Source organism: Pseudomonas sp. AL10 (assembly GCF_029960685.1).
Classification (GTDB): domain Bacteria; phylum Pseudomonadota; class Gammaproteobacteria; order Pseudomonadales; family Pseudomonadaceae; genus Aquipseudomonas; species Aquipseudomonas lactis.
The window spans coordinates 468,554-526,224 of record NZ_JASBQZ010000001.1 but is presented as its reverse complement, the minus strand read 5'-3'; the positions used below and the strand labels follow the sequence as shown (position 1 = coordinate 526,224).

Below are 57,671 nucleotides of genomic sequence, written 5' to 3'. Positions count from 1 at the left end.
GGCGGCAAGGCGCTGAACTTCAGCGATTTGTTCAATAGCCGTCGTGAGAAATTCGCCTTGGGCACCACGCTTGGGGTGGTCACTCAATGAACCCACGTCTGGCCGCCGCCAAGGCTCTTGCCGCCGTCCTCAACGGCAAGGCTTCGCTGAACAGTTCGCTGCCGACGCAGTTGGATAAAGTTGAAGACCGCGACCGGGGGTTTACCCAGGACCTGGCCTTTGGCACCGCCCGTTGGCAGCCACGGTTGTCTGCGCTGGCCGCCAAGCTGCTGCAAAAACCGTTCAAAGCGGCGGACGCGGATGTCGAGGCGCTGTTGCTAGTGGGTCTCTACCAATTGCTCTACACCCGCGTGCCCGCCCACGCGGCCATCGGTGAAACCGTCGGTTGCGCCGACAAGTTGAAAAAGCCCTGGGCCAAGGCCCTGCTCAATGCCGTGCTGCGCCGCGCCCAGCGCGAAAGCGAAGCCCTGCTGGCCGAGCTGGAACATGATCCGGTGGTGCGCACCGCCCACCCGCGTTGGCTGCAAAAATCCCTGAAGGCCTTTTGGCCTGAGCAATGGGAAGCCATCTGCGCAGCCAACAACGCGCACCCGCCGATGATCCTACGGGTCAACCGTGGTCACCACAGCCGTGACGCGTATTTGCAGTTACTGGCGGACGCTGGCATCAACGCCACGCCCTGTGTGTACAGCACGGACGGCATCGTGCTCGAAGCGGCTGCCGATGTGCGTAGCCTGCCGGGCTTTGCCGAAGGTTGGATCAGTGTGCAGGACGAAGCCGCGCAGTTGGCCGCCGACTTGCTCGACCTCGCCCCCGGCCAGCGCGTACTCGATGCCTGCTGCGCGCCCGGCGGTAAGACCTGCCACATCCTCGAAGTGGAAAAAGACCTGGCTGGTGTAGTCGCGGTGGACCTTGAAGCCAAGCGCCTGGTGCGCGTGCGGGAAAACCTCACGCGCCTGGGCTTGAGCGCCGAGCTGATCGCCGCGGATGGCCGCGACACCGCCGCCTGGTGGGACGGCAAGCCCTTCCAGCGCATCCTGCTGGACGCCCCTTGCTCGGCCACCGGCGTGATCCGCCGTCATCCGGACATCAAGCTGACCCGCCAGCCCGACGACATCGCCGCCTTGGCGGTGCTGCAAGGCGAACTGCTCGACGCGCTGTGGCCCACCTTGGAAGTCGGCGGCATCCTGCTTTACGCCACCTGCTCCACTTTGCCCACCGAAAATACCGAGGTCATCCAAGCCTTCCTCGCCCGCACCAGCGGCGCGCGTGAGCTGGACCTCGCTACCACGGCCGGCATCAAGCAGCCCCACGGTCGCCAACTGCTTGCCCAAGAAGGCGGGCACGATGGCTTCTACTACGCCAAACTGATCAAGATCGCCGCCGCACGCGGCTGAATGGTTTTAAGGGAGTGACCGGATGAAAATCATCATCCTTGGAGCAGGGCAGGTCGGTGGCACGCTGGCCGAACATTTGGCCGGTGAAGCCAACGACATCACCGTGGTCGACACCGATTCCGAGCGTTTGCGCGACCTGGGCGACCGTCTGGACATCCGTACGGTGCAAGGCCGCGCGTCGTTTCCGACGGTGCTGCGCCAGGCCGGTGCCGACGATGCCGACATGCTGGTGGCCGTGACCAACAGCGACGAGACCAACATGGTCGCCTGCCAGGTAGCCCACACCCTGTTCCACACCCCGACCAAGATCGCTCGGGTACGCGAAGCGGCGTACCTGACCCGCGCCGGTCTGTTCGATAACGACGCCATTCCGGTGGACGTACTGATCAGCCCGGAACAGGTGGTGACCCACTACATCAAGCGCCTGATCGAAATTCCAGGTGCGCTTCAGGTGATCGACTTCGCCGAAGGCAAAGCACAACTGGTGGCCGTGAAGGCTTATTACGGCGGGCCGCTGGTGGGCCAGCAACTGCGCCAACTGCGCGAGCACATGCCGAACGTGGAAACCCGCGTGGCCGCGATTTTCCGCCGTGACCGGCCGATCCTGCCCCAGGGCGATACGGTGATCGAGGCTGACGATGAAGTGTTTTTTATCGCCGCCAAGGCGAACATTCGCGCGGTCATGAGCGAAATGCGCAGGCTCGACGAAAGCTACAAACGTATCGTCATCGCCGGCGGTGGGCAGATCGGCGAGCGTTTGGCCGAAGCCATCGAAAGCCGCTACCAGGTGAAGATCATCGAGATGAGCCCGACGCGTTGCCGGCATTTGTCCGACACCCTCGACAGCACTGTTGTACTGCAAGGCAGCGCCTCGGACCGTGACCTGCTGATGGAAGAGAACATCGCCGACGCCGACATCTTCCTGGCCCTGACCAACGATGACGAAGCCAATATCATGTCGTCCTTGCTGGCCAAGCGGTTGGGAGCGAAGAAGGTGATGACCATCATCAACAACCCGGCCTATGTGGACCTGATCCAGGGCGGCGATATCGACATTGCCATCAGCCCGCAGTTGGCGACCATTGGCACCTTGCTTGCCCACGTACGCCGTGGCGACATTGTCAGTGTGCACTCGTTGCGCCGGGGTGCTGCGGAGGCCATCGAGGCGATTGCCCACGGTGACTCGAAGTCCAGCAAAGTGATTGGCAAGGCCATCCGCGATATCGGCCTGCCGCCGGGCACCACCATTGGCGCGATCATTCGCGATGAAGAAGTGATCATTGCCCACGACGACACGGTGATCGCCACCGGAGACCATGTGATTTTGTTCCTTGTGGATAAAAAACATATCCGCGATGTGGAGAAGCTGTTCCACGTGGGGTTGAGCTTTTTCTGATCAAGGAGTGAACCGATGCTGGAGTCCCTGGAAAAAATGCTCGCCAAGGGCGTGGACAATTCGCTGCTGCGCTTTGGCCTGGGCAAGGGTTATCTGGACCTGAAGAACAACGCCAAGGCGGCCGAGCATTTGCAGCGATGCGTCGAGTTCGATCCTAAGTATTCGGCGGCGTGGAAGTTGTTGGGCAAGGCGCATCAGGCGCAGGGTGACAGTGCCTCAGCACGACAGGCGTGGGAAAAAGGCATAGAGGCGGCCTTGGCACACGGCGACAAACAGGCCGAAAAAGAGATGGCAGTGTTCCTGAAAAAACTCGACCGCCAGGCTTGAAACAATCCCCTGTGGGAGCTGGCTTGCCTGCGATGGCAGCACCTCGGTCTATCAGTTAAACCGAGGTGATGCCATCGCAGGCAAGCCAGCTCCCACATTTGATCTCCATTGGCTAGGAGATAAGCGGTGAATCAATACCACCGCGCCTCACCCAGTGGGCGTTTCTTGAAGCGTTTCATGCTCCACATGTACTGGCTTGGGTAAGCGCCGACATAACGCTCTACTACCTTGCTCATCGCCGCACAGGACGTCGCGGTGTCGGTGCTGTACATGTCCTCCGGCGCCGCTTCCAGGATCACTTTGTAGCCCGAGCCGTCCGGCAGCCGCAGGGCATGCAGGAACACACCCACCGCCTTGTGGCCCGCCAGCATGTTCGGCACGAACTTGCTGGTAAGCGCCTGGGTGGCAAAAAACGGTACGAAGATCCCGGCAGACTCAGCCGGCTCCGGGTCGGCAGGAATGCCCACCTGGCCGCCTTTGCGCACTTCCTTGATCACACTGAGAATGCCTTCCTTGGTGGAGGCCGCCACGCGGTTGCCCAACTGCACGCGCTGTTTGCGCAGCAATTCGTCCACGGCCTTGAGCTTGGGCGGGCGATAGAAAATGATCGGTTTGCACTGGCTGCAATAGAAGTGGTTCAACACTTCCCAGTTGCCTAGGTGGCTGGTGATGCCTACCACGCCTTTGCCAGAAGCCAGGGCCTCGTGCAGCACTTCCAGGCCTTCGACTTCGCGGACCAGGTCGATGGAGCGCTGCGCCGGCCAGATCCACGCGCAGGCGCTTTCGGTGAGGGACTTGCCGATGTCCATCAGGCTGCGGCCCACCAGGCGCTCGCGTTCTGCAGGGTCCATGTCCGGGAAGCATTTGGAGAGGTTGATCCGCACGGTATCGCGGGAACGGTTGGGGGTTTTCCACATGATCCAGCCGATCCCCGTGCCGACGGCTTGTACGGCGCGCCAGGGCAGCAGGGCAAACAACCGAAGAGCACCTACCAGCAAGGCGCCTTTAAACTTTTCCACAGGTCACTCCTGATCGTGTGTGGTGCGCAAAGCCGGCATTCTAACCGGCGTTGACCAAGTCCGCGTAACGGTCGCAGTCCTGGGTGTGGTCCATGACCATGCCCGAGGCCTGCATGAAGGCGTAGCAGATGGTCGGCCCGACGAAGGTGAAGCCGGCCTTTTTCAAGGCTTTGCTCATGGCTTCGGCTTCGGGCGTAATCGCCGGGACGTCGCTGCGATCCTTGAAGTGATTGACCTTGGGTTTGCCGCCGACAAACGACCACAGCAACCCCACCGGATCCTCCAGCGCCAGCCAGGCCGCGGCGTTGCGCCGAGTAGCGTTGAGCTTCAAGCGATTGCGCACGATGCCCGGGTCCTGCATCAGCACCTCGATTTCTTCATCGCTCAATTGCGCCAGGCGCTGCGCGTCAAAGCCGAACAACACCTTTCGATAATGCTCGCGTTTGCGTAAAACGGTGATCCAGGACAGGCCTGCCTGGAACCCTTCGAGCAAAAGCAACTCGAACAAACCCTGCGCATCGCGCAGCGGCGTTCCCCACTCTTGATCGTGATAAGCCATGTACAGCGGATCTTCAGAACACCAAAAGCAGCGTGGCATAAGGCTCCAGGGAGTGGTGGCGGGGCCGAATCGGGTATACTCCCGCTCTTTAAATCGCAGCCCAAGTAACAGGTGAATTTCGTGAGCCAGCCTACGCCAGCCGTGCGTACCTTCCAAGACTTGATCCTCGCCCTCCAGCAATACTGGGCCGAGCAAGGTTGTGTGGTACTTCAGCCCTACGATATGGAAGTAGGCGCCGGCACTTTCCACACCGCTACATTCCTGCGGGCCATCGGCCCGGAAACCTGGAACGCCGCTTATGTGCAGCCCAGTCGCCGCCCGACTGACGGCCGCTACGGCGAAAACCCGAACCGTCTGCAGCACTACTACCAGTTCCAGGTGGTATTGAAGCCCAACCCGGACAACTTCCAGGAGCTGTACCTGGGCTCGCTGAAACATGTGGGCCTGGACCCACTGGTGCACGACATCCGTTTCGTCGAAGACAACTGGGAATCGCCAACCCTGGGCGCCTGGGGCCTGGGCTGGGAAGTCTGGCTCAATGGCATGGAAGTGACGCAGTTCACTTACTTCCAGCAAGCCGGCGGCATCGAGTGCTACCCGGTCACCGGCGAAATCACCTATGGCCTGGAGCGCCTGGCCATGTACCTGCAAGGCGTGGACTCGGTCTACGACCTGGTATGGGCTGACGGCCCGTTCGGCAAGGTGACCTACGGCGATGTGTTCCACCAGAACGAGGTGGAGCAGTCCACCTACAACTTCGAACACGCCAACGTCGACAAACTGTTCGAACTGTTCGACTTCTATGAAAGCGAAGCCAAGCGCCTGATCGAGCTCGACCAGCCGCTGCCGTTGCCAAGCTATGAAATGGTGTTGAAGGCCTCCCATACCTTCAACCTGCTGGATGCCCGCCGTGCCATTTCGGTTACTGCGCGCCAGCAATACATCCTGCGTGTGCGCACCCTGGCGCGTTCCGTCGCCCAAGCCTACCTGCTGGCCCGCGCCAAGCTGGGCTTCCCGATGGCAACCCCGGACCTGCGTGATGAAGTGTTGGCTAAGCTGGAGGCTGCACAATGAGTGCTCAAGATTTCCTGGTTGAACTGGGCACCGAAGAGCTGCCACCCAAGGCCCTCAATACTCTGGCCGATGCATTCCTGGCCGGTATCGAAAAAGGCCTGCAGACCGCTGGCCTGAAGTTTGAAGCCAAAAAAGTCTACGCCGCGCCGCGCCGCCTGGCTGTGCTGCTGACCGCGCTGGAAACCCAGCAGCCGGACCGCAGCATCAACCTGGACGGCCCACCGCGCCAGGCAGCTTTCGATGCCGACGGCAACCCGACCCAGGCCGCCCTTGGCTTTGCCAAGAAGTGTGGCGTGGAGCTGAGCGAGATCGACCAGAGCGGCCCGAAACTGCGCTTCAGCCAGGTCATCACCGGCAAGCCGACCGCCAGCCTGTTGCCGACCATCGTTGAAGATTCCCTGAACGACCTGCCTATCCCCAAGCGCATGCGCTGGGGTGCGCGCAAGGAAGAGTTCGTGCGCCCAACCCAATGGCTGGTGATGCTGCTCGGTGACCAGGTCATCGATTGCACCATCCTCGCCCAGAAGGCTGGACGTGATTCCCGTGGTCACCGCTTCCATCATCCAGAAAGCGTGCGCATCACTTCGCCGGCCAATTACCTCAACGACCTGCGCGCTGCTTATGTGCTGGCCGACGCCAATGAGCGTCGCGAGCTGATCAGCAAGCGCACCGAAGAACTGGCCCGCCTGCAGGAAGGCACCGCCATCGTGCCGCCAAGCCTGCTCGACGAAGTGACCGCCCTGGTGGAATGGCCGGTGCCGCTGGTGTGCTCGTTCGAAGAGCGTTTCCTCGACGTGCCGCAAGAAGCCTTGATCACCACCATGCAGGACAACCAGAAGTACTTCTGCCTGCTGGATGTGGACGGTAAGTTGTTGCCGCGTTTTATCACCGTGGCCAACATCGAAAGCAAAGACCCACAGCAGATCATCGCCGGTAACGAAAAAGTCGTGCGCCCGCGCCTGACCGACGCCGAGTTCTTCTTCAAGCAAGACAAGAAGCAGAAGCTAGAAGACTTCAACCTGCGCCTTCAGAACGTGGTGTTCCAGGAAAAACTCGGCAGCGTCTATGACAAGGCCGTGCGTGTTTCCAAGCTGGCGGCCTACATTGCCCCACGTATTGGCGGCGACGCAGCCTGGGCCGCCCGTGCCGGCTTGCTGTCCAAGTGCGACCTGGCCACCGAAATGGTCGGCGAGTTCCCAGAGATGCAAGGCGTGGCGGGTTACTACTACGCCCTCAACGACGGCGAGCCGGATGATGTCGCCCTGGCCCTGAACGAGCAGTACATGCCGCGCGGTGCCGGTGCAGAACTGCCGAGCACCCTGACCGGTGCGGCCGTGGCCATTGCCGACAAGCTGGACACCCTCGTGGGTATCTTCGGTATCGGCATGCTGCCCACCGGCAGCAAAGACCCGTATGCCCTGCGCCGTGCGGCCTTGGGCGTGCTGCGTATCCTGATCGACAAGAAGCTGGACCTCGACCTGACCCAGGCCGTGGTATTCGCCGTCGGCCAGTTCGGCACCAAGGTCAAGCAAGCCGGCCTGGCCGAGCAAGTGCTGGAGTTCGTGTTCGACCGCCTGCGTGCGCGTTATGAAGACGAAGGCGTGGACGTTTCCGTCTACCTGTCGGTACGTGCGCTGCAACCGGGCTCGGCGCTGGACTTCGACCAGCGTGTACAAGCCGTGCAAGCGTTCCGCAAGCTGCCGGAAGCCGATGCCCTGGCCGCCGTGAACAAGCGCGTGTCGAACCTGCTGAGCAAGGCCGACAACCTCGGCACTGCTGAAGTCGACCCGGGCCTGTTTGCCGATGCCAAGGAGTTCTCGCTGAACTCGGCCATTGCCAAGGCCGAGAACGCCGTGAAGCCGCTGATCGCTGAGCGTGACTACGCGCAAGCGTTGGCGCGCCTGGCGTCTTTGCGTGAGCCGGTGGATGCGTTCTTCGAAGCGGTGATGATCAATGCCGACGATGCTGGCGTGCGCAAAAACCGCTACGCCATGCTCGCGCGCCTGCGTGGCTTGTTCATCAATATCGCCGACATCTCCGTACTGGGCTGACCATGTTGAAACTGCTGATTCTCGATCGGGACGGGGTGATCAACTACGACTCCGACGCTTACATCAAGTCGGTGGAGGAGTGGATCCCACTGCCCGGTTCGATCGAGGCCATCGCGCAGTTGAGCAAAGCCGGCTGGACGGTAGCCATCGCCACCAACCAGTCCGGCATCGCCCGCGGTTACTACGACATCGCGACCCTGGAGGCCATGCACGCGCGTTTGCGCGCGTTAGTGGCCGAACAAGGCGGTGAGGTGGGGCTGGTGGTTTACTGCCCCCACGGGCCGGATGAGGGCTGCGATTGCCGCAAGCCCAAGCCTGGCATGTTGAAAATTATTGCAGAACATTACAAGGTGCCCTTGGCTGGGATATGGTTCGTCGGGGACAGCCTCGGTGACCTGGAGGCGGCCAAAGCCGTCGACTCTCAGCCAGTTTTGGTTAAAACCGGGAAAGGCGAAAAGACCCAGGCTAAAAACCTGCCGGTAGGCACCTTGATTTTTGACGATCTGGCGGCCGTTGCCGCAGAACTTATCAACAACTAGCCGCCCTCGACTTCCTGACCAAGGACTGTTCGGGAGTGCGCTTTTAACAGGCGGGCCGTGTCCCGCAACGGTAAATGCCGCCATGTCGATCTTGCAGGCCATCAGAACCTTTTTCTTTTACCTGCTGCTGGGCACCAGTTCGTTTCTCTGGTGCACCCTGAGCTTTTTTATTGCACCGTTCCTGCCCTTCAAGGCGCGCTATCGCTTTATCAACGTCTACTGGTGCCGCTGCGCGTTGTGGCTGAGCAAGGTGTTCCTGAACATTCGTTTCGAGGTCAAGGGCGCTGAAAACGTCCCTGATCAACCGTGCGTGATTCTCTCCAACCACCAGAGCACCTGGGAGACGTTCTTCCTCTCGGCGTACTTCTCGCCGTTGAGCCAGGTGCTCAAGCGCGAGTTGCTGTATGTGCCGTTCTTCGGCTGGGCCATGGCCATGTTGCGACCGATCGCCATCGACCGTGACAACCCCAAGGCTGCGCTCAAGCATGTCGCCAAGAAGGGCGATGAGTTGCTCAAGGACGGCGTCTGGGTGCTGATCTTCCCTGAGGGCACGCGGGTGCCCTACGGCACGGTGGGCAAGTTCTCACGCGGTGGTACCGCCTTGGCGGTCAACGCCAACCTGCCTGTGCTGCCAATTGCGCATAACGCCGGCAAGTTCTGGCCCAAGACTGGCTGGGCCAAACGCCCGGGCACTATCACCGTGGTGATCGGCGAACCGATGTACGCAGAGGGCGAAGGGCCACGTGCCATCGCCGCCCTGAACGACCGCGCTGCGGCGTGGAATGAAGCGCAGCAAAGGGCCATGGGCTCCCTGCCTCCGGAACCGGTGGTGGTGGAGACGCCGGCAGTTTGAGCATCTGTGGATAACCTGTGTACGCTTTGTTGGCGAATTGGCTTTTTTGCATCATAACAAGCTGATTTACTTACATATTTCTGAAGCTCATAAAATTCGGAAAAACGTGCATAAGTTTTTTCTTCATAAAAAAACCGGTCCTTGTGACCGGTTTTTTATGCACAGCAGAAAAGCCGCTTTTTCAGTCCTCCAATAACGGCAGCAGCAGGATAAACGTCGAGCCCTTGCCCAGCTCACTTTCACACACGATGCGCCCACCGTGCCGCTCCAACACTGCTTTAACCATGGTGAGCCCCAGTCCAAGACCCTCACTGCCTTGAGCCGAATCGAAACGTCGGTATTGGTTAAACAACTCCGGCAGATCCTCAGGCGCAATCCCCGGTCCCTGGTCGCTTATCCTGCATTCCAACCAACCTTGCGCACTGCCATGCTTCAACCTGACGGTGGTACCGGATGGGGAGTATTTGATCGCGTTCTCCAGCACATTGAACAACGCCCGGGTGAGCAGCGATTGGTCGGCGTAGACCATGGCCTCGTCCGCCTCATCCAAGTCGTGAACCAAATGGATGCCCTTCAACTGCGCAATCACCGCCACTTGATCAAAGGCGTCCATCACCAGCATGGCAAACAGGGTGGGCTGGAACTGGTAACCGTCCGCTTCAGCCTTGGCCAATTGCACAAAGGATTCGGTCAGGCTCAAGGCCCGCCGTACTTGCTGTTCGATTTGGGTAAACACCGCAGACTCCCCGTTGTGCACGTCCAGTAGGGCGAGGATCGCTGAATGCGGTGCACGCAGGTCATGGGATAGGAAACGCAGCATCGTCTCGCGGTGCTGCTGGGCTTCACGCTCCTTGCTCAGGTCCGTGAGGCTCAACAACCAGCCGAGGGCAAAATCACCTTCGGCAGGCAGCAAAGGAGCCAGTTCCATGCGTAAACTGCGTTGGTGGATATCGCGAAACTCGACCAGTTCCAGCGCCGACAGGGCAGGGCGTACACCATTGTGCAGCGGGGGATAACCCAGATCAGCAAGCTGTTCGACGAGGTTTTCACCGACCAGGTCATTGCCGAATACTTCACGGGCCACGCGGTTGGCCAACAGGATGCTGCCCTGGGGATCGGTGATCAGGGTCGCTACCGGCAGGCACTCCAAGCCGTCCGCCATAAAGCGCCGCGTATCGCGGGTACGGCTGACGGCTTGTTCAAGGGCAAAAATCCGCCCTTGCAACACATCGCCCTTGCTGGCCGGCGCGCGACGCCGTTCCGGAAGCACCTTGGGTTCGTTATCCAGGCGTGCCAGTTCCCAGCCAAAGTAGGCGAGGATTACGCTCAGGCGTCGCCAATTCCAGATCAGGTAACTCAGCAACAAACCGATCAGGCACGCTGCGGGGCTCCACCAGTGGCCCAGGCGCAATAGAGCCCATGAGCCCAGCAACGCCGCGCCCATGCCTGCCAAGGTCATCCACAGGGCGTAGCGGGGGCGCACCAGCAGAAGGCCCAACAGCAGGGCCACCAGGGACGTTGCCAGCAACGCCGCCAACCAGCCGGGCAGATCGACGATGCTGCGACCCTGCAATAAACCATTCAGTACTTCAGCCTGGATCTCAACCCCCGCAGTGGTGCCCACGGTGGAAGAGAGCGGCGTCACGAAACGATCGGCCATGCCATAGGCTGATGCACCGATCAGAATCAGGCGACCCCGCAACGACTCGGGAGGTACCTCGCCGCGTAATACGCTGACGTAGGACACACTGGGAAAATGGTCTGGTTCCGAAGTGAACGGCACACGAATCTCATGTTCCTGGTGCCAGTGCCCTCCAGTAGGCTCTTGCGGCAGGCCCGGCATCGTCTCGGCATGCTCGCTCATGGCGAATGCCAGCCACGCCAACTGAGGGAGTGTGCTTCCCGCAGGGCCCTCACGTAGATACACGCTACGCACCACACCGTCTTTATCCGCTTCGACGTTGATGTGCCCAACGCCCTTGGCGCACTTGAGCAGTGGCGACAACGGCGTTACCTGGGCCTTGGGGCTGACGCTGCTATCCCCGGCGATGGGCAGCAATACATTGCCGGCTTTGCATACGGCATCGGCCAGGCGCTGGTCGTCATTACTGTTGCCGCTCTCACTGAAGATCACATCAAACAAAATACCCGCCGGCTGGGCGGCGTTCAGGCGTTCAATCAGGTCGGCATGTACGCTACGCGGCCAAGGCCACGGGCCGAGTGCTTCCAGGCTCGGCGCATCGATGGTCACCAGAACGATGCGTGGGTCTACCGGTAAGGGCGTGAGGCGGCGCAGGCTGTCATAGAGCGGATTGTTAAGCGCCAGGCCAGCGCTCAAGGATAAGTAGGCGGTAAAGGGCAGGAGTACCAGACCGATCAGCAGCCATTCACGAACCAACCCATGGAACAAAAGCTGGGCCTGGGTAGGTTGGCGTTTCTCGGCTTTGCGCCATAGGTTCACAGGGCTACCGCCACGAGCGTGCCGAGGCATTGATGGTCATTAAGTAAAAGTGTCATAAGCCCAGGATCCCTCTCCATGGGGTTGCGATGAAGTGCATGCAGTGTTCTGAAACCAGTGAAGCTTATTTCGGTCTCATTGGAGGACTTCCCACGACCGCGCAATGAACGATACCGCACATTGGAGCAGGCATGAGGCGCCGGCGAGGCGATCGGCACAGAGCCTTTTCCACACCAACAGGAGCCGGTATCTTCTTCGAAGATCGTAATGAATTGAGTTTACGGCGCTTTCAGCGTATCGAGAGATCCAAGCACTGTAGAATCCGTCCATAATTATTCAGATTCAGAGGCCGGCATTTGTACAACATGTGCCCCCCATTCAAGCCCTCGTATTTTTGTAGGAAGGACCCCGCCTATGCGTGTCGCAATACTGGATGACGAACCCGCGGAGTTGCGACGGGTGGAACAGACACTGCGACAGATTCCCGGCCCGGCTGACCAGCCTTGGTCTCTGCATTTCTTTGAGCGCGGTGAAGACCTGCTGCGCCAGCTACGTCGGGAAACCTTTGACCTGCTGATCCTCGACTGGCAACTGCCGGACATCTCCGGGATAGCGTTATTGCGCTGGACTCGCGAGCACATGGAATCGCCCCCTGCCGTCATCATGCTCACCAGTCGCGATGCCGAGAGCGACATCGTGACGGCGTTGAATAGCGGGGCGGATGATTATGTCAGCAAGCCGTTTAGGCCCAACGAACTCAAAGCTCGAGTCAGCGCCGTCCTGCGGCGCCACGGTTTGCAGAAGTCGGCTAGCCAGGAAGTGCAGAGCTTTAACGACCTGACATTCGACGATGCCGAACTGACCGTCACACGCGCAGGCAAACCCATCAACCTGACAGAACGGGAATACCGCCTGGCAAGCTGTCTATTTGCCAACCTGGCCCGGCCGTTGTCTCGCGAGTACCTGTATGAGCGGTTCTGGAGCCACGAAGAAATGGTCTCGTCGCGGCCGTTGGACACGCATATCTACCGCCTGCGTAACAAGCTGGGGCTGACGGCGGATCGCGGCTGGCAGCTGTTGACGATCTACGGGTACGGGTATCGATTGGAGAGTGTGACACCCGCTGTGGAAAGTTAAATACGTCGATGTTCCACGTGGAGCATTTAAAAATGCGCGACTGCGAACCAACAAAAAAGGCCAACGCTAAGCGTTGGCCTTTTGTTTTTAGCAGATGTACCTGATCAGAAGTCCAGGTTAGACACCGCCAAAGCATTGCTCTCGATGAAGTCACGACGAGGCTCGACCGCATCACCCATCAGGGTGTTGAAGATCTGGTCTGCGCCAATGGCGTCTTCGATGGTCACGCGCAGCATGCGGCGCTGAGCAGGGTCCATGGTAGTTTCCCACAGCTGATCCGGGTTCATCTCGCCCAGACCTTTATAGCGCTGGATGGTATGACGCTTGGTGCTTTCTGCCATCAACCAGTCCAAGGCTTCTTTGAACTCCTTGACCTGCTTCTTGCGTTCGCCACGCTGGATGTAAGCACCGTCGTCCAGCAGGGTGCTCAGTTGCGCGCCGAGGGTGACTACGGTCTTGTAGTCGTTGCTGCCGAAGAAGTCGCGGTTGAAGGTGACGTAGTTCGACAGGCCATGGGAGATCAGTTCGACCTCTGGCAGCCATACGTTACGTTCGCGGTCTTCACGCAGGCTAGCTTTGTACACCAGGCCAGACTTCTCCACAGTACGCAGGCGCACTTCGTATTGGGCCAGCCAATCCTGCATGGCGGCGTGGTCGCCCAACTGCTCCAGGCTTACGGCCGGCAGGTAGATGAAGTGCTCGGTCAGCTCCTGAGGGTACAGGCGCGACAAACGCTTGAGCGTCTTCATGACCATGCGGAAGTCGTTGACCAGTCGCTCCAGCGACTCACCGGAGATACCCGGCGCTTCGTCATTCAAGTGTAGGCTGGCATCTTCCAGAGCCGACTGCGTCATGTACTCTTCCATGGCGTCGTCGTCTTTGATGTATTGCTCTTGCTTGCCCTTTTTCACTTTGTACAACGGCGGCTGAGCGATGTAGATGTAGCCACGCTCGATCAGCTCCGGCAACTGACGGAAGAAGAAGGTCAGCAGCAGGGTACGGATGTGCGAACCGTCGACGTCAGCATCGGTCATGATGATGATGTTGTGGTAGCGCAGCTTGTCGATGTTGTACTCGTCGCGGCCAATACCGCAGCCCAACGCTGTGATCAAGGTGCCGACTTCCTGGGAGGAAATCATCTTGTCGAAGCGGGCCTTCTCGACGTTGAGGATCTTACCTTTCAACGGCAGGATGGCCTGGGTGCGACGGTTACGACCCTGCTTGGCGGAACCGCCAGCAGAGTCACCTTCCACCAGGTACAGTTCGGAGAGGGCAGGGTCCTTCTCTTGGCAGTCAGCGAGTTTGCCTGGCAGGCCGGCGATATCCAGCGCGCCTTTACGGCGGGTCATCTCACGGGCCTTACGCGCGGCTTCACGGGCGCGGGCAGCATCGATCATCTTGCCGACGACCAGCTTGGCTTCGTTCGGGTTTTCCAACAGGAAGTCGGAGAAGTACTTACCCATTTCCTGTTCAACCGCAGTCTTCACTTCGGAAGACACCAGCTTGTCTTTGGTCTGGGAGCTGAACTTCGGATCCGGTACCTTGACCGAGATGATCGCCGTCAGGCCTTCACGGGCATCGTCACCGGTGGTGGCGACTTTATGTTTCTTCGCCAAACCTTCCGCTTCGATGTAGGTGTTCAGGTTACGCGTCAGCGCGGAACGGAAACCCACCAAGTGGGTACCGCCATCGCGTTGTGGAATATTGTTGGTGAAGCACAACAGGTTCTCGTTGAAGCTGTCGTTCCACTGCAGGGCGATTTCCACGCCGATGCCGTCTTCACGCTGGATGTTGAAGTGGAACACCTGGTTGACCGCAGTCTTGTTGGTGTTCAGGTATTCAACGAACGCACGCAGGCCACCTTCGTACTTGAACAGCTCTTCCTTGCCGCTGCGCTCATCCTTGAGGACGATGCCGACACCGGAGTTAAGGAAAGACAGTTCACGAATCCGCTTGGCCAGGATGTCCCAGCTGAAGTGGATGTTCTTGAAAGTTTCTTCCGATGGCTTGAAGTGGATCTGGGTACCGGTGGTCTCACTGTCGCCGACGATTTTCATCGGTTCCTGTGGTACGCCGTGGACGTAGGTCTGCTCCCAAATCTTGCCGCTACGGCGGACAGTCAGGATCAGTTCTTCGGACAGGGCGTTCACTACCGACACACCTACACCGTGCAAACCACCGGATACTTTATAGGAGTTGTCGTCGAACTTACCGCCGGCGTGGAGCACGGTCATGATGACCTCTGCCGCCGAAACGCCTTCTTCTTTGTGCACGTCTACCGGGATGCCACGACCGTTGTCACGCACGGTAATGGACTCATCCGGGTGGATAATAATGCTGATGTCGTCGCAGTGACCGGCCAGAGCTTCGTCGATGGAGTTATCGACCACCTCGAACACCATGTGGTGCAGACCGCTACCATCATCGGTGTCGCCAATGTACATACCGGGACGTTTGCGTACGGCATCCAAACCTTTCAGCACTTTAATGCTGGTCGAGTCGTACGTGTTTTCTTCGCTCATGCCTTCACTCCCGATGGTCGTGGGTCTGGGTGATACGGCCTTGTTCCACGTGGAACAAAGCGACTGGCGTTTCCGTCTGCCAGCCTTCCCTCAATAATTCGTGGTCTACACAGGTAATAAACACCTGGCAGCGTAAGTCTTCCAACAAGCGGCATAGCGAGCGGCGGTGCTGCTCGTCGAGCTCCGACGGCAAGTCATCCACCAAATAAATACACTGACCGCGTCGAGCCTGGCTAACCAAATGGCCCTGCGCGATACGCAACGCACAGACCACCAACTTCTGCTGGCCGCGGGACAAGATGTCCGCCGCATTGTGTGCACCTAATCTAAGGCGCAAATCAGCGCGTTGGGGTCCGGCCTGGGTGTGGCCGATTTGCTGATCCCGTTGCAAGGACGTTGCGAGCACTGCACTCAGCTCACGTTCTTTGTCCCAACCCCGGTAATAACTCAGCGTCAGCCCCTCGAGGTCCAACAACTCGCTCAAGGTCTGCTCAAAGACTGGTTTCAAGGCTTTGATATAGGCACGGCGGTATTCATCTATTTCGTCGCTGGCCAGGCACAGTTCACGGTCCCAGGCTGCTTGCGAAGCGGCGTCAAGTGTACCATGCCGCAGCCATGAGTTCCGCTGCCGCAGGGCCTTCTGCAGGCGCTGCCAAGTGGCCATGAAGCGTGGTTCCACGTGGAACACGCCCCAGTCGAGGAATTGCCGACGGATTTTCGGGGCACCCTCCAATAATCGAAAGCTGTCGGGGTTGATCAGCTGCAACGGCAGGATCTCAGCCAGCTGCGCTGCGCTGCGCGCATTTTGCCCGTCGATTCGGATCTGAAATTCCCCACCGCGATCACGCGATATCCCCAGGCTGCTATGACCGCCCTCAGCCAATTCCACTTGGCCAAATACGGTGCAGGCCAACTGTTCGTACTGAATCACGGGTAGCAGGCGCGCACTGCGGAAAGAACGCGCAAGCCCCAGCAGGTGGATGGCTTCCAGCACGCTGGTTTTGCCACTGCCGTTGGCGCCATGGAGGATGTTGATGCGGGGGGAAGGGGAGAAGGTCACCGGGTGCAGATTGCGCACCGCGGTGACCGAGACGCGACTAAGGGACATCTAGCTTCTGCTGAGCATGATTACAGGCGCATCGGCATGACAACGTAAGCCGAGTCGTCGTTGTCGGATTCTTGTACCAGGGCGCTGCTGTTGGAGTCCGAAAGAATCAGACGAACCTGTTCGGTGGTCATCACCCCCAGCACGTCCAACAGGTAGCTCACGTTAAAACCGATTTCCAGCGAAGCGCCGTTGTAGTCGACACCCACTTCTTCTTCTGCCTCTTCCTGTTCCGGGTTGTTGGCCTGGATTTTCAGTTGGCCGTTGGCCAGCTGCAGGCGAATACCGCGGTACTTTTCGTTGGACAGAATCGCCGTACGGCTGAAGGCTTCACGCAGAGCCTGACGATCACCGACCACCAACTTGTCGCCACCTTTAGGCAACACACGCTCGTAGTCCGGGAACTTGCCGTCTACCAACTTGGAGGTGAAGGTGAACTCACCGGTGGTGGCGCGAATGTGGTGCTGGCCCAACACGATGCTGACGTTACCGTCCGGCTCGGTGAGCAAGCGCGCCAGTTCAAGGATACCTTTGCGTGGAACGATCACCTGGTGACGATCCGGCTGACCGATATCGGCACGCATCGAGCACATCGCCAGGCGGTGACCGTCGGTGGCCACGGCGCGGATGATGCCTTCCGAGACTTCCAGCAGCATACCGTTGAGGTAGTAACGCACATCCTGCTGGGCCATGGCGAAGCTGGTGCGCTCGATCAGGCGACGCAGCTTGCTTTGCTCCAGGCTGCACGTCAGCGAGCCCGGGCCTTCTTCCACGGTAGGGAAATCATTGGCCGGCAAGGTCGACAGGGTGAAACGGCTGCGACCGGCCTTGACCACCAACTTCTGCTCATCCACCTTGATGTCGATCAGCGCATCGTTGGGCAGGCTTTTGCAGATATCCATCAGCTTGCGCGCCGGCACGGTGATCTCGCCCGGTTCGGCGGGCTCTTCGAGCTGGACGCGACCCACCAGTTCGACTTCCAGGTCGGTACCGGTCAAGGACAACTGTTGCCCCTCGACCACCAGTAATACGTTGGAAAGCACCGGCAAGGTCTGTCGGCGCTCGACGACGCCTGCGACCAGTTGCAGGGGTTTCAACAGGGCTTCGCGTTGAATGGTGAAATGCATGGTCTAGTCCCTTGCCTTAATAAGCTGCGCTGGTGTCATCACGTAGTCAGTGTACGCAGCAGGTTCTTGTAGTCCTCGCGAATATCCGCGTCGGATTCCTTAAGTTCATTGATCTTGCGGCATGCGTGCAAGACCGTGGTGTGGTCGCGTCCGCCAAACACATCACCGATTTCGGGCAGGCTGTGGTTGGTCAACTCCTTGGAGAGGGCCATGGCAACCTGGCGTGGACGTGCAACCGAGCGCGAACGGCGCTTGGACAGCAGGTCGGAAATCTTGATCTTGTAGTACTCGGCCACGGTGCGCTGGATGTTATCCACACTCACCAGCTTGTCCTGCAAGGCCAGCAAGTCTTTCAAGGACTCGCGAATCAGCTCGATGGTGATATCGCGGCCCATGAAGTGCGAGTGAGCGATGACCCGCTTGAGCGCGCCTTCCAGCTCACGCACGTTGGAACGGATGCGTTGGGCGATGAAGAACGCAGCATCGTGCGGCAGATCGACTTTAGCCTGATCGGCCTTCTTCATCAGGATCGCAACGCGGGTTTCCAGCTCCGGTGGCTCGACTGCAACGGTCAGGCCCCAGCCGAAACGCGACTTCAGACGTTCTTCCAGGCCTTCGATTTCCTTCGGGTAACGGTCACTGGTCAAGATGACCTGCTGACCACCTTCGAGCAGCGCGTTGAAGGTGTGGAAGAACTCTTCCTGGGAACGTTCCTTGCGTGCGAAAAACTGAATGTCATCGATCAGCAAGGCATCAACGGAGCGGTAGAAACGCTTGAACTCGTTGATTGCGTTGAGCTGCAAGGCCTTGACCATGTCGGCCACAAAGCGCTCCGAATGCAGGTAAACCACCTTGGCATTCGGGTTCTTCTTTAATAAGTGATTACCGACGGCGTGCATCAAGTGCGTCTTACCCAAACCTACGCCGCCATAAAGGAAGAGCGGGTTGTAACCATGCTTGGGGTTATCGGCGACCTGCCAGGCGGCCGCTCGGGCCAGCTGGTTGGACTTGCCTTCGACGAAGTTTTCGAAGGTAAACGTGCGGTTCAGGTAACTGGTGTGCTTGAGCGCGCCTTCTACCTGCACAGTGCGTTGCTCGGAGCGCACAGGCGCCTGCTGGGAGCTGGCACCGGCCATCGGGTCGAAGCTGTCGCGGGACGGCTCCTCATTCTCCGGCGCATTTTTGCGCGACGAAGGTTTGGACGGCGCAGATGTCGGTGCAGGTGCAGCGGCGACAGGCGCCACTGCAGCTTGGGCTTGCGACGCGGCGGCGGCCAATGGCGCATTCGGCGCGGCGCGGGGAGCTGAGCTGCGCTTGCTGCCTATTAATAAGGAGAGAGCAGGCGCCAGACCGTTGCCATGTTCGTCGAGCAATTCGAGAACGCGGCCCAGGTACTTCTCGTTGACCCAGTCGAGGACAAAACGATTGGGCGCATAGACACGCAACTCGTCGCCTTCGGCTTCGACCTGTAGCGGACGGATCCAGGTGTTGAATTGCTGGGCAGGCAGCTCATCGCGCAAAAGCTCCACGCACTGCTGCCAAAGTTCCACTGACACGGATATCCCCTAAGTTGAAAGCCGGTGAGGCAAAAACAGCCGCCATTGTAGCGGCCAGCCGTCCACTTATCCACATGTAGGTTGCTCACAGGACACCCAAAATCAATGCCTTAACCGTAAAAAATGCGACCAGTGGTCTGTGCATAAGCTCTGTGGATAAACCCACCTAAGCTCATTGTACAAGTGGGGTCGAAAGTCTGTGGGTAACCGACCTGTGGATAACTAGCTGTTCCACACACAGCTTATCCGATAGCGCAGCACAGGCAGAGCACCGCTTCTCCCCCGTGTTGTCATTCTCTGTACAACCCGTAGAACAAGGGCTAAAGGCAGTTATCCACAGATAATCACGCCTCTAGCTTTTATAAGCTTTACAGAAAAGCTCTAAATAACTTCCTTCTTTATTTTTATATCTATGGCATGTCAGATGGAAGCCAAACGGGGAGAAGGGCGTCAGGACCCCGTGGACATCTAATTAAAGGAAAAGCTGGTTGGAAATTGACCTAGAGGCTTGCTTTCTCTAGAATCGCCGGTCTCTTAAAACGGGGGCCATTCCGGCCCGTTGTGGACGAACCAGGTAACAACGCCATGAAACGTACTTTCCAACCAAGCACCATCAAACGCGCCCGTACTCACGGCTTCCGTGCTCGCATGGCTACCAAGAACGGCCGTGCTGTCCTGTCGCGTCGCCGCGCCAAAGGTCGTGCGCGTCTGGCAGTTTGATAATCCGGTACTGGTGGTGAGTCAGGACTTCAGTCGGGAAAAGCGTCTGCTAACCCCCCGGCATTTCAAGGCAGTCTTTGACTCCCCCACCGGCAAGGTTCCGGGGAAAAATCTCCTGCTCCTTGCGCGTAACAACGATCTTGATCACCCCCGTCTCGGGTTGGTGATCGGCAAGAAGAGCGTAAAGCTCTCCGTTGAGCGCAATCGCCTCAAGCGTCTGATGCGCGAATCGTTTCGCCTCCACCAGGACACTCTGGTTGGTTGGGATATTGTTATCGTCGCGCGCAAAGGCTTGGGTGATGTAGAAAACCCCGAATTGATTCAGCATTTCGGCAAGCTCTGGAAACGTTTGGCGCGTACCCACAAGCCAGCACCAGCAGTCAGCACCGAAACTGTAGGGGTAGACAGCCTTGATGCGTAAACTGGCAATCGTTCCGATCCAGTTTTATCGCTATGCCATTAGTCCTCTGATGGCCAGCCACTGTCGTTTCTACCCCAGTTGTTCCTGCTACGCGTTAGAGGCCATAGAAAATCATGGTCTTCTGCGCGGTGGCTGGCTGACCTTTCGTCGTTTAGGTCGCTGTCATCCGTGGAATCCCGGTGGTTATGACCCGGTTCCACCTATCCCTACCTCCCGTTCTTCTTCGATGGCCGAGTAATCATGGATATTAAACGCACAATCCTGATCGTCGCCCTGGCAATCGTGTCCTATGTCATGGTCCTTAAATGGAACCAGGACTACGGTCAGGCTGCCCTGCCGACTCAGAATGTTGCTACCAATCAGGCTGCGCCGGCTATTCCGGACACCCCGCTGGGTAACAATGCGTCCGCGAGTGCCGATGTTCCCAGCGCGAATGGCGAGACAAGTGCCCCGTTAGAAACGCCAGTGGTCACCAACAAAGACCTCATCCACGTAAAAACGGATGTGCTCGACCTGGCTATCGACCCACAGGGTGGTGATATCGCACAGCTGAAGCTGCCGCTTTATCCACGTCGCCAAGACCATCCGGATGTGCCGTTCCAACTGTTCGATAACGGCGGTGAACGTACTTATCTGGCGCAAAGCGGCCTGACCGGCACCAATGGTCCGGATGCACGTGCTACCGGTCGTCCGGTTTATTCGACCGAACAGAAGACTTATCAACTGGCAGACGGCCAGAACCAGTTGAACGTCGACCTGAAATTCAGCCTCGACGGCGTCAACTACATCAAGCGTTTCAGCTTTACCCGCGGTTTGTACGACTTGAAGGTCACTTACCTGATCGACAACACCAGCGACAAAGCCTGGAGCGGCAACCTGTTTGCCCAGCTCAAGCGTGACGCCAGCTCCGATCCGTCTTCCAGCACCGCCACCGGTACCGCGACTTACCTGGGCGCTGCCCTGTGGACAAGTAACGAGCCGTACAAAAAAGTGTCGATGAAAGATATCGACAAGGGCACGCTGAAAGAAACCGTCCAAGGTGGCTGGGTAGCGTGGCTGCAGCACTATTTCGTGACCGCCTGGATCCCGAACAAGGGGGATGCGAACCTGGTTCAAACCCGCAAGGACAGCCAGGGCAACTACATCATTGGCTTCACTGGCCCGGCGTTGACCGTCGCTCCAGGTGCCAAGGCTGAAACCAGCGCTACCCTGTACGCCGGCCCTAAAAGCCAGGCCGTATTGAAAGAGTTGTCCCCAGGTCTGGAACTGACTGTGGATTACGGCTTCCTGTGGTTCATTGCCCAGCCGATCTTCTGGCTGTTGCAACATATCCACAGCATCGTCGGTAACTGGGGCTGGTCGATCATCTTCCTGACCATGCTGATCAAAGGGCTTTTCTTCCCTCTGTCGGCAGCCAGCTACAAATCGATGGCGCGTATGCGTGCCGTGGCCCCGAAACTGGCCGCGCTGAAAGAACAACATGGTGATGACCGGCAGAAAATGTCGCAGGCCATGATGGAGCTGTACAAGAAAGAGAAGATCAACCCGCTGGGTGGATGCTTGCCGATTCTGGTACAGATGCCGGTGTTCCTGTCGCTGTACTGGGTACTCCTGGAAAGCGTGGAAATGCGCCAAGCTCCGTTCATGCTGTGGATAACTGACCTGTCGATCAAAGACCCGTTCTTTATCCTGCCGATCATCATGGGCGCGACCATGTTCATCCAGCAGCGTCTGAACCCAACCCCGCCGGATCCGATGCAGGCCAAGGTAATGAAAATGATGCCAATCATCTTCACCTTCTTCTTCCTGTGGTTCCCTGCTGGCTTGGTACTGTACTGGGTGGTCAACAACGTGTTGTCGATCTCTCAACAGTGGTACATCACACGTAAAATCGAAGCGGCTACCCAAAAAGCCGAGGCGTAATTTACTCTGTGGATAACCACTCAAGACGCCCCCTAGTGGGGCGTTTTGCTTTCCGTCACTTTTGTTCTGGAACCTGCTGATGAGCGCTCCTCGTGAAACCATCGCTGCTGTCGCTACCGCTCAAGGTCGGGGCGGCGTCGGCATCGTTCGAATTTCCGGGCCATTGGCGGGCGTGGCAGCCAAGGCTATCAGCGGCCGGGAGCTGAAACCCCGTTATGCCCATTACGGCCAGTTCCTGGATGCCGACCACAGCGTATTGGACGAGGGGCTGGCCATCTATTTTCCAGGGCCAAACTCGTTCACCGGTGAAGATGTCCTTGAATTACAAGGGCACGGTGGGCCTGTGGTGTTGGATATGCTGCTGCAGCGCTGCTTGCAATTGGGTTGCCGCCTGGCCAGACCAGGGGAATTCAGCGAACGCGCATTCTTGAACGATAAGCTCGACCTGGCCCAGGCCGAAGCCATCGCCGATTTGATCGAAGCCAGTTCTGCACAGGCTGCACGTAACGCATTGCGTTCATTGCAGGGGGCTTTTTCCCTGCGTGTGCATAACTTGACCGAGCAACTGATCAGCCTGCGCATCTACGTCGAAGCCGCGATTGATTTTCCGGAAGAAGAAATCGACTTCCTGGCGGATGGCCACGTATTGGCGATGCTGGATAAAGTCCGCGATGAGTTATCCACAGTGCTGCGCGAAGCCGGGCAGGGCGCCTTGCTGCGCGATGGAATGACGGTGGTGATTGCCGGCCGACCAAATGCCGGCAAATCAAGCCTGCTCAATGCTCTGGCAGGGCGCGAGGCGGCCATCGTCACCGAGATCGCCGGCACCACCCGGGATATCTTGCGCGAGCATATCCACATCGACGGTATGCCGCTGCACGTGGTGGACACCGCTGGTTTACGCGATACCGACGACCAGGTGGAAAAGATCGGCGTGGAACGTGCGCTCAAGGCGATCAGCGAAGCCGATCGTGTGTTGCTGGTGGTGGATGCCACTGCGCCGGAAGCTGTGGATCCTTTTGCCTTGTGGCCCGAATTCCTTGAACAACGGCCAGACCCAGCCAAAGTCACCTTGATCCGTAACAAGGCCGACCTTACGGGGGAAGCCATCGCCCTGGAAACCAGTGAAGATGGCCACGTCACGATCAGCTTGAGCGCGAAATCGGCCGGTGACGGTCTGGAGTTGCTGCGCGAGCACCTTAAAGCCTGCATGGGCTACGAACAGACGTCGGAAAGCAGCTTCAGTGCGCGGCGCAGGCACCTGGAAGCGCTGCGTCATGCCAGCGCGGCCTTGGAGCACGGGCGCGCCCAGCTGACCTTGGCGGGGGCTGGGGAGCTGCTGGCTGAAGATCTGCGCCAGGCGCAGCAGCTGTTGGGTGAAATCACCGGGGCTTTCAGTTCAGATGATTTGCTCGGGCGGATTTTCTCCAGCTTCTGCATCGGCAAATAGTCGAGTTATCCACAACGACTACCAGTTATAGGACACCGTACCGAGCAAGGTACGGCTGTCGCCCCAATAGCAACGCCCTGCATCGTTGCAACCAGATACATATTCCTTGTCAAACAGGTTCTTGGCGTTCAGGTCCACCGACCAGTGTGGATTGATCTGATAACCCAGTGCCGCATCCACCAAGGTGACGCTTCCTGCATCCAGCTTGCCGTAGAGCGTCGGCGCCGTGTAGGCAAAGGTACTGTCGAAATAACGTACACCGCCGCCCAGGGAGAAACCCTTGAGTTGGCCATCCAGGAAGCGATATTTACCCCACACCGAAGCCTGGTTACGCGGCACGCCCGTCATTTGACGGCCTTCAACCAGCGACGTGGCCGAATCCTTGGTTATCCGGGCGTCGGTGTAGGTATAGGCCACCGTCACGTTGAAGTTGGCGCTGATGTTGCTGTTGACCTCTACTTCCACGCCCTTTGCGCGACTTTCACCGACTTGGCGATAGCTGTTGGTGGTGGCATCCATGTAGGTATCGTCCTGCTTGCGCAGGTCATACACCGACACGGTCATCGCCGTATCCCAGCCGATCGGTTCGTACTTAATGCCCAATTCGTATTGGCTGCTGGTGATCGGTTTCAACGGCGAGCCGGCGTTGGAGATCTGCTGCACGGGGACAAAGGCGGTGGAATAGCTGACATACGGCGTCAGGCCGTTGTCGAACTGGTACATCACCCCGCCCTGGTAAGTGAATTTACGATCCTGTGAGTTGATATTGCTCGATGGCTGGACCTTGTCGCGGTAGTCGCTGTCGACCCAGTCCTGGCGGCCGCCGAGCAGAAAGAGCCAATGGTCGTATTTGCTCTGGACCTGTGCATAAACGCCTTTCATCTGCTGTTCAAGCAAGGTGTTTTGCACTGCCAGTGGAGTGAGCGGGTCGCGCAGGTACACCGGGTTATACACATCGATGGTGCCGGCGAAACCCGCATCCCAGTCTTGATTGAACGAGGTTCGGTCATAGCTGGCGCCCAATAGCACCGTGTTTTCCAGGCCGCCCACCTGGAACTTGCCTTCGAGCTGGTTATCCAGGGAATAGACCATCGATTTGTTGTAGCGGTCGTAGGCGTTCATGTTCAGCCGGGTGCCGAAGCCGCCGTTATTGAGTGTGCCTGGCCAGGTTTCATGCCGGTTGATGCGTGACTGCATATAGCGAGAGTTCTGACGGAACTGCCAATCATCATTGAAGCTGTGGCTGAACTCATAGCCGGCGCTCCACGCTTGGCGTTCAAAGGTGTTCCAGTCCGGGTTGCCCAGCAGGGTGTGTTTGGACAGCTTGCCGTTGGGATTGGTAAGCAGCGTGCCGGCTGCAGGTAGGCCGAGTTCCAGGTTGGTATGGTCTTTCTGGTAGTTGGCCAGCAGCGTCAGGGTGTTGTAGTCGTCGAAGTTCAGGGTCAGGGATGGCGCGATATACAGACGATCGTCGGGGACGTGATCGGTCTGGGTGTCGGATTTACGCCCCAGCATCACCACTCGGCCCAGGATATTGTCACTGTCGTTGAGCGGGCCCGAGATATCCACACCCAGCTGGCGTCGATCATTCGAACCATAACTCACCTGCACCTCGCCTTGCGGGGTTGCAGTCGGATGTTTACTCACCAGGTTAACCAGGCCGCCGGGTGCGTTTTCACCATAGAGCAAGGAAGAAGGGCCACGGAAAATCTCGACCCGTTCCAGGCCGTAGGGTTCGCTGGTGGTGTCGTATCGATTGCCTTGCACCCGCAGGCCATCTCGCAGCAGGCCGTAGCCGTAATCCGTAGCGTTGAAACCGCGAATGAAAAACAGATCGCCTGCCAAGCCGTCGCCGGCCGCGAACGGTGGGGCGAAGATCCCCGGTACGTAGCCCAACACTTCTGTCAGGGTTTGGGACTTCTGGTCCTTGATACGCTGGCCAGTGACAACGGACACCGAACGCGGAGTCTCGGACAGCGGTGTGCTGGTCTTAGTGCCGATGCGGCTGTTCTGCGCCTTGTAGCCTACATCCCCGCCGATTTCTTGATTGAAACCGCCCTGTTGATAAGCGCTCACGGTGGTAGGGGCCAAGGTCAGTTGGCCAGCAGGTGCCGGCTGTAATACATAGCTGTTGGGAGCCTGTACGACCGCCTGCAGGTCCGAGTTCTGCAGCAGCAGCGCAAAGCCCTGGTCCACCGAGTAATCACCTTGCAGCCCTGGTGAATTCAAACGCGCGGTTTGCTGGGGGGAGAAGGACAGAATCACATTGGCCCTGGCGGCAAACTGGCTCAAGGCCTTGTCCAGCGGGCCAGCGGCAATTGCAAAGTGTTGCGTTGCGCTGGCGGCCATGACGGCGGTGGATAACAACACACCGGTCGTCGCGGTGATGAGCTGCAGACCGTAGGTCATGCCATGGCAGGAAAGTCGTTTGCGGAGCGGGGCGGGAAGGCGCATAGGTGAGTAAGCCCTGAAGGTAGCGTCGTGATTACCTGTAGGGCCGCGCCAGGTCAAAAAAAGATAACCCCTCTGTGGATTATTTTTTCGGTCAGCCGATTCGGGTGACCGACACCCAATAGCGCGTAAAGTATTTCACTTGAATCGGCAGGCTCGCTTGCAGGTTGGCCAGGACGGCATCGGTTGAGTCCAGACGGAAGGTACCGGAAACACGCAGGCCCGCAGACGCTTGGTCACAGTGCAACACACCCGGCCTATAGCGCGCCAACTCATCGATAACCTCTCCCAGCCGAGCATCGAGTACGATCAGTTGGCCATCTACCCAGGCTGCCTGTACACCGCCATACCCCTGGGTAAGGCGCACATCGTGCCGATCAAACTCTGCGCTCTCACCCGCGCCAATAATTCGGTGAAGTTCGGGTTGGTCGCCGGGAGATACCTCCACCCGTTCTTCCAAGACGCCTACCCGCGTGGCGTCCGGCAGTTGGCGCACAGTAAAACGGGTGCCCAGCGCCTGGACCCGGCCTTGGCGAGTCTCTACATAAAACGGTAAGTGCCCACCCCGTTTGCCGGTGTGGATAAGTACTTCACCCTCGCGCAGACGAATCAACCGTTGGCGCCCGTCAAATGCCACATCGATAGCGGTATGAGTATTGAGATTGATCTGCGTGCCATCCGCCAGCGCGATGCGTCGCCTCTGGCCCACCGACGTGCGGTAATCAGCCCATGCGTTACCCAGCGACGTATGTTGCTGGACGTTCCAGCCCAGATAGCCACTGCCGCCGAGCACCAGCATCCACTTGAGTACCTGGCGCCGCTGTTGCGTGGCGGATAACGCGCGGCGCGTGAGGTCAGGGGGCAGGCCACCGAGGCTGCGTTGCAGCTGCTCCATCTGGTTCCAGGCCGCCTGGTGGGACGGGTCACGATTAAGCCATTGCTGCCAGGCTTGATGTTGTGCCGGCGTCGGTGGTTGCGACTGGAATTGCACATACCAACTGGCAGCGGCCTCGAACGTCTTGCGGTCGGGGTTGGTCATTACCGGCTGGCCATGATCAGGGAGCACTCGGTAAGGGCACGGATCATGTGTTTCTTCACCGTGGTCAGTGATACCTGCAGTTGATCGGCGATCTGTTGATAAGTCAGCCCTTCAATCTGTGCCAGCATGAAAATTCGGCGGGCCCGCTCACCCAGCCCAGACAGCGCTTTATCCACAGCCACCAGCGTTTCGATGATGATTGCCTTGTCTTCCTCACTGATAGCCGTGGCTTCAGGACGCTCTGCCAGGGTTTGCCTGTAGGCCTGTTCGACGGCATGCCGGCGATAGCGGTCGATCACCAGGCCCCTGGCGATGGTCGCCAGATAGTCCCGTGGTTCAAGGATCTGCGCTGCGTGACGTCCACCGAGCATGCGCACGAACGTATCGTGGGCCACATCGGCTGCATCGCTGGCGTTATGCAATTTTCCCTTGAGCCACCCGCGCAGCCACGAATGATGTTGCTCATAGATGTGCTGGACCGCTGCGGTATGGGAAGAGGGAGGCATAGGCGCGACAAGGTGGGTTAATGATAATCGCTATTATTAACTGGCCCAGTGTTTTCCCACAATAGATCTCTTTTTGTCCTACTCAGGATTAATTCCTAGCTTGCCGTGGACGAAATCTGGCGTTTCTGTGGATTAAGCCCTGTGAATAACCGCTCCTGTGCCCAGTTGATAACAGGGTCTGAAACCTGAGTAAAAACCCGTCTGTGGATAACCACCGGTTTAATCCACAGGCTTAAAGCACTTATCCAAGGGCCTCATTGGCAGATGATCACAACGTTTTGAATCGCTGTACACATTGCAAATAAAGGGCTGTAGAGATCTATCCACAGAAATGGTGCTCAGTATAAATAAACATAAAAACAAAGATTTAATAAATTTCTCTCTTTTAATTTCTATTGTCTGTGATTCATCCACAGCTGGTTAAATTTTGTGCAAAGGGTTCTTTAGGAAGGGCTAAGTCCCTATACTTGCCCGCAAAGCTCTAAAACCCTTTCAACAAACAATTCCTGATTACCTACATAAGCAGGCACGAGGTGCGTGGTGGATTTCCCTTCCCGTTTTGAAGTGATCGTCATCGGCGGCGGTCATGCCGGTACCGAGGCAGCACTGGCGTCAGCACGCATGGGTGTAAAAACCCTGTTGCTGACGCATAACGTGGAAACCCTCGGTGCCATGAGTTGCAACCCCGCGATTGGCGGGATTGGCAAAAGCCATCTGGTCAAGGAAATCGATGCCCTTGGCGGCGTGATGGCCATGGCCACCGACAAAGGTGGTATTCAGTTTCGTGTGCTCAACAGCCGCAAAGGCCCGGCCGTGCGTGCAACGCGTGCCCAGGCCGACCGTATTCTGTATAAGGCTGCGGTACGTGAAACCCTGGAAAACCAGCCGAACCTGTGGATATTTCAGCAGGCAGCCGATGACCTGATCGTCGAACAGGACCAGGTACGCGGTGTTGTCACTCAAATGGGCCTGCGTTTCTTCGCAGAATCCGTAGTACTGACCACCGGCACCTTCCTGGGTGGGCTTATCCACATCGGTATGCAGAACTATTCCGGTGGTCGCGCTGGCGATCCGCCGTCGATTGCTCTGGCAAAACGCCTGCGGGAATTGCCGCTGCGGGTCGGTCGCCTGAAAACCGGGACCCCGCCACGTATTGACGGGCGTTCTGTGGATTTTTCGGTGATGACCGAACAAGCCGGCGATACGCCGATTCCGGTCATGTCGTTCATGGGCTCCAAGGAACAGCATCCGAAACAGGTCAGTTGCTGGATCACCCACACCAACGCCCGTACTCACGAAATCATTGCTGCGAACCTTGATCGTTCGCCGATGTATTCCGGGGTGATCGAAGGCATTGGGCCGCGTTATTGCCCGTCGATCGAAGACAAGATCCACCGCTTTGCCGACAAGGAAAGCCACCAGGTCTTTATCGAGCCGGAAGGGTTGACCACCCACGAGCTGTATCCGAACGGAATTTCCACTTCGCTGCCGTTCGACGTGCAAATCCAGATCGTGCAGTCGATTCGCGGTATGGAAAATGCGCACATCGTGCGTCCGGGCTACGCCATCGAGTACGACTACTTCGACCCGCGCGACCTGAAATACAGCCTGGAAACCAAAGTGATCGGCGGCCTGTTCTTCGCCGGCCAAATCAACGGCACCACCGGTTATGAAGAAGCCGGCGCCCAAGGTTTGCTGGCCGGGACCAACGCAGCATTGCGCGCACAGGGCAAAGACAGCTGGTGCCCGCGTCGCGATGAGGCCTACATCGGCGTATTGGTCGACGACCTGATTACCCTGGGTACCCAGGAACCGTACCGGATGTTCACATCTCGGGCGGAATACCGTCTGATTCTGCGCGAAGACAACGCCGACCTGCGCTTGACCGAAAAAGGTCGCGAGCTGGGCCTGGTCGATGACGCCCGCTGGGCGGCCTTCTGCAAAAAACGCGAAAGCATTGCGCTCGAAGAACAGCGTCTGAAGAGTACCTGGGTTCGCCCGGGCACGGAGCAGGGCGACGCCATTGCGGAAAAATTCGGCACGCCGTTGACCCATGAGTACAACTTGCTCAACCTGCTTTCCCGTCCGGAAATCGACTACGCTGGTCTGGTCGAAGTGACTGGCCACGGCGCAGAAGACCCACAGGTTGCCGAACAGGTTGAAATCAAGACCAAATACGCAGGCTACATTGATCGCCAGCAGGACGAGATCGCCCGGCTGCGCGCCAGTGAAGACACCAAGCTGCCTGTGGATATCGACTACACCGGGATTTCCGGGTTGTCGAAAGAAATTCAAAGCAAGCTGGGGATAACTCGGCCGGAAACCCTCGGGCAGGCTTCACGTATCCCAGGCGTCACCCCGGCAGCCATCTCGCTGTTGATGATTCATTTGAAAAAACGCGGCGCGGGCCGTCAGTTGGAGCAAAGCGCTTGAGTTCGTTGGTCACCTCGCAACACGCCGAAGAGTTATCCACAGGAGCGCGCCAGTTGGGCGTGGCCCTGACCGAAGCCCAGCATGAGTTACTGCTGGGCTATCTGGCCCTGTTGATCAAATGGAACAAGGCTTACAACCTGACCGCGGTACGTGATCCGGACGAGATGGTGTCGCGGCATTTGCTCGACAGCCTCAGCGTGATGCCGTTTATCGAAAATGGCCGTTGGCTCGACGTCGGCAGTGGCGGCGGCATGCCTGGCATTCCGTTGGCGATCCTGTTTCCCGAGTCCCACGTGACCTGCCTGGACAGCAACGGCAAGAAAACCCGCTTCCTGACCCAGGTCAAACTCGAGCTCAAGCTGGATAACCTGCAAGTTATCCACAGTCGTGTCGAAGCCTTCACACCTGAACTGCCTTTCAACGGGATCGTGTCCCGAGCGTTCAGCAGCATGGAGAACTTCAGCAACTGGACGCGCCACCTGGGCGACCGTGATACCCGCTGGCTGGCAATGAAGGGCGTTCATCCAAGCGACGAGCTGTTAGCATTGCCGGCAGACTTCCACCTCGATAGCGAACACGCCTTGGCCGTACCTGGTTGCCAAGGCCAACGCCATCTGCTGATACTGCGCCGCACGGCATGATTGGGAACACAAGCAAGAATGGCTAAGGTATTCGCGATAGCGAACCAGAAAGGTGGTGTGGGTAAAACCACCACCTGTATCAACCTCGCAGCATCCCTGGTCGCAACCAAGCGTCGGGTGCTGTTGATCGATCTCGATCCACAGGGCAACGCCACCATGGGTAGCGGTGTGGATAAACACGGCCTGGAAAACTCGGTCTACGATTTGCTGATTGGCGAATGCGACCTGGCCCAGGCCATGCACTATTCCGAGCACGGCGGTTACCAACTGCTGCCGGCCAACCGCGATCTGACCGCGGCGGAAGTGGTGCTGCTGGAAATGCAGATGAAAGAAAGCCGTCTGCGCAGCGCCCTGGCGCCCATTCGCGACAACTACGATTACATTTTGATCGACTGCCCACCGTCGCTGTCGATGCTCACGCTTAACGCCTTGGTAGCCGCCGATGGGGTGATTATCCCCATGCAGTGCGAGTACTACGCGTTGGAAGGCCTGAGCGACCTTGTGGATAACATCAAGCGCATTGCCGAGTTGCTCAACCCGAAACTGCAGATCGAAGGCTTGTTGCGCACGATGTTCGACCCGCGCCTGAGCCTGATGAACGATGTGTCGGCGCAGCTCAAGGAACACTTCGGTGACCAGTTGTACGACACCGTGATTCCACGCAACATCCGCCTGGCCGAAGCGCCAAGCTATGGCATGCCCGCGCTGGCGTACGACAAATCCTCGCGCGGTGCCATTGCCTACCTGGCATTGGCTGGCGAGATGGTTCGCCGTCAACGCCGCAATTCACGCACCGCTGCAGCCCAGCCAACTTAAGGAACCCCCATGGCCGTCAAGAAACGAGGTCTCGGACGTGGACTGGATGCACTGTTGAGTGGTCCGACCGTCACATCGCTTGAAGAACAAGCGGTGCAGGCCGACGAGCGCGAGCTGCAGCACTTGCCGCTGGACCTGATCCAGCGCGGCAAATACCAGCCACGTCGGGACATGGACCCCCAGGCCCTGGAAGAACTGTCCAACTCGATCAAGGCTCAGGGCGTGATGCAGCCCATCGTGGTGCGCCCCATTGGCGGCGGCCGCTTTGAGATCATCGCCGGTGAGCGCCGCTGGCGTGCCAGCCAGCAGGCCGGCAAGGAAACCATCCCGGCGATGGTGCGCGATGTGCCGGATGAAACCGCGATCGCCATGGCGTTGATCGAGAATATCCAGCGTGAAGACCTCAACCCGATCGAAGAAGCGATTGCGTTGCAGCGTTTGCAGCAGGAATTCCAGCTCACCCAGCAACAAGTGGCCGAGGCAGTGGGCAAGTCCCGCGTCACCGTGTCCAACTTGTTGCGTTTGATCGCGCTGCCGGAAGTGATCAAGACCATGTTGTCCCACGGCGACCTGGAAATGGGTCATGCCCGTGCGTTGCTCGGTTTGCCCGAAAATCAACAGGTTGAAGGGGCGCGACACGTTGTCGCACGAGGCCTGACCGTACGTCAGACTGAAGCGCTGGTGCGCCAATGGCTCAGCGGCAAACCTGCACCGGTCGAAACCGCCAAACCTGATCCGGATATCGCGCGACTCGAGCAGCGCCTGGCCGAGCGCCTGGGCTCTGCGGTGCAAATTCGTCACGGCAAGAAGGGCAAAGGGCAATTGGTCATCGGATATAACTCCCTTGACGAGCTTCAAGGCGTCCTTGCCCACATCCGCTGAAACATTTGCTTATGTAGCGCGTGATCGGAAATCACTACCCGACAGTTGAATAGGGGCTGAACCGCCCCTATACTCTGCGCGCATTTTGTCGGCACAAATTATGCCAAGTTATTGATTTCCGGCAGCCGACCATTGAGGAGCAAGAGTGATGGAAACCCGCACGCCAAACACGTTGCCGTTCCATCGCTTGGCTGTTTTTCCGGTTCTACTGGCTCAATTTGTCATTTTGCTGATCGCCGCATTGGCGCTTTGGTATTGGCATGGAGTCGTAGCCGGGTATTCAGGACTCTGCGGAGGCCTGATAGCCTTGCTGCCCAATATGTATTTTGCTCACAGGGCCTTTCGGTTTTCCGGCGCCCGAGCAGCCCAGGCTATCGTCCGGTCTTTTTATGCCGGCGAGGCGGGGAAACTGATTTTGACGGCAGTGCTGTTTGCACTGACCTTTGCAGGTGTGAAGCCATTGGCGCCGCTGGCTGTATTCGGCGTCTTCGTGTTGACCCAACTGGTCAGCTGGTTCGCTCCCCTGCTAATGAAAACAAGACTTTCGAAACCTTAGGGCGTTTGAGGCAACCATGGCAGAAACAACCGCTTCGGGCTATATCCAGCACCACTTGCAGAACCTGACCTTCGGTCAGCTTCCTAATGGCGGCTGGGGCTTTGCCCACACCGCAGCAGAAGCCAAAGAAATGGGTTTCTGGGCTTTCCACCTGGACACTCTGGGTTGGTCGGTCGCATTGGGTCTGATCTTCGTCCTGATTTTCCGCATGGCGGCAAAGAAGGCGACTTCGGGTCAGCCAGGTGCTTTGCAGAACTTCGTTGAAGTATTGGTCGAATTCGTCGATGGCAGCGTGAAAGACAGCTTCCATGGCCGTAGCCCGGTGATTGCACCGCTGGCACTGACCATCTTCGTGTGGGTGTTCCTGATGAACGCCGTCGACCTGATCCCGGTGGACTGGATTCCTCAGTTGGCCATGGCGATCTCCGGCGACCCGCACATTCCATTCCGCGCAGTATCCACCACTGACCCGAACGCCACACTGGGCATGGCTCTGTCGGTATTCGCGCTGATCATTTTCTACAGCATCAAGGTCAAGGGCATCGGCGGCTTCATCGGCGAACTGACCCTGCACCCGTTCGGCAGCAAGAACATCTTCGTTCAAGCCCTGCTGATCCCGGTGAACTTCCTGCTGGAATTCGTCACCCTGATCGCCAAGCCGATTTCCCTGGCTCTGCGACTGTTCGGCAACATGTATGCCGGCGAGCTGGTGTTCATTCTGATCGCTGTGATGTTCGGCAGCGGTCTGCTCTGGCTTAGCGGCCTGGGCGTAGTTCTGCAGTGGGCGTGGGCTGTGTTCCACATCCTGATCATTACCCTGCAGGCCTTCATCTTCATGATGCTGACCATCGTCTACCTGTCGATGGCGCACGAAGAGAACCATTAAGACCAGTCTCGACTAGTCTGATGTCCTTGCCGGTCAAACGGGAAGGTGGCCCAACAGGGCTATGAAACGATTTGTTTTACCGCTTTAAAATCTAAAAAACCTAAACCATACGACGTAAAAGTCGGGAGGAAAGATGGAAACTGTAGTTGGTCTAACCGCTATCGCTGTTGCACTGTTGATCGGCCTGGGCGCCCTGGGTACTGCCATTGGTTTCGGCCTGCTGGGCGGCAAATTCCTGGAAGGCGCAGCGCGTCAGCCAGAAATGGTCCCAATGCTGCAAGTTAAAATGTTCATCGTCGCCGGCCTGCTCGACGCCGTGACCATGATCGGCGTTGGTATCGCACTGTTCTTCACCTTCGCGAACCCCTTCGTTGGTCAACTCGCTGGCTAATCACTCGACTTTTCGAGTGATTGGGGTGATGGACAACGAATGAGCGAGGTGTTGGCGTGAACATTAATGCAACCCTGATTGGCCAATCCGTTGCGTTCTTCATTTTTGTAGTGTTTTGCATGAAGTTCGTGTGGCCTCCGGTCATCGCGGCTTTGCACGAACGTCAGAAGAAGATCGCGGATGGTTTGGACGCTGCCAGCCGTGCAGCTCGCGACCTGGAGTTGGCCCACGAGAAAGTGGGTCAGCAACTGCGCGAAGCTAAAGCACAGGCAGCCGAGATCATTGAGCAAGCCAAGAAACGCGGTAACCAGATCGTCGAAGAGGCTGTTGAAAAAGCCCGCGTCGAAGCTGACCGTGTGAAGGCTTCGGCTCATGCCGAGATCGAACAGGAACTGAACGGTGTCAAAGACGCGCTGCGTGCCCAACTGGGTGCTCTGGCCGTTGGCGGTGCTGAGAAGATCCTCGGTGCCACAATCGATCAAAACGCGCACGCGGAGCTGGTTAACAAACTGGCTGCTGAAATTTAAGCGAGGGCGATCATGGCAGAACTGACCACGTTGGCCCGACCTTACGCTAAGGCAGCCTTCGAGCACGCCCAGGCCCACCAGCAGCTGGCCTCTTGGTCAGCCATGCTCGGCCTGGCTGCAGCAGTGTCGCAAGACGACACCATGCAGCGCGTGCTCAAGGCCCCGCGCCTGACGAGCGCAGACAAGGCCGCCACTTTTATTGAAGTGTGCGGCGACAAGTTTGATGTGAAGGTGCAGAACTTCATCCACGTCATTGCCGAAAACGACCGTCTCCCGCTATTGCCGGAGATCGCCGCTCTGTTCGACCTGTACAAGGCCGAAGCAGAGAAATCGGTAGACGTTGAAGTGACCAGTGCTTTCGCATTGAACCAAGAACAGCAAGACAAACTCGCCAAGGTTCTCAGTGCACGACTCAATCGGGAAGTGCGCCTGCAAGCTTCGGAGGACGCATCGCTTATTGGTGGTGTTGTTATCCGTGCCGGCGACCTGGTTATCGATGGCTCGATTCGCGGCAAAATCGCGAAACTTGCCGAAGCATTGAAATCTTGAGTTTGAAGGGGCAGCAGAGCAATGCAGCAACTCAATCCTTCCGAAATAAGTGAAATTATCAAGGGCCGCATCGACAAGCTCGATGTGACCTCCCAAGCCCGTAACGAAGGCACTGTCGTCAGCGTATCTGACGGCATCGTGCGGATTCACGGTCTGGCCGACGTCATGTACGGCGAGATGATCGAGTTTCCGGGCGGCGTCTACGGTATGGCCCTCAACCTGGAGCAAGACTCCGTAGGTGCCGTTGTATTGGGCGCGTACACCAGTCTGGCTGAAGGCATGAGCGCCAAGTGCACAGGCCGCATCCTGGAAGTTCCGGTTGGTAAGGAACTGCTGGGTCGCGTAGTCGACGCACTGGGTAACCCTGTTGACGGTAAAGGTCCACTGGGCAACACCGAGACCGACGCGGTCGAGAAAGTTGCTCCAGGCGTGATCTGGCGTAAGTCGGTAGACCAGCCTGTACAGACTGGCTACAAGGCTGTCGATGCCATGATCCCAGTCGGCCGTGGCCAGCGTGAGCTGATCATCGGTGACCGTCAGATCGGTAAGACCGCTCTGGCGATCGACGCGATCATCAACCAGAAAGACAGCGGCATTTTCTGCGTCTACGTAGCGATCGGTCAGAAGCAATCGACCATCGCCAACGTGGTTCGCAAGCTGGAAGAAAACGGCGCCCTGGCCAACACGATCATCGTGGCTGCCAGTGCTTCGGAATCTCCTGCGCTGCAATTCCTGGCACCGTACTCCGGTTGCACCATGGGTGAATTCTTCCGCGACCGCGGTGAAGACGCGCTGATCGTTTATGACGATCTGTCCAAGCAAGCAGTGGCTTACCGCCAGATTTCCCTGCTGCTGCGCCGTCCACCAGGCCGTGAAGCCTACCCAGGCGACGTGTTCTATCTCCACTCCCGTCTACTGGAGCGCGCATCCCGCGTTTCGGAAGAGTACGTAGAGAAGTTCACCAACGGCGCAGTGACCGGCAAAACCGGTTCCCTGACCGCACTGCCGATCATCGAAACCCAGGCTGGCGACGTTTCCGCGTTCGTTCCGACCAACGTGATTTCCATCACCGACGGTCAGATCTTCCTGGAATCGGCCATGTTCAACTCCGGGATCCGTCCTGCAGTGAACGCCGGTGTTTCGGTATCCCGTGTGGGTGGTGCCGCTCAGACCAAGATCATCAAGAAGCTCTCCGGTGGTATCCGTACCGCTCTGGCTCAGTACCGTGAACTGGCGGCATTCGCCCAGTTCGCTTCTGACCTGGACGAAGCGACCCGTAAGCAACTTGAGCATGGTCAGCGCGTTACCGAGCTGATGAAGCAGAAGCAATACGCCCCAATGTCGATCGCTGACATGGCGTTGTCGCTGTATGCCGCTGAGCGTGGGTTCCTGACCGACGTTGAAATCGCCAAGGTCGGCAGCTTTGAACAAGCGCTGATTGCTTACTTCAACCGCGATCACGCCGAATTGATGGCGAAGATCAACGTGAAGGGTGACTTCAATGACGATATCGACGCTGGCATGAAAGCCGGTATCGAGAAGTTCAAGGCCACCCAAACCTGGTAAGCCGCAGCGGGAGCCGCAAGGCTCCCGCTTGCTAACCTGATAGGTGTTACATGGCAGGCGCAAAAGAGATTCGCAGTAAGATTGCGAGCATCAAAAGCACGCAAAAAATTACCAGCGCCATGGAAAAAGTGGCGGTCAGCAAAATGCGCAAGGCACAAATGCGCATGGCTGCTAGCCGTCCTTATGCGGAGCGTATCCGCCAGGTAATTGGGCATCTGGCCAACGCCAACCCGGAATACCGCCACCCGTTCATGATCGAGCGCGTCGTCAAGCGTGTGGGTTATGTGGTAGTGAGCAGTGACCGTGGTTTGTGTGGTGGTCTGAATACCAACCTGTTCAAGGCCCTGGTCAAGGACATGGCGGTAAACCGCGAAAACGGCGTCGAGATTGATCTGTGTGTTGTTGGTAGCAAGGGTGCGGCCTTTTTCCGCAACTTCGGCGGTAACGTCGTTGCAGCTATCAGCCACCTGGGTGAAGAGCCGTCGATCAATGATTTGATCGGCAGTGTGAAGGTGATGCTGGATGCGTACCTGGAAGGCCGTATTGACCGCCTCTCCGTGGTATCCAACAAGTTCATCAACACCATGACCCAGCAGCCAACCGTGGAGCAATTGATTCCACTGGTGGCGACCCCGGATCAGGAACTCAAGCACCACTGGGACTACCTCTACGAACCAGACGCCAAAGAGCTGCTTGACGGCTTGATGGTGCGCTACGTGGAGTCGCAGGTGTACCAGGCGGTGGTCGAGAACAACGCAGCTGAACAAGCGGCGCGGATGATCGCGATGAAAAACGCTACCGATAACGCCGGTGATCTGATCAGCGATTTGCAGCTGATCTACAACAAGGCGCGTCAGGCTGCGATCACCCAAGAGATCTCGGAAATCGTCGGCGGCGCTGCCGCGGTTTAACGGTTCAAATATTCAGAGGATCCAGCTATGAGTAGCGGACGTATCGTTCAAATCATCGGCGCCGTTATCGACGTGGAATTTCCACGCGACAGCGTACCGAGCATCTACAACGCGCTGAAAGTACAAGGCGCGGAAACTACCCTGGAAGTTCAGCAGCAGCTGGGCGACGGCGTAGTTCGTACCATTGCGATGGGTTCCACCGAAGGCTTGAAGCGCGGTCTGGACGTTGTCGACACTGGCGCTGCCATCTCCGTACCGGTCGGTAAAGCGACCCTGGGCCGGATCATGGACGTACTGGGCAACCCGATTGACGAAGCTGGCCCGATTGCCACCGAAGAGCGCTGGGGCATTCACCGCGCAGCACCTTCGTTCGCAGAACAAGCAGGCGGCAACGACCTGCTGGAAACCGGCATCAAGGTTATCGACCTGGTTTGCCCGTTCGCCAAGGGCGGTAAAGTCGGTCTGTTCGGTGGTGCCGGTGTAGGCAAGACCGTAAACATGATGGAACTGATCCGTAACATCGCCATCGAGCACAGCGGTTATTCCGTGTTCGCAGGTGTGGGTGAGCGTACTCGTGAGGGTAACGACTTCTACCACGAGATGAAGGACTCCAACGTTCTGGACAAAGTGGCACTGGTTTACGGTCAGATGAACGAGCCGCCGGGAAACCGTCTGCGCGTAGCCCTGACTGGCCTGACCATGGCCGAGAAGTTCCGTGACGAAGGTAACGACGTTCTGCTGTTCGTCGACAACATCTATCGTTACACCCTGGCCGGTACTGAAGTATCTGCACTGCTGGGCCGTATGCCTTCGGCAGTAGGTTACCAGCCGACCCTGGCTGAAGAGATGGGCGTTCTGCAAGAACGTATCACTTCGACCAAGGAAGGTTCGATCACCTCGATCCAAGCGGTATACGTACCTGCGGATGACTTGACCGACCCGTCGCCAGCCACCACCTTCGCCCACTTGGACGCCACCGTCGTTCTGTCCCGTGACATCGCTTCCCTGGGTATCTACCCAGCGGTCGATCCACTCGACTCGACGTCGCGCCAGCTGGACCCGAACGTGATCGGCCAGGAGCACTACGACACCGCTCGCGGCGTTCAGTACGTGCTGCAGCGTTACAAAGAACTGAAGGACATCATTGCGATCCTGGGTATGGACGAGCTGTCGGAAGCCGACAAGCAGTTGGTAAACCGTGCTCGTAAGATCCAGCGTTTCTTGTCGCAGCCGTTCTTCGTGGCTGAAGTCTTCACCGGTGCCTCGGGTAAATACGTTTCCCTGAAAGACACCATTGCTGGCTTCAAAGGCATCCTCAACGGTGACTACGACCACCTGCCAGAACAAGCGTTCTACATGGTCGGCGGCATCGAAGAAGCGATCGAGAAAGCCAAGAAACTGTAATCCAGGCGCCCGGAAACGGGCGCTCATCAGGTTGAGGCAATCAGATGGCTATGACAGTCCATTGCGATATCGTCAGCGCGGAAGGGGAAATTTTCTCCGGGCTGGTCGAGTTTGTAACAGCGCACGGTGACCTGGGTGATCTTGGTATCGCCATGGGTCACGCCCCGCTGATCACAAGCTTGAAGCCAGGTCCGATCACTCTGACCAAGCAAGGCGGGGAACGTGAGGTGTTTTACATCTCCGGTGGTTTCCTCGAGGTTCAGCCGAACATGGTCAAGGTACTTGCCGACACCGTGCAACGTGCTGGCGACCTGGATGAAGCCTCCGCTCAGGAAGCCGTCAAGGCTGCCGAGAAGGCGCTGAACGAAAAAGGCGCAGACTTCGACTACAGCGCTGCTGCAGTCCGTCTGGCCGAGGCCGCAGCCCAGCTGCGTACTCTCCAGCAGATCCGCAAGAAGTAAGCGGCCACGCCGTTTTGCTTGATGCGTGATTGATTAAAAAGGGTAGCCTCGGCTACCCTTTTTCTTTTTTGCAAAACACTTCTTTGGTCTGAACCCGGACCGCCCAGGATTGGTAGCCATTCATGTCTCTTGAAATCGTTATTCTCGCCGCAGGCCAGGGCACCCGCATGCGTTCAGCCCTGCCCAAGGTACTGCACCCGGTCGCGGGCAACTCCATGCTGGGTCATGTTATCCACAGCGCCCGCCAGTTGGACCCACAACGTATTCATGTGGTGATTGGCCACGGTGCAGACCTGGTTCGCGAGCGTCTGGCCGCGGACGATCTGAATTTCGTATTGCAAGACAAGCAACTGGGCACCGGCCACGCGACCGCGCAGGCTGTGCCTTTCATCACCGCGGACACGGTATTGATCCTCTACGGCGATGTACCGCTGATTGAAGTGGAAACCTTGCAACGTCTGCTCAAGCACGTGGTGCCTGGCCAGATGGGCCTGCTGACCGTTGAGCTGGATGACCCTACGGGCTACGGCCGCATTGTGCGCAACGCCGACGGCAAGGTGGCTGCCATCGTTGAACACAAAGATGCCAGCGAAGCCCAGCGCGCGATTACTGAAGGCAACACCGGCATTCTCGCGGTGCCTGCCAACAAGCTCGCCGACTGGATGAGCCGCCTGTCCAACAACAACGCCCAGGGCGAGTATTACCTCACCGACGTCATCGAGATGGCCGTCAGCGATGGCCTGCTGGTCGCCACCGAGCAGCCCCACCATCCGATGGAAGTGCAGGGCGCCAACGACCGCAAACAACTGGCAGAGCTGGAACGTCATTATCAACTGCGCGAAGGCCTGCGCCTGATGGCCCAGGGCGTGACCCTGCGAGACCCGGCGCGTTTCGATGTGCGTGGCGAAGTCACGGTGGGCCGCGACATCCTGATCGATATCAACGTGATCCTCGAAGGCCGCGTGATCATTGAAGACGGTGTAGTCATCGGCCCGAACTGCGTGATCAAGGACAGCACCTTGCGCAAAGGCGTGGTGGTCAAGGCCAATAGCCATATCGACGGTGCGGTGATGGGCGAGGGCAGCGATGCCGGGCCGTTTGCGCGCTTGCGCCCGGGTAGCGAGCTGGGGGCCAAGGCCCATGTGGGTAACTTTGTCGAACTGAAAAACGCTCAACTGGGCGAAGGCGCCAAAGTCGGCCACCTGACTTACCTGGGCGATGCCGTCATCGGCGCCCGCACCAACATCGGTGCCGGCACCATCACCTGCAACTACGACGGTGCCAACAAGTACCAGACCACCATTGGTGAAGACGTGTTCATCGGCTCCAATAACTCGCTGGTTGCTCCAGTGACCATTGGCGATGGTTCCAACACCGCCGCGGGCTCGACTATTAACCAGGATGTGGATAAGTCCCAACTGGCTGTTGCTCGTGCTCGCCAACGCAACATCGACGGCTGGAAACGCCCGGTCAAAATCAAAAAGAACTGAGTTATCCACAATTCGATAGATTGGGGCGCACTCCTGTGGGAGCTGGCTTGCCTGCGATAGCGGTCTGACATTCAGCATGGATGTCGCCTGACAAACCGCTATCGCAGGCAAGCCAGCTCCCACAATTGATTTGTGGTGACTTAAAAATATTGCATGCCCCGCTTGACGATCTTTCGCCAATAGGTTTTGATTGCCTTCGTTATCTTTCGAAACGAAACTTATCACTACCATGTCGAAACGAAATACCCCCCAACGACGCCACAACATCCTGACCTTGCTCAACGAACAGGGCGAAGTCAGCGTGGACGAATTGGCCAAACATTTCGAAACTTCGGAAGTGACCATCCGCAAGGACCTTGCCGCCCTCGAAAGTAACGGCCTGCTCCTGCGTCGCTATGGCGGCGCAATCACCATGCCACAAGAGCTGGTGGGCGACGCTGCCCAGCCGATCTCGGCCTACAAGCGCGCCATTGCCCGTGCGGCGGTGAAGCGTTTGCGTGAGCATGCGCGCATCATCATCGACAGCGGCAGCACCACTGCCGCGATGATTCCCGAACTGGGCCATCAACCGGGCCTGGTGGTGATGACCAACTCCCTGAACGTGGCCCGCGCCTTGAGCGAATTGGAACACGAGCCGGTGCTGTTGATGACCGGCGGCACTTGGGACCCGCATTCGGATTCGTTCCAGGGCCAGGTCGCCGAGCAGGTCCTGCGTTCCTATGACTTTGATCAGCTGTTCATCGGTGCCGATGGCATTGATCTGCAGCGCGGCACCACCACCTTCAACGAGCTGCTGGGTTTGAGCCGTGTGATGGCCGAGGTCGCCCGTGAAGTGGTGGTGATGGTCGAATCCGACAAGATCGGCCGCAAGATTCCCAACCTGGAACTGCCCTGGAGCAGCGTCCATACCCTTATTACCGATGATCGCCTGCCGCTTGAGGCCCGCGACCAGATCCAAGCCCGCGGCATTACGCTGATATGCGCGGCAATCATCTAGGAGAAGCACCATGTGTGGAATTGTTGGCGCAGTCGCCGAACGTAACGTTACTGCCATCTTGATCGAAGGCCTCAAGCGCCTCGAATACCGCGGCTACGACAGCGCCGGTGTGGCCGTCTTCACCAACGCCGGCAAGCTGGAGCGCATGCGCCGCCCGGGCAAGGTCAGCGAGTTGGACCAGGCCCTGGCCGGTGAGCCGCTGGTAGGTCGCTTAGGCATCGCCCACACCCGTTGGGCCACCCACGGTGCACCGTGCGAGCGTAACGCTCACCCGCACTTTTCCGGCGACCTGGCGGTGGTGCACAACGGCATCATCGAAAACCACGAAGTGCTGCGTGAACAACTCAAGGGGCTGGGCTACGTTTTCACCTCGGACACCGACACCGAAGTGATCGCCCACCTGCTCAACCACAAGCTCAAGGACCACAGCGACCTGACCACCGCCCTCAAGGCCACGGTCAAGGAGCTGCACGGCGCCTACGGCCTGGCCGTGATCAGCGCCAGCCAGCCTGACCGCGTCGTGGCAGCCCGCAGCGGTAGCCCATTGGTAATCGGCCTGGGCCTGGGTGAGAACTTCCTCGCGTCCGACCAACTGGCCCTGCGCCAGGTGACCGACCGCTTCATGTACCTGGAAGAAGGCGATATTGCCGACATCCGCCGTGAAAGCGTGCAGATCTGGGACGTGAACGGTCAGTCCGTCGAGCGCGAAGCCGTGCAGTACCGCGATGGCGCCGAAGCCGCTGATAAAGGCGAGTTCCGCCACTTCATGCTCAAGGAAATCCACGAGCAGCCGTCCGTGGTGCAGCGCACCCTGGAAGGTCGCCTGAGCCAGAACCAGGTGCTGGTCAACGCCTTCGGCCCGCAAGCCGCCGAACTGTTCGCCAAAGTGCGCAATGTGCAGATCGTCGCCTGTGGCACCAGCTACCACGCCGGTATGGTGGCGCGTTACTGGTTGGAAGAACTGGCCGGCATCCCGTGCCAGGTCGAAGTCGCCAGCGAGTTCCGCTACCGCAAAGTGGTGGTGCAACCCGACACCCTGTTCGTGACCATTTCCCAGTCTGGTGAAACCGCCGACACCCTGGCCGCCCTGCGCAATGCCAAGGAACTGGGTTTCCTCGGCAGCCTGGCGATCTGTAACGTCAGCATCAGCTCCCTGGTGCGTGAATCCGACCTGACCCTGCTGACCCAGGCCGGTCGTGAAATCGGCGTCGCCTCCACTAAAGCCTTCACCACCCAACTGGTGGGCCTGTTGCTGCTGACCCTGTCCCTGGGCCAAGTGCGCGGCACCCTCGCTGAAGGTGTCGAAGCCACCCTGGTGGAAGAACTGCGCCGCCTGCCGACCCGCCTGGGCGAAGCCTTGGCCATGGACAGCACCGTGGAAAAAGTCGCCGAGCTTTTCGCCGACAAGAACCACACCCTGTTCCTGGGCCGTGGTGCGCAGTACCCGGTGGCGATGGAAGGCTCGCTGAAACTCAAGGAAATCTCGTACATCCACGCCGAAGCCTACCCTGCCGGTGAGCTGAAGCACGGCCCGCTGGCCCTGGTGGATGACGACATGCCGGTGGTTACCGTGGCGCCGAACAACGAATTGCTGGAGAAGCTCAAGTCCAACCTGCAGGAAGTACGCGCCCGTGGCGGCCAACTGATCGTCTTCGCCGATGAGAAGGCCGGCATGACCAACGGTGAAGGCACCCACGTCATCAACATGCCGCACATCCACGACACCCTGTCGCCGATCCTCTACACCATCCCGCTGCAGTTGCTGTCGTACTACGTCGCCGTGCTCAAGGGCACCGACGTGGACCAGCCGCGTAACCTGGCGAAGTCGGTGACGGTGGAGTAAGCCTTACTGATGTACCCAAAAGGGGTGGCTTCTAACAATAAAGATTGACACTTAACAATAAAGATTGACACGCCGTAACATAGATTGACACAAGGCCGAAACCCCCGTATTTACGGGGGTTTCCATTTTTTGGCTGAGCCATCGGTCTAGATTCTCCGCTTCGCCACGCTCCGGGAGTAGGCTAAAGAGGGCTGTACCATGAACAGGTGGTGGGCGATTTTTTCCTATAACTATTTTTCAGGGCGAGGAGAGGCGGTCCCGGCGGACGAAGGAGGTAGCATTGCGCGGTCGTAGGTTTTCGTCTGAGACAGATATTCAGCGGCATATTTCGAATGGATTCGGTAGCGGAGCTGGTGCCAGTTATCTGCCGTGGCTGCGCGTCCAAGACGTGCCTTCCAGAGGACGCTCCCACAAGATCCAAGGTGTGAAGATCGATCGTCTCCACCACCTCTTTTCTGACCTCGAACGCGCTTATTTTTTGGTATGTGAATTTTCGGAAAATGTTGTGGATATACGCGAACAGTATCCACTGCTACCGCGAGAAAGTGCTCAAGCAATCGCGAGCTCTATGGGAGTGCGATACCCGAAGTATCCGAAGACAGTGCTTCCTTACGTTATGACCACGGATTTTTTATTAACGATAAAAAAGCCCGATGGCAGCTTTAAATCCGTAGCCAGAACAATCAAATACCGCAGTGACCTCGAAGGCAAAAAAGCCAGGAGGACGTTGGAAAAATTTGAGATCGAAAAGCGTTTCTGGACTGGCCAACACGTTGATTGGGCCATTGTCACCGAAGAAATGTTCAGCCCCGATTTGATCAAAAATTTAGGCTTACTCAGGAAGTTCGCTCAACTGCCGCGCGCCTTGGCAGAGCCATCATTACACACAGATTTTCTGGGGCACTTAGCGAGCTGTCGTCCCTACCCGTGGAGTACTGCTGAATCTCTGCGAAAGATTGCCGCACGTTTATTTATCTCCTATCAAGACTCTCGGGCTTTATATCATCACCTGATATGGGCTAAGTCGATCAAGGTAGATTTGGTTGGTACTCCCATTCAAATGACTGCACCACTACCAACATTTGAAATCATTGAGAAACCAATGAAAATTTCACTGACGGCGGAGGGCCTATCATGAAAGTCCAAGTCAATGATTGTTTCGAACCGCTTACTGAGTTTTCCGTCGTGCCGGGCTTCGTTAGGGTCTTGTACCTCAATGAGCGATACGATGCGGTCGTTTTGATCCAATTAACGGATCCGCCCCGCCAACCGATTGGTTTAGGCCTGGAGGAGCTTCGCGGATCCGTCATTGCAGGTGATACGAAGCTAGCCAAGGTCGTTACGCCTGAGTTTCTCTTAGTGTTAGAGGATGACTTGGATGAGAAAAAGAAGCGGGAAAGGGATGAAAAGTGGAACATCATCGCACCCCTGATCGACTCAGGTTATCCAGGTCAGATATTCGCTCCTGGTGAGATGGGTCAAATGGTCGGCGCTAGAGCTGTTGAGCTCGGTATACAGCGCAAGAGCATCTATCGGCTTCTGTACCGTTACTGGATCAACGGCCAAGTTCGAAATGCGCTATTGAAAAACTATGCGGGCGTCGGAGTTCCTGAGCGCAAGTATGATCCCGCAAAGCCCCCGGGTAGGAAGCCAAGGTATCAAGGTATTGCCGTTTCACCGACCAAGGTTATCGATGCAGTGGATAAGCGCTGTATCCGTATCGGCTACTCGTTATTTGTCGGGGATAAGACTTCTACGATAACCAACGCCTATGTTGAGATGCTCAGGAGGTTCTATACCGCGAAAGACCTGTCGAAAAATCCAGAATCAGGCGGTCGTTTGCTACCCGAATCGGAAATTCCTTCCTTTAGACAGTTCGATTATTGGGGAAAGCAATATTTCGACGAGGTTGAAACTGAACGTGGCCGTAAGGGAATGCGTAAGTGGCTAAAAGATTGCCGCCCCCTTTCTGGAACCGTCCGTGACTGGCTTCGTGGCCCCTGCCATCAGTTTGAGATCGATGCCACCATTGCGGACATTTATCTCGTGAACGGATACTCCAGGCGAATGCTCATTGGACGGCCGGTTGTGTACGTCGTCATTGATAGCTTTTCCGGCATGATCGTCGGTCTCTATATCGGATTAGAGGGCCCGAGTTGGAACGGAGCCAGGCAAGCGCTTTTCAACGCTTTCACTTCGAAGGTTGAGTTTTGCGCTACCAATGGGGTCACAATCGATTCAGAGGAATGGGCCTGTCATCACCTCCCACATCACATCTACGCTGATCGAGGCGAGATGTTGGGGAAAGCAGCTGAGGGTCTTGCCACTGGCCTGAATATCGAGCTGGGAATCGCTCCGCCTTACCGCCCTGACTGGAAGTCGATGGTTGAGAGCCGGTTCGGTATCCTGAACAACCTGACAGGCATCAGGTGGCTTCCTGGTGGTGTAGCTGCTAGGGAGAAGGAACGTGGCGAGCGAGATTACCGACTCGATGCAACGCTGAGCATTAAAGAGTTCACCAAGATTATCATCCAGTGTGTCCTTCACTATAACCGCTTCAACAGGCAGCCCGACAGGCTCACTCAAGAGATGATGAACGACGGTGTCGATCCGACGCCGTCAGGTATTTGGACTTGGGCATTAGAAAATGGTCATGTCGAACCAAACAATCATCCCGACGAGATGGTCTATCTCCATTTGCTTCCGCGTGAGCAAGCGACGGTGCAAAAGGGTGGTGTGCTATTCCGAGGGATGCACTATGTCTGTGATGTAGCGATCGAGAACAACTGGTTTGCGAAGGCCCGTAGCCGCGGGGTTTGGTCGATAGAGTGTTGGTATGACCCAAATTCCTCAGCACATATTTGGATTCGGGGAGACAACAAACAGTTCATCCGTTGCGATTTGCGTAAGTCTGATAGCAAGTATGCTGGTTATCGATCCGATGAGATTTTCGATCTGCTCGAAGCTTACCGCCAGACTCCACCGACTCATAAACGTGCTGAGCTGGAGAGTCGGATTTCGTTGCTGGAGGAAGTTAATAAAGTCGTCAGCGGTGCGATCGCTGAGCGAAATGATGAGCCAGCGCCTGCGACCAAAGCTGAGATGATTGGAAATATTCGTGAGAATCGCGCCGTTGAGCGCCTCAAGGAGCGTGAGACCGCCCATGTGCCAGAGGGTGTGAGGATTGAATCGCCTGTGCTCAAGACAGAGATCTCCCAAGATCGCTCAGAAAACTTTGCCGGCCCTCGCAGCGCTCAGGTTATCGATATGCTCAAACGCCTCCGCCCAGGACAAAACTCATGAAAGGCGCCCAAGTTTTCGCAAGCTACACGAAGCAGGCGATAGCGGACTACGCGGGAAATCCACTCATCGAAGCGCTGCCACCGATCTTCTCAGAAGAGGTGGCAATGCAACTAATCTCGAACTTCCCCCGTCCTGTTGATCCAGAAGAGCTGACCCTCGACCGATCGACTCGGGTTCACTGCATCGACCGCTTGAGAACGGTGGTCCAGCCTTTGTTGGTCCACATGGATCTGGAGTCCGTATTTTCATTGCTGGTACGACGTGGGTACGTCGGACGCAACCCGACCTCTCCAGACACTGTCAGACATCTTCACTCACTTTCGGGCGCACAGCGCTACCACGATGGATTCAAGTCCACTGCCGAAACGTTCAGTCTGGTTGGCCTTAGTGGCATTGGAAAGTCCACCGCACTCGAAGCCATTTTGAGTCTCTACCCTCAAACGATTCGCCACGAGCGTTATGAAGGAAAGCAGTTCGTTCATACCCAGATCACCTGGCTCAAGCTTGACTGCCCCCGAGATGGTTCGCTGGCAGGCTTCTGTCAGCAATTTTTCTATGCGGTCGGGCGAGCTTTAGGTGATGAGGATTACTACAAGCGGTATAGGGCTCGGAACATCAATGACTCGTTGCAACAAATGGAACAGGTTGCGAGTACATTTTTCATCGGAGCTTTGCTGATCGACGAACTTCAGAACCTGCACCTTGCAAAAACTGGGGGCAAGGACAACATGCTCAATTTCTTCCTCCATCTAGTGAACAACATCGGCATTCCCGTGGTGTTCATCGGGACAAATTCGATGATCAGCCTATTTTCGGACGTCATGCGCAACGCAAGGCGTTGCTGCGGCGTCGGGGTACTCGAATTTAAACGTTTTGAGAAGGACGATGACGAGTGGCGCATGCTTGTTGAAAACCTCTGGAGCTATCAGTGGTACCAGCAGCCGGTCGAACTGACAGAGGATGTGTTTGATGCGCTGTATGAGCATACACAAGGGGTCACCGACTTTTTGGTGAAGCTTTTGGTGCTCAGTCAAAGGTACGCGATCCAGAGTGGTTCGGAATGCGTTACCGCCGAGACAATTGCGTTGGTGAGCAACACCAAGATGCAGATATTGAAGCCAGCTTTGTCCGCTCTGCGAAGCCGAGATCCGAAACGGATGCGGCAGTTCGATGATTTGCTTCCGATTGAAGACCAACTAAGCGACATGATGGCGTTCGATGGTGTGGCTCGGCCGGAGCGACTGGCATTGCTGCGCAGTGTCATCAGTCGCAGCGACAATAATGCTACCAAACCTAATGTGGCGGCCGTTAACCAAGTCAAATCGCAGTCACCTGCGGCGGTGGCGGTTGAGACCTCAGAGGCACAGGCGCTAAGTGAAAGTGAAGACTCCATTGAGGCGTTGAAGAGCGCCGGTTGGATAAGCAGTGATCTCTTTGAGTTTTCTCCGTTGTATCGGAAGGGGTGAATTAAGGGTGACGAAATGGGGCTCAAATTCCATTTCTTTCCGGCCGTTTTCCACGATGAGACGCTTCACAGCGTTCTCTCAAGATACGCCCGGCTCTGTGGCGTACGTAGTTGCGCAGCAGTTTTCGATGGAGCGCAGTCCGCGAAATGCTTTTCGCAGAACGTTGCTTTTCCATGTCGACTAGCTGAGCTTGTCGAGGCGCTGCCGTGTGATACAGGCTTATCGCTAGCCGCTGTTATAAAGCGCCATACGCAACTGCCCTACTACGAACCTTTTTTGACCCCGCAACAGGTGGGCGACGCCAATATCTTGATGGCGGGAAACGGCAAGGGGTTGATGCTAAGGTTGGGGTTAATCGCGAGCCGACTCCAGTTTGCTTCGAGAGTGCGATTTTGCTTCGACTGTGTCGAACAGGACATGGCCTGTGTGGGAGCAGCGTACTGGCACCGTGTGCATCAGCTTCCAGGCGTTTTGATCTGTCCCCACCATGGAACTCCGTTGAGGCTCCTTGATTACCGCTGGTTGAGCAGAAACTCTCGAAGAATGCATTTACCGGACGATGAGGACGTTCAGTCTCACTCCATTTCGCTAGAGATCCCTCAAAATCTACAAAGTGCTCTGCACGAAATAGCGCAGCGTTCGATGCAGGTGCTTGAGACCGATGTTCCGCCATTATGTCCTGATGCGATTCGCTCGGTGTTTCTGGATAGCGCTATTGCCTTGAAAATGGCTTCCGATACTGGTCGGCTGCACTTAGGCATTTTGGCGCGACACATGTCTGCATTCTTTGAGGGGCTCCCCTCCTCAGGGGAGTACTCGATACTGAGCAAGTCGTCTGCGGATATACCGGCGGCCTGGATTGTGAAGCTTTTACGTAAGCCGAGGGGCACCCATCATCCACTGAAATTCATCCTGCTGGCCTGTGCGCTCAAGGTCGACATGGAAAGGATACTGCGGCCAAACGGTCCTATTACCGAGTCGCTTAGTCGAACTGCCAATACCGAAACTCCCTGTGGACGAGCTGCCAACAGATCTCCAACCAATCGCTCAAGCACCAATGAGTATATGAGTGAGGCATCTGAAACGATCTGGACGCTGGCGCTCTCGGGGGCTAACGCTAAAACCATAGCGTCAGAAACAAGGAGCTCGGTTACATGCGTCTATCGAATGATACGCGCGATTTCGAATGGACCTGACCTATGGAAAGAGGCGAGGCTTTCGAAACTTCTGGTTGATAGGAGGAACCGATTTGACGGGGAATACAGAGCTCGCCTAGCTCATGAGTGTCGAGATTATGTGTGGCTTCATCGAAACGATCGGCAATGGCTGTCCGAGCTGACACAAGAGCCAGGTAAAGCCCACAGACCGCGCGGACAGCAGGCAGAAAGATTCAAAGACCTCGACCTTGCCAACGAAGTGGTTCAATGCGCTGAAATGTTACGAGCGCTTCCAGGTAAACCTGTCCGCATCTCACGGACAAAAATAGGCAGAGAGCTTCATGTGTTATCTAGGTTTGAAAAGCAGCTCAACAAGCTGCCGCACTGTGCGGCTGCACTGGCAGCCGAATGCGAAACCCTTGATGCATTTCATCGGCGGCGCCTGAGCTGGGCCGAGCGGAAGCTAAAACTTGACGGCAAGCCAATCACTCAATCAGCGCTGTATCGAACAGCGTGTCTCAGAAAACTCCAAATATGAGTGAATGCACCCTGATCCGCGTATGAATATTGCTCTGTAACGCCGTCGGCACAAGCCTCTATATATATGAGCTGTGCGTGGATTCGATGTGTGAATTTTGACGAGGCGTGCAGTGAAAGTATTTATATGTGTGGTGTATTGTATTTTGACTCTGGCGTAAAAACTGCTGTTTTCTAATAAAATAATTGCTGGCTGTTCGCTACTGTATGGCGTTCATTTTTAAAAATCCTTACCCGGGTACACGGTGATATGTGATAAAAGAACACCATCCACAGGACTCGCGTCCTACCAGAACCCACGTTAGAAAGTCGGCTACTCATGTCCAGTATTCTGTTTTTCCCAATGTCTATGCCAGACGAGACACTATTATCTCGTATTACGAGATACCATTTTTTGTCCGGAAACAAAACCGAGGCAGAAACCTTTCGTGATCTTTTTGGCGTTGCGCCATTTCAGCTATCTATCATACCGAAGCAATTAGAAAACCTTGCTTCTCGATTGCCGGGAGTTAAAGAAAGCAACTTGGCTGAGTTGCTTGAGATTAACACTACGTTCCCAGCCTACAAACCTTTTATAGGATTATCAAAAGAACCCTCTAAGGAGTTTGACAAGGTTTTATCTGATGTCGCTCGAGTGCCTAGGAGAGAAGGTACGAGGAATAGCAGAGCTAAAATTTGCTTGGCCTGTGTGCAGGCCGACCTCATAGAGTGTGGCTACGCATATTGGCACCGAGCTCATCATGTACCGGGCGTTACAGCGTGCTGGCGACATGGTGAAGAACTTCTTCAATCTTGCCCTAATTGCTCTCATCCTTTTTATCGTAAAAACCGATTGTTACCGGGGTTGACCGATGATTGTGCTTGCGGGTGGAACGCTGTTAAACCTGCGAACCGCTCACTCGCCTCAAATGAAGAGCGCGAGTTTGCAGTTTTTGTAAATGATATTCTGCAACGCAATCTGCCATCGATAGATTATACGGTTTTGGCTGCTTGTTATCGGCGTCAAGCAAAGAAGCAAGGGTTTGTTCATGGGAACCTAATTGGCACAGCTAAATTATTTAGCAGTATTCGTGATAAGTTCAGCGATAAAATTATTTCAAAAATTGATTTGGCATACGCAGCTGGAATTCGAAGTCAATGGATTAGGCTATCGACAACAAGAGGTCAAATTGATATGCCGTTGGCAAGGCATCTTTTAATATCTCTCCATCTTTTTGGATGTGCAGAAAAGTTTGAGAAATGCTTGGCAGAAGAGTCTCTACTTGCTAGCTCGGCAAACCCGACGGTCCGTCTTAAAGAGAAAACTTTGCCAGAACATAAGAAAAAGGCTTATCGAGAAAAAATCTCAATGCTACTTGAAGTGAAGCCAGGCATTGGTATGGACTATCTTTGGGTAAGTGCTTATCAAGTAACCCGTTGGCTCAACGAAAACGATAAGGACTGGTTGTTGAGTAAAATTACAGGGAACGTAATGCAGAAGAGTAGTGCCGAGCCGGCGGTGAACGATGAGGACGAAAAATACGCAACTATTCTTATAGAGGGCGTTGAGAACTTGTACCGCATCACCCAAAAACAGGTGCGAGTAAATATCAGTAACATGCTTGCACTTTTGCCGCGAAAAGTAAGTAGGCAGCGTGCGACTCGTAAGTCTTTCCCGTTGTTGTCAGCTCAACTTGAACTTCAATTTGAGTCTCTTTGGCATTTTAGGTTGCGGAGATTTATATGGACGATGTCGGAGATCGCGAGGCTTAAGTTACCGCCAAACAACTCCAGCTTGAGATTATTGACAACAGTACCTCATGTGGCCTGCCAGGCTCTCATAAATCACTTCGAGTGGAATTTAGACAGCATGGTTAAGGACGGCATTAAGGTTGAGGTTATGCTTAGAAATACCGGCGTCTCGCGGCAATGGGAAGGGCCACCAGGTTATGATATTCCCATGGGTGGCAATGCATACATGGAGATGATCGCGTCCAATTCAAAGCCCCAGTAGATATTTTTATGGCGTGGCGCAGTTGCTCTGGATCCGGTGATTTCTGTGGCTTATTGCTGGGCGTTGGATGTCATTGTTAATACCGACGCCTATTGCGTATTGATCGGGCATTGGATGTGCACCGATAGCAGCGGTTTACGCATATACGGGATTTATGCCGCATACGTCGATTTCGCGTATTCAATGTCCGCAGACATCGGTATCTATCTCAACGTCGATTCAAGCATGAGCAGGGGAATTACGTCGCTAGCGCAATCCACTCCAGTGGGCTGCGTAATTACATAGGCTTGACCACCTATTTGCATTCGACTTGACCAGTTAGGCCGTGATTGATTGTTTCGCTGTACGTAGCCTGACTGACAAGATTTTAAGTGTGATAGAGAACCCTAACAGCCGCTTAATCCATTTGATTCAGTCTTGGTTGCAGCCATTGGTGTTAGCCACGGCATTTGATTCGTAGGAATGAGTCGCTCGACAATTGCGCAGTCGATCCAACGACCGTCAAGGCATGCATGTTTCTCGTAAACCCCGACTTGGCGGAATCCGCAAGCTTCGCACAGGGCGAGACTGGCGCGGTTAGATGTGAACACGCGAGAAAGGACTTTCCAAAATCCACGAGCTTCTGCCTCTTTAAGCAGCGCCTGAAGGAGATTCTTACCCAGCCCCTGGCCTCGCACCTCACGGCTCATGTAAATCGAAAAGTCAGCGATGCCGTCATAGCACGCGCGATTGCGGTAGTCACTAAGGCTCGCCCATCCGATGACCTTATCGTGCTCATCAAGCATCACCAGAACGGGATAACGATCATGAGCCTCAAGTCGCTCTAGCATGTCATCAGGGTTACGCGGAGTGGTCTCGAACGTGGAACTTCGTTCCGCAATCCCTTGGTTATAAATAGTGGCTATCGAGGTTGCATCAACTGGCTCAGCAGGACGGATACGCATGATCGGGTTCCATTATGTTGGTAGTAACAACATTTGAATCAAAAAATGGAGATTCAATAGGCTTGCGTTGGATCTGAGCCACGCTCATTTGTGAGGCTGCAGCGTTTTTCGGTAGCTCGTGTAATCTGCCTGAGCAAGGTTAATGCTCCTTGCCTGGCTTCGGCTGAAAGGTTCTCGATCATTGTTATCTCTTCGGCAATGAGATCGCCCCTGATTTTTTCGTAGAGTTCCCTGCCCGCGTCCGTGGCCTGGATCTTCACGGCACGGCGGTCTTCGTTATCCTCAGCGCGTGACACATACCCCTTGCGTTCGAGCGCATCGATTACGCGGCTTGCCGTGCTTTTGTCTAAAAACATCTTTTCAGCCAAGACCTGAAGCCGCATGGCTCCTTTCTTGACCAGCGTTTCGACCGCGTAGCACTGGGTGACTGAAACGTCGTAGCAGCAAATCCGATCTCTATCTCGAAACTGGTAGACACGGACGAGCTGATTCAACGCCTCGTACAGATCCTCGGCATCCTGGGACAACTGGTCTTTTTTCCGCTTCGGCATAATCGTCACAAATTCGTTGTTAGCCGCAACAATAATCTGGGGGATGCAGATCGTCAACAAGCCTCCGCTGGCTGATGACAGGAAATCTGTCGCACTAGCATGTTGTGCCCAACAGCCAAAAAAGAATTCAGCAAGTGAGCTTTGTGGCCCAATCCTGGCACCTCTTAGTGTTGGAAAAATTCGGCCCAATGCTGCTGTTGAACTTGCTGTACTGGTTACAGCTGATTTGCGTTGTGATCAGCTCGTCTTCCGACGAAAAGTCGTCCGACTATCTGACGAGCGCTGCCCTTACACGCTGGTGACCGGCGACGCAAAAATATACGCTTTACCGAATATGCGATAAATCATATATTCGATTCAACGTATGTGTCGAGATTGCCATGTCTGCCCCAATCAAAGTGCTTTTCATCTGCGTTGCCAACTCTGCCCGCTCCCATTTAGCAGAAGCATTGCTTCGGCACACAGATCCGCGTTTTGCCGCTTACAGTGCGGGCTTGGAGCCAACCAGCGTCGACCCGCGTACTGTCGCTGCTCTGGCCAATGTCGACGTAGATGCATCCGGACTGCATAGCAAATCCATTGATGAGCTTCGCGACGAAAAATTCGATTACGTCATCACGCTGTGTGACAAGTCCGCACGGGAATGTGCATGGATGCCCGCCGCTGGCGAAGTCATCACTTGGGATTTCGCAGATCCGGTCACCAGCGATCATCCCGACGCGTTTCGCCACACACTTCATGACATCCATGAGCGCATTAAGCTCTTCGTCTTGGTCAAGACAAAACACTTGGAGGATCTATGACAGAGCCTATGAATCCCACGGCACTATTCAAGTGCTTGGCAGATGACACTCGAACCAAAATCACACTGCTCATCGTGAGCGAAGGAGAGCTGTGCGTATGCGAGCTTACCGCTGCGCTCGACCAGAGCCAGCCCAAGATTTCTCGCCACTTGGCGCTGCTTCGTTCAGCGGGACTGCTGATGGATCGTCGTCAAGGCCAGTGGGTTTACTACCGCCTGAATCCCGGCCTTCCTAGTTGGGTGAGTGCAATTCTGAAGGACGTCGTGGATGCGAATCAGGATTGGCTAGATACCGAAGCCAAACGACTAAGCGACATGAATGCTCGTCCTATCAACCAGCTCGTATGTGGCTGATCTGCTTCCAAATCGAGTGATTGAAATGTTGATTGCCGTACTGATCTTTATTGCCACCATCGTCCTGGTGATCTGGCAGCCCAAAGGGCTGGGTGTTGGCTGGAGTGCAACCTTTGGCGCTGTACTCGCGCTCTTGACTGGAGTGGTCACTCTTGCGGATATCCCCGAGGTGTGGCACATCGTTTGGAATGCCACTGCAACGTTCATCGCGGTGATTATCATCAGTCTTCTGCTCGATGAAGCCGGCTTTTTCGAATGGGCAGCATTGCATGTCGCACGCTGGGGCGGAGGCAGCACTCGTAAGCTATTTGCTTTCATCATCCTACTGGGTGCTGCGGTATCAGCATTATTTGCTAATGATGGTGCGGCATTGATTCTCACGCCCATCGTGATCGCAATGCTATTTGCATTGCGCTTTTCGCCCGCTGCCACCCTCGCATTCGTCATGGCGGCCGGTTTTATCGCTGATACCGCGAGTTTGCCTCTGGTAGTTTCGAATCTGGTCAACATTGTCTCTGCGGATTATTTCAAGATTGGGTTCAGCGAATACGCATCCGTCATGGTGCCGGTGAATCTGGTCAGCGTTGCGGCTACGCTGGTGATGCTGATGTGGTTCTTCCGCAAGGAATTGCCCAAGACTTACGAACTTGCTCAGTTGCATCATCCTAAAGAGGCGATACGTGATCGTCCGACTTTCATAGCAGGCTGGTGGGTTCTAGCTCTGCTGCTGGTCGGTTTCTTTGTCGTCGAGCCTCTGGGCGTGCCGATCAGTGCCATTGCGGCTGCCTGCGCATTCATTCTTTACGTCATCGCGGCCCGTGGACACGCCATCGACACCGGCAAGGTGCTCAAGGGCGCGCCATGGCAGGTGGTGATCTTTTCCCTGGGCATGTATCTGGTCGTCTACGGCCTCAAGAACGCCGGTTTGACCAACCACATCGCCCAGATCCTGAATGTATTTGCCGGCTACGGTGTCTGGGGCGCGTCCTTGGGTACGGGGCTGCTCACAGCCTTTCTGTCTTCAATCATGAACAACATGCCCACTGTCCTGATCGGTGCCTTGTCCATTCATGCTGCCGAAGTCGATGGCGTCGTTCTTCAAGCAATGGTGTACGCCAACATCATTGGCTGCGACCTGGGGCCGAAAATCACTCCCATCGGTAGCCTGGCCACGCTCTTGTGGCTGCACGTGCTGGCCAAAAAGGACATCACGATCAGCTGGGGTTACTACTTCAAGACCGGGATCGTGCTGACCTTGCCCATCCTTATCGCCACCCTCTGCGCCCTGGCATTGCGCCTCAGCTTCTGAATCAAGGAATCTACTGATGAAAGTCTTGTTCATGTGTACCCACAACAGCTGCCGTAGCATCCTCTCCGAGGCACTTTTCAACCACCTGGCGTCAGAGGGCGTGGAGGCGGTCAGCTCAGGAAGCTTTCCCAGCGGTCGAGTGAACCAAAGGGCATTGCAAACGCTGGAGGCTGCGGGCATTTCCACGGCAGGCTTGAGCAGCAAAGCTTCGGATATTTTTGAAGGCTCTCCACCAGACATCGTGGTAACCGTATGTGACCGGGCAGCGGGTGAAGCGTGCCCCATCTTTTTCGGGCCAGCCTTGAAGGCCCATTGGGGTTTGGCCGATCCGTCGGAAGCCACTGGGTCGGAGATCGAGATCACAAAAGCGTTTGACGCCACTCTCGCCAAAATTCGCGAACGCGTGAGCGCGTTTCTTGCGCTGCCGTTGAAAACCATGAGCCCTGATCAGCTCAAAGCTGAACTGAACCGTATCGGTTCGCTTTGAAGAGCAATGGAAGTTGTGCCTACTTGGCGCATCCCTAGGAGTTTGTATGCAAGATACGCTGCCGAATGTCCAAGCCGAGCTGCTTGACATTCCAACCCTGGAGCAACTGGCGCCTCGCACGTCCTCACTCCATAAACCTCGAATCCTTCTTCTGTATGGGTCGACACGAGAGCGATCCTTCAGCCGGTTGGTGACCCAGGAGGCCGCTCGACTTCTGGAGCAGTTTGGCGCTGAAACAAAGATATTCGATCCGTCGGGCCTTCCGCTGCCGGATGATGCACCCGACACCCACCCCAAAGTCGCGGAGCTGCGCAAACTGATGCAATGGTCGGAAGGCCAGATGTGGTGCTCTCCTGAGCGACACGGCTCCATGAGTGCGGTTTTCAAGGCTCAGATTGACTGGGTTCCGCTGGCGATAGGTGCTGTACGACCTACGCAAGGAAAGACCCTTGCGGTGATGCAAGTCTGCGGCGGCTCGCAGTCCTTCAACGTAGTTAATCAGCTGCGGGTACTGGGGCGTTGGATGCGCATGTTCACCATCCCAAACCAATCCTCAGTAGCTAAGGCCTTCACCGAATTCGATGAGACGGGCCGGATGAAGCCGTCCTCGTACTACGACCGTCTGGTCGACGTGATGGAAGAACTGATGAAGTTCACGCTGTTGTTGCGTGATCGCCAAGATTACCTGGTTGATCGTTACTCCGAGCGTAAAGAGTCCGCTGGGGAGCTATCCGAACGCGTCAACCAGCGATCCATTTGAGCCTCTCAACAGCGAGACATCAGAT

At 56.6% G+C, this 57,671-nt stretch carries 51 protein-coding genes and 2 pseudogenes (1 of these 53 cut by a window edge); 41 read left to right on the top strand and 12 right to left on the bottom strand.

The window, feature by feature from the left end:
- The 4 genes in view from fmt to QK296_RS02450 are tightly spaced (at most 22 nt apart) and all read left to right on the top strand, a layout consistent with a single transcriptional unit that may run on beyond the window.
- Window positions 1-90 carry the final stretch of a methionyl-tRNA formyltransferase gene (gene fmt / locus QK296_RS02465; RefSeq protein ID WP_212613670.1) on the top strand. 864 nt of this gene lie to the left of the window's left edge, so 90 of the gene's 954 nt are visible here — the last part of the coding sequence; the start codon falls outside the window, past its left edge; its stop codon occupies window positions 88-90.
- The gene (rsmB, locus tag QK296_RS02460) at window positions 87-1,397 is read left to right on the top strand and encodes a 16S rRNA (cytosine(967)-C(5))-methyltransferase RsmB (protein WP_282390550.1); all 1,311 of its coding nucleotides are present in this window, start codon (window positions 87-89) and stop codon (window positions 1,395-1,397) included. The genes fmt and rsmB overlap by 4 nt, the downstream gene beginning before the upstream one ends.
- A 22-nt stretch (window positions 1,398-1,419) precedes the next feature.
- Window positions 1,420-2,793, top strand: a complete 1,374-nt coding sequence (trkA, locus tag QK296_RS02455; protein WP_003187270.1) for a Trk system potassium transporter TrkA — start codon at window positions 1,420-1,422, stop codon at window positions 2,791-2,793.
- A 15-nt stretch (window positions 2,794-2,808) separates the two neighbouring features.
- A complete protein-coding gene (locus QK296_RS02450) occupies window positions 2,809-3,120 on the top strand; it encodes a tetratricopeptide repeat protein (protein ID WP_034134127.1) in 312 nt (103 codons plus the stop codon).
- Between the two features lie 131 nt (window positions 3,121-3,251).
- Here QK296_RS02450 and QK296_RS02445 read toward each other — a convergent pair whose 3' ends face one another.
- Window positions 3,252-4,139 (bottom strand): lysophospholipid acyltransferase, encoded by an 888-nt coding sequence (locus QK296_RS02445; protein ID WP_003187267.1) that lies wholly within the window; start codon window positions 4,137-4,139, stop codon window positions 3,252-3,254.
- Between the two features lie 40 nt (window positions 4,140-4,179).
- Window positions 4,180-4,737, bottom strand: coding sequence for a DNA-3-methyladenine glycosylase I (tag, locus tag QK296_RS02440; RefSeq protein ID WP_003187266.1), 558 nt, complete (start codon window positions 4,735-4,737; stop codon window positions 4,180-4,182).
- A gap of 81 nt (window positions 4,738-4,818) precedes the next feature.
- Here tag and glyQ point away from each other — a divergent pair, with 81 nt between their 5' ends.
- The 4 genes and pseudogenes from glyQ to QK296_RS02420 all read left to right on the top strand — a co-directional run bounded on the left by glyQ (window position 4,819) and on the right by QK296_RS02420 (window position 9,215).
- Window positions 4,819-5,772 (top strand): glycine--tRNA ligase subunit alpha, encoded by a 954-nt coding sequence (glyQ, locus tag QK296_RS02435; RefSeq protein ID WP_003187265.1) that lies wholly within the window; start codon window positions 4,819-4,821, stop codon window positions 5,770-5,772.
- Complete coding sequence (glyS, locus tag QK296_RS02430) at window positions 5,769-7,823, top strand: glycine--tRNA ligase subunit beta (RefSeq protein WP_003187261.1); 2,055 nt, start codon at window positions 5,769-5,771, stop codon at window positions 7,821-7,823. The genes glyQ and glyS overlap by 4 nt, the downstream gene beginning before the upstream one ends.
- A pseudogene (gmhB, locus tag QK296_RS02425) lies at window positions 7,796-8,362 on the top strand (D-glycero-beta-D-manno-heptose 1,7-bisphosphate 7-phosphatase); the annotation flags it as partial. The gene glyS and the pseudogene gmhB, both read left to right, overlap by 28 nt.
- 82 nt (window positions 8,363-8,444) lie before the next feature.
- Entirely contained in the window at window positions 8,445-9,215 is a 771-nt protein-coding gene (locus QK296_RS02420; protein ID WP_003187258.1) for a lysophospholipid acyltransferase family protein, read from the top strand.
- A 181-nt stretch (window positions 9,216-9,396) separates the two neighbouring features.
- Here QK296_RS02420 and QK296_RS02415 read toward each other — a convergent pair whose 3' ends face one another.
- Window positions 9,397-11,676, bottom strand: a complete 2,280-nt coding sequence (locus tag QK296_RS02415) for a CHASE2 domain-containing protein (RefSeq protein WP_003187256.1) — start codon at window positions 11,674-11,676, stop codon at window positions 9,397-9,399.
- 411 nt (window positions 11,677-12,087) lie between these two features.
- Between QK296_RS02415 and QK296_RS02410 the strand changes: the two genes are divergently transcribed.
- The gene (locus tag QK296_RS02410; protein WP_003187255.1) at window positions 12,088-12,810 is read left to right on the top strand and encodes a response regulator transcription factor; all 723 of its coding nucleotides are present in this window, start codon (window positions 12,088-12,090) and stop codon (window positions 12,808-12,810) included.
- Window positions 12,811-12,914: 104 nt separating this feature from the next.
- On the opposite strand, the gene gyrB is transcribed toward QK296_RS02410, so the two are convergent.
- The 4 genes from gyrB to dnaA are packed head-to-tail and all read right to left on the bottom strand — an operon-like array spanning window position 12,915 to window position 19,120.
- The gene (gene gyrB / locus QK296_RS02405) at window positions 12,915-15,332 is read right to left on the bottom strand and encodes a DNA topoisomerase (ATP-hydrolyzing) subunit B (RefSeq protein ID WP_003187253.1); all 2,418 of its coding nucleotides are present in this window, start codon (window positions 15,330-15,332) and stop codon (window positions 12,915-12,917) included.
- A gap of 4 nt (window positions 15,333-15,336) precedes the next feature.
- Window positions 15,337-16,440 carry a DNA replication/repair protein RecF gene (recF, locus tag QK296_RS02400; protein ID WP_003187251.1) on the bottom strand — a complete coding sequence of 368 codons (1,104 nt, stop codon included), beginning with the start codon at window positions 16,438-16,440 and terminating at the stop codon, window positions 15,337-15,339.
- Window positions 16,441-16,460: 20 nt separating this feature from the next.
- On the bottom strand, window positions 16,461-17,564 hold the full coding sequence (gene dnaN / locus QK296_RS02395; RefSeq protein WP_003187250.1) for a DNA polymerase III subunit beta: 1,104 nt from the start codon (window positions 17,562-17,564) through the stop codon (window positions 16,461-16,463).
- A gap of 38 nt (window positions 17,565-17,602) precedes the next feature.
- Window positions 17,603-19,120, bottom strand: a complete 1,518-nt coding sequence (gene dnaA / locus QK296_RS02390; protein WP_003187249.1) for a chromosomal replication initiator protein DnaA — start codon at window positions 19,118-19,120, stop codon at window positions 17,603-17,605.
- 585 nt (window positions 19,121-19,705) lie between these two features.
- On the opposite strand from dnaA, the gene rpmH reads away from it, so the two are divergent.
- From rpmH to mnmE, 5 genes are all read left to right on the top strand, one after another.
- Window positions 19,706-19,840 (top strand): 50S ribosomal protein L34, encoded by a 135-nt coding sequence (gene rpmH, locus QK296_RS02385; RefSeq protein WP_003213577.1) that lies wholly within the window; start codon window positions 19,706-19,708, stop codon window positions 19,838-19,840.
- 16 nt (window positions 19,841-19,856) lie between these two features.
- Window positions 19,857-20,261 carry a ribonuclease P protein component gene (gene rnpA / locus QK296_RS02380; RefSeq protein ID WP_003177079.1) on the top strand — a complete coding sequence of 135 codons (405 nt, stop codon included), beginning with the start codon at window positions 19,857-19,859 and terminating at the stop codon, window positions 20,259-20,261.
- Window positions 20,254-20,499, top strand: coding sequence for a membrane protein insertion efficiency factor YidD (yidD, locus tag QK296_RS02375; RefSeq protein WP_019816912.1), 246 nt, complete (start codon window positions 20,254-20,256; stop codon window positions 20,497-20,499). Before rnpA ends, yidD begins: the two co-directional genes overlap by 8 nt.
- A 2-nt stretch (window positions 20,500-20,501) precedes the next feature.
- On the top strand, window positions 20,502-22,184 hold the full coding sequence (yidC, locus tag QK296_RS02370) for a membrane protein insertase YidC (RefSeq protein ID WP_003195904.1): 1,683 nt from the start codon (window positions 20,502-20,504) through the stop codon (window positions 22,182-22,184).
- A 79-nt stretch (window positions 22,185-22,263) separates the two neighbouring features.
- The gene (mnmE, locus tag QK296_RS02365; protein WP_003195902.1) at window positions 22,264-23,634 is read left to right on the top strand and encodes a tRNA uridine-5-carboxymethylaminomethyl(34) synthesis GTPase MnmE; all 1,371 of its coding nucleotides are present in this window, start codon (window positions 22,264-22,266) and stop codon (window positions 23,632-23,634) included.
- An 18-nt stretch (window positions 23,635-23,652) separates the two neighbouring features.
- Here the strand turns inward: mnmE and QK296_RS02360 are convergent, their stop codons facing one another.
- The 3 genes from QK296_RS02360 to QK296_RS02350 form a co-directional block, all read right to left on the bottom strand.
- Complete coding sequence (locus tag QK296_RS02360; protein WP_282390549.1) at window positions 23,653-26,043, bottom strand: TonB-dependent siderophore receptor; 2,391 nt, start codon at window positions 26,041-26,043, stop codon at window positions 23,653-23,655.
- 136 nt (window positions 26,044-26,179) lie between these two features.
- The gene (locus QK296_RS02355; protein ID WP_169857015.1) at window positions 26,180-27,124 is read right to left on the bottom strand and encodes a FecR domain-containing protein; all 945 of its coding nucleotides are present in this window, start codon (window positions 27,122-27,124) and stop codon (window positions 26,180-26,182) included.
- Window positions 27,124-27,630, bottom strand: a complete 507-nt coding sequence (locus tag QK296_RS02350; protein WP_003195897.1) for a sigma-70 family RNA polymerase sigma factor — start codon at window positions 27,628-27,630, stop codon at window positions 27,124-27,126. Before QK296_RS02350 ends, QK296_RS02355 begins: the two co-directional genes overlap by 1 nt.
- A gap of 540 nt (window positions 27,631-28,170) precedes the next feature.
- Between QK296_RS02350 and mnmG the strand changes: the two genes are divergently transcribed.
- The 22 genes and pseudogenes from mnmG (at window position 28,171) to QK296_RS02240 (ending at window position 52,439) form a co-directional block, all read left to right on the top strand.
- A complete protein-coding gene (gene mnmG / locus QK296_RS02345; protein WP_003195895.1) occupies window positions 28,171-30,063 on the top strand; it encodes a tRNA uridine-5-carboxymethylaminomethyl(34) synthesis enzyme MnmG in 1,893 nt (630 codons plus the stop codon).
- Window positions 30,060-30,704: a 16S rRNA (guanine(527)-N(7))-methyltransferase RsmG gene (gene rsmG, locus QK296_RS02340; protein WP_003195893.1), complete on the top strand. Its 645-nt coding sequence runs from the start codon at window positions 30,060-30,062 to the stop codon at window positions 30,702-30,704. Before mnmG ends, rsmG begins: the two co-directional genes overlap by 4 nt.
- Before the next feature lie 18 nt (window positions 30,705-30,722).
- Window positions 30,723-31,520, top strand: a complete 798-nt coding sequence (locus tag QK296_RS02335) for a ParA family protein (protein WP_003195891.1) — start codon at window positions 30,723-30,725, stop codon at window positions 31,518-31,520.
- 9 nt (window positions 31,521-31,529) lie between these two features.
- Entirely contained in the window at window positions 31,530-32,402 is an 873-nt protein-coding gene (locus tag QK296_RS02330) for a ParB/RepB/Spo0J family partition protein (RefSeq protein ID WP_003195890.1), read from the top strand.
- 148 nt (window positions 32,403-32,550) lie between these two features.
- On the top strand, window positions 32,551-32,958 hold the full coding sequence (locus QK296_RS02325) for a F0F1 ATP synthase subunit I (protein ID WP_010565865.1): 408 nt from the start codon (window positions 32,551-32,553) through the stop codon (window positions 32,956-32,958).
- 16 nt (window positions 32,959-32,974) lie between these two features.
- The gene (gene atpB, locus QK296_RS02320) at window positions 32,975-33,844 is read left to right on the top strand and encodes a F0F1 ATP synthase subunit A (RefSeq protein WP_003195886.1); all 870 of its coding nucleotides are present in this window, start codon (window positions 32,975-32,977) and stop codon (window positions 33,842-33,844) included.
- Window positions 33,845-33,977: 133 nt separating this feature from the next.
- Window positions 33,978-34,235, top strand: a complete 258-nt coding sequence (atpE, locus tag QK296_RS02315; protein WP_002555987.1) for a F0F1 ATP synthase subunit C — start codon at window positions 33,978-33,980, stop codon at window positions 34,233-34,235.
- Between the two features lie 56 nt (window positions 34,236-34,291).
- Complete coding sequence (locus QK296_RS02310; protein ID WP_003195835.1) at window positions 34,292-34,762, top strand: F0F1 ATP synthase subunit B; 471 nt, start codon at window positions 34,292-34,294, stop codon at window positions 34,760-34,762.
- Window positions 34,763-34,774: 12 nt separating this feature from the next.
- Window positions 34,775-35,311: a F0F1 ATP synthase subunit delta gene (locus QK296_RS02305; protein ID WP_003195833.1), complete on the top strand. Its 537-nt coding sequence runs from the start codon at window positions 34,775-34,777 to the stop codon at window positions 35,309-35,311.
- A 21-nt stretch (window positions 35,312-35,332) separates the two neighbouring features.
- On the top strand, window positions 35,333-36,877 hold the full coding sequence (gene atpA / locus QK296_RS02300) for a F0F1 ATP synthase subunit alpha (protein WP_003195831.1): 1,545 nt from the start codon (window positions 35,333-35,335) through the stop codon (window positions 36,875-36,877).
- A gap of 50 nt (window positions 36,878-36,927) precedes the next feature.
- The gene (gene atpG, locus QK296_RS02295) at window positions 36,928-37,788 is read left to right on the top strand and encodes a F0F1 ATP synthase subunit gamma (RefSeq protein WP_169857011.1); all 861 of its coding nucleotides are present in this window, start codon (window positions 36,928-36,930) and stop codon (window positions 37,786-37,788) included.
- A gap of 27 nt (window positions 37,789-37,815) precedes the next feature.
- Window positions 37,816-39,192, top strand: a complete 1,377-nt coding sequence (gene atpD / locus QK296_RS02290; protein ID WP_003195827.1) for a F0F1 ATP synthase subunit beta — start codon at window positions 37,816-37,818, stop codon at window positions 39,190-39,192.
- 44 nt (window positions 39,193-39,236) lie between these two features.
- Window positions 39,237-39,653: a F0F1 ATP synthase subunit epsilon gene (locus QK296_RS02285; protein WP_003195825.1), complete on the top strand. Its 417-nt coding sequence runs from the start codon at window positions 39,237-39,239 to the stop codon at window positions 39,651-39,653.
- A 122-nt stretch (window positions 39,654-39,775) separates the two neighbouring features.
- The gene (gene glmU, locus QK296_RS02280) at window positions 39,776-41,143 is read left to right on the top strand and encodes a bifunctional UDP-N-acetylglucosamine diphosphorylase/glucosamine-1-phosphate N-acetyltransferase GlmU (RefSeq protein WP_003195823.1); all 1,368 of its coding nucleotides are present in this window, start codon (window positions 39,776-39,778) and stop codon (window positions 41,141-41,143) included.
- Window positions 41,144-41,372: 229 nt separating this feature from the next.
- Complete coding sequence (locus tag QK296_RS02275; protein WP_003195822.1) at window positions 41,373-42,140, top strand: DeoR family transcriptional regulator; 768 nt, start codon at window positions 41,373-41,375, stop codon at window positions 42,138-42,140.
- 10 nt (window positions 42,141-42,150) lie between these two features.
- A complete protein-coding gene (gene glmS, locus QK296_RS02270; protein WP_032894388.1) occupies window positions 42,151-43,983 on the top strand; it encodes a glutamine--fructose-6-phosphate transaminase (isomerizing) in 1,833 nt (610 codons plus the stop codon).
- Window positions 43,984-44,263: 280 nt separating this feature from the next.
- Window positions 44,264-45,121 (top strand): TnsA endonuclease N-terminal domain-containing protein, encoded by an 858-nt coding sequence (locus tag QK296_RS02265; protein WP_061433812.1) that lies wholly within the window; start codon window positions 44,264-44,266, stop codon window positions 45,119-45,121.
- Window positions 45,118-47,286, top strand: a complete 2,169-nt coding sequence (locus QK296_RS02260; RefSeq protein WP_038444699.1) for a Mu transposase C-terminal domain-containing protein — start codon at window positions 45,118-45,120, stop codon at window positions 47,284-47,286. Before QK296_RS02265 ends, QK296_RS02260 begins: the two co-directional genes overlap by 4 nt.
- Entirely contained in the window at window positions 47,283-48,752 is a 1,470-nt protein-coding gene (locus QK296_RS02255) for an ATP-binding protein (RefSeq protein ID WP_019334869.1), read from the top strand. Before QK296_RS02260 ends, QK296_RS02255 begins: the two co-directional genes overlap by 4 nt.
- Before the next feature lie 15 nt (window positions 48,753-48,767).
- Window positions 48,768-49,241: pseudogene (locus QK296_RS02250) on the top strand (TniQ family protein); the annotation flags it as partial.
- 54 nt (window positions 49,242-49,295) lie between these two features.
- Entirely contained in the window at window positions 49,296-50,447 is a 1,152-nt protein-coding gene (locus QK296_RS02245) for a TnsD family Tn7-like transposition protein (protein WP_227496890.1), read from the top strand.
- 318 nt (window positions 50,448-50,765) lie between these two features.
- Complete coding sequence (locus tag QK296_RS02240; protein WP_074321233.1) at window positions 50,766-52,439, top strand: TniQ family protein; 1,674 nt, start codon at window positions 50,766-50,768, stop codon at window positions 52,437-52,439.
- A gap of 386 nt (window positions 52,440-52,825) precedes the next feature.
- Here the strand turns inward: QK296_RS02240 and QK296_RS02235 are convergent, their stop codons facing one another.
- A complete protein-coding gene (locus QK296_RS02235) occupies window positions 52,826-53,383 on the bottom strand; it encodes an arsinothricin resistance N-acetyltransferase ArsN1 family A (RefSeq protein WP_019334872.1) in 558 nt (185 codons plus the stop codon).
- Between the two features lie 53 nt (window positions 53,384-53,436).
- Window positions 53,437-53,934, bottom strand: coding sequence for a MarR family transcriptional regulator (locus QK296_RS02230; RefSeq protein WP_099236679.1), 498 nt, complete (start codon window positions 53,932-53,934; stop codon window positions 53,437-53,439).
- A 380-nt stretch (window positions 53,935-54,314) separates the two neighbouring features.
- Between QK296_RS02230 and QK296_RS02225 the strand changes: the two genes are divergently transcribed.
- Genes QK296_RS02225 through arsH form a run of 5 tightly spaced genes read left to right on the top strand, consistent with a single transcriptional unit; the run spans window position 54,315 to window position 57,646 of the window.
- Complete coding sequence (locus tag QK296_RS02225) at window positions 54,315-54,737, top strand: arsenate reductase ArsC (RefSeq protein ID WP_019334875.1); 423 nt, start codon at window positions 54,315-54,317, stop codon at window positions 54,735-54,737.
- A complete protein-coding gene (locus QK296_RS02220) occupies window positions 54,734-55,090 on the top strand; it encodes a metalloregulator ArsR/SmtB family transcription factor (RefSeq protein WP_032901556.1) in 357 nt (118 codons plus the stop codon). The genes QK296_RS02225 and QK296_RS02220 overlap by 4 nt, the downstream gene beginning before the upstream one ends.
- Before the next feature lie 25 nt (window positions 55,091-55,115).
- Window positions 55,116-56,399, top strand: a complete 1,284-nt coding sequence (locus QK296_RS02215) for an arsenic transporter (RefSeq protein ID WP_038444690.1) — start codon at window positions 55,116-55,118, stop codon at window positions 56,397-56,399.
- Between the two features lie 16 nt (window positions 56,400-56,415).
- Window positions 56,416-56,886 carry an arsenate reductase ArsC gene (locus QK296_RS02210; protein ID WP_038444687.1) on the top strand — a complete coding sequence of 157 codons (471 nt, stop codon included), beginning with the start codon at window positions 56,416-56,418 and terminating at the stop codon, window positions 56,884-56,886.
- Between the two features lie 46 nt (window positions 56,887-56,932).
- Window positions 56,933-57,646: an arsenical resistance protein ArsH gene (gene arsH / locus QK296_RS02205; RefSeq protein ID WP_058825476.1), complete on the top strand. Its 714-nt coding sequence runs from the start codon at window positions 56,933-56,935 to the stop codon at window positions 57,644-57,646.
- Window positions 57,647-57,671: the final 25 nt, after the last annotated feature.

Bases quoted from the DNA above. Each gene is read 5' to 3' on its own strand.
- rsmB (WP_282390550.1), top strand. From the start codon at position 87: ATGAACCCACGTCTGGCCGCCGCCAAGGCTCTTGCCGCCGTCCTCAAC.
- trkA (WP_003187270.1), top strand. From the start codon at position 1,420: ATGAAAATCATCATCCTTGGAGCAGGGCAGGTCGGTGGCACGCTGGCC.
- QK296_RS02450 (WP_034134127.1), top strand. From the start codon at position 2,809: ATGCTGGAGTCCCTGGAAAAAATGCTCGCCAAGGGCGTGGACAATTCG.
- tag (WP_003187266.1), bottom strand. From the start codon at position 4,737: ATGCCACGCTGCTTTTGGTGTTCTGAAGATCCGCTGTACATGGCTTAT.
- glyS (WP_003187261.1), top strand. From the start codon at position 5,769: ATGAGTGCTCAAGATTTCCTGGTTGAACTGGGCACCGAAGAGCTGCCA.
- QK296_RS02420 (WP_003187258.1), top strand. From the start codon at position 8,445: ATGTCGATCTTGCAGGCCATCAGAACCTTTTTCTTTTACCTGCTGCTG.
- QK296_RS02410 (WP_003187255.1), top strand. From the start codon at position 12,088: ATGCGTGTCGCAATACTGGATGACGAACCCGCGGAGTTGCGACGGGTG.
- gyrB (WP_003187253.1), bottom strand. From the start codon at position 15,332: ATGAGCGAAGAAAACACGTACGACTCGACCAGCATTAAAGTGCTGAAA.
- recF (WP_003187251.1), bottom strand. From the start codon at position 16,440: ATGTCCCTTAGTCGCGTCTCGGTCACCGCGGTGCGCAATCTGCACCCG.
- dnaN (WP_003187250.1), bottom strand. From the start codon at position 17,564: ATGCATTTCACCATTCAACGCGAAGCCCTGTTGAAACCCCTGCAACTG.
- rpmH (WP_003213577.1), top strand. From the start codon at position 19,706: ATGAAACGTACTTTCCAACCAAGCACCATCAAACGCGCCCGTACTCAC.
- yidD (WP_019816912.1), top strand. From the start codon at position 20,254: ATGCGTAAACTGGCAATCGTTCCGATCCAGTTTTATCGCTATGCCATT.
- yidC (WP_003195904.1), top strand. From the start codon at position 20,502: ATGGATATTAAACGCACAATCCTGATCGTCGCCCTGGCAATCGTGTCC.
- mnmE (WP_003195902.1), top strand. From the start codon at position 22,264: ATGAGCGCTCCTCGTGAAACCATCGCTGCTGTCGCTACCGCTCAAGGT.
- QK296_RS02360 (WP_282390549.1), bottom strand. From the start codon at position 26,043: ATGACCTACGGTCTGCAGCTCATCACCGCGACGACCGGTGTGTTGTTA.
- QK296_RS02355 (WP_169857015.1), bottom strand. From the start codon at position 27,124: ATGACCAACCCCGACCGCAAGACGTTCGAGGCCGCTGCCAGTTGGTAT.
- QK296_RS02350 (WP_003195897.1), bottom strand. From the start codon at position 27,630: ATGCCTCCCTCTTCCCATACCGCAGCGGTCCAGCACATCTATGAGCAA.
- QK296_RS02335 (WP_003195891.1), top strand. From the start codon at position 30,723: ATGGCTAAGGTATTCGCGATAGCGAACCAGAAAGGTGGTGTGGGTAAA.
- QK296_RS02330 (WP_003195890.1), top strand. From the start codon at position 31,530: ATGGCCGTCAAGAAACGAGGTCTCGGACGTGGACTGGATGCACTGTTG.
- QK296_RS02325 (WP_010565865.1), top strand. From the start codon at position 32,551: ATGGAAACCCGCACGCCAAACACGTTGCCGTTCCATCGCTTGGCTGTT.
- atpB (WP_003195886.1), top strand. From the start codon at position 32,975: ATGGCAGAAACAACCGCTTCGGGCTATATCCAGCACCACTTGCAGAAC.
- atpE (WP_002555987.1), top strand. From the start codon at position 33,978: ATGGAAACTGTAGTTGGTCTAACCGCTATCGCTGTTGCACTGTTGATC.
- QK296_RS02305 (WP_003195833.1), top strand. From the start codon at position 34,775: ATGGCAGAACTGACCACGTTGGCCCGACCTTACGCTAAGGCAGCCTTC.
- atpA (WP_003195831.1), top strand. From the start codon at position 35,333: ATGCAGCAACTCAATCCTTCCGAAATAAGTGAAATTATCAAGGGCCGC.
- atpG (WP_169857011.1), top strand. From the start codon at position 36,928: ATGGCAGGCGCAAAAGAGATTCGCAGTAAGATTGCGAGCATCAAAAGC.
- atpD (WP_003195827.1), top strand. From the start codon at position 37,816: ATGAGTAGCGGACGTATCGTTCAAATCATCGGCGCCGTTATCGACGTG.
- QK296_RS02285 (WP_003195825.1), top strand. From the start codon at position 39,237: ATGGCTATGACAGTCCATTGCGATATCGTCAGCGCGGAAGGGGAAATT.
- glmU (WP_003195823.1), top strand. From the start codon at position 39,776: ATGTCTCTTGAAATCGTTATTCTCGCCGCAGGCCAGGGCACCCGCATG.
- QK296_RS02275 (WP_003195822.1), top strand. From the start codon at position 41,373: ATGTCGAAACGAAATACCCCCCAACGACGCCACAACATCCTGACCTTG.
- glmS (WP_032894388.1), top strand. From the start codon at position 42,151: ATGTGTGGAATTGTTGGCGCAGTCGCCGAACGTAACGTTACTGCCATC.
- QK296_RS02260 (WP_038444699.1), top strand. From the start codon at position 45,118: ATGAAAGTCCAAGTCAATGATTGTTTCGAACCGCTTACTGAGTTTTCC.
- QK296_RS02255 (WP_019334869.1), top strand. From the start codon at position 47,283: ATGAAAGGCGCCCAAGTTTTCGCAAGCTACACGAAGCAGGCGATAGCG.
- QK296_RS02245 (WP_227496890.1), top strand. From the start codon at position 49,296: ATGCATTTACCGGACGATGAGGACGTTCAGTCTCACTCCATTTCGCTA.
- QK296_RS02240 (WP_074321233.1), top strand. From the start codon at position 50,766: ATGTCCAGTATTCTGTTTTTCCCAATGTCTATGCCAGACGAGACACTA.
- QK296_RS02235 (WP_019334872.1), bottom strand. From the start codon at position 53,383: ATGCGTATCCGTCCTGCTGAGCCAGTTGATGCAACCTCGATAGCCACT.
- QK296_RS02230 (WP_099236679.1), bottom strand. From the start codon at position 53,934: ATGCCGAAGCGGAAAAAAGACCAGTTGTCCCAGGATGCCGAGGATCTG.
- QK296_RS02225 (WP_019334875.1), top strand. From the start codon at position 54,315: ATGTCTGCCCCAATCAAAGTGCTTTTCATCTGCGTTGCCAACTCTGCC.
- QK296_RS02220 (WP_032901556.1), top strand. From the start codon at position 54,734: ATGACAGAGCCTATGAATCCCACGGCACTATTCAAGTGCTTGGCAGAT.
- QK296_RS02215 (WP_038444690.1), top strand. From the start codon at position 55,116: ATGTTGATTGCCGTACTGATCTTTATTGCCACCATCGTCCTGGTGATC.
- QK296_RS02210 (WP_038444687.1), top strand. From the start codon at position 56,416: ATGAAAGTCTTGTTCATGTGTACCCACAACAGCTGCCGTAGCATCCTC.
- arsH (WP_058825476.1), top strand. From the start codon at position 56,933: ATGCAAGATACGCTGCCGAATGTCCAAGCCGAGCTGCTTGACATTCCA.